At 65.0% G+C, this 57,671-nt stretch carries 47 protein-coding genes (1 of these 47 running past the window's edge); 15 read left to right on the forward strand and 32 right to left on the reverse strand.

Features of this window, described 5'->3' with window-relative positions:
- Positions 1–1,702 (reverse strand): methyl-accepting chemotaxis protein (locus tag GCN75_RS23750; protein ID WP_226941536.1); only part of this gene is annotated, 1,702 nt, incomplete at its 3' end.
- Between the two features lie 340 nt (positions 1,703–2,042).
- Between GCN75_RS23750 and GCN75_RS23755 the strand changes: the two genes are divergently transcribed.
- From GCN75_RS23755 to GCN75_RS23780, 7 genes are all read left to right on the forward strand, one after another.
- Complete coding sequence (locus GCN75_RS23755) at positions 2,043–2,987, forward strand: 5'-nucleotidase (protein ID WP_152284592.1); 945 nt, start codon at positions 2,043–2,045, stop codon at positions 2,985–2,987.
- 87 nt (positions 2,988–3,074) lie between these two features.
- A complete protein-coding gene (gene mfd / locus GCN75_RS23760) occupies positions 3,075–6,518 on the forward strand; it encodes a transcription-repair coupling factor (protein WP_152284593.1) in 3,444 nt (1,147 codons plus the stop codon).
- Positions 6,519–6,573: 55 nt separating this feature from the next.
- The gene (serB, locus tag GCN75_RS23765; RefSeq protein WP_152284627.1) at positions 6,574–7,416 is read left to right on the forward strand and encodes a phosphoserine phosphatase SerB; all 843 of its coding nucleotides are present in this window, start codon (positions 6,574–6,576) and stop codon (positions 7,414–7,416) included.
- Between the two features lie 110 nt (positions 7,417–7,526).
- On the forward strand, positions 7,527–8,255 hold the full coding sequence (locus tag GCN75_RS29325; RefSeq protein ID WP_193317627.1) for a nucleotidyltransferase domain-containing protein: 729 nt from the start codon (positions 7,527–7,529) through the stop codon (positions 8,253–8,255).
- On the forward strand, positions 8,252–9,175 hold the full coding sequence (locus GCN75_RS23770) for a TIGR04222 domain-containing membrane protein (RefSeq protein ID WP_193317628.1): 924 nt from the start codon (positions 8,252–8,254) through the stop codon (positions 9,173–9,175). The genes GCN75_RS29325 and GCN75_RS23770 overlap by 4 nt, the downstream gene beginning before the upstream one ends.
- Positions 9,165–10,019 (forward strand): DUF692 domain-containing protein, encoded by an 855-nt coding sequence (locus tag GCN75_RS23775; RefSeq protein WP_193317629.1) that lies wholly within the window; start codon positions 9,165–9,167, stop codon positions 10,017–10,019. The genes GCN75_RS23770 and GCN75_RS23775 overlap by 11 nt, the downstream gene beginning before the upstream one ends.
- Positions 10,016–10,291 carry a hypothetical protein gene (locus tag GCN75_RS23780; protein WP_152284596.1) on the forward strand — a complete coding sequence of 92 codons (276 nt, stop codon included), beginning with the start codon at positions 10,016–10,018 and terminating at the stop codon, positions 10,289–10,291. The genes GCN75_RS23775 and GCN75_RS23780 overlap by 4 nt, the downstream gene beginning before the upstream one ends.
- On the opposite strand, the gene GCN75_RS23785 is transcribed toward GCN75_RS23780, so the two are convergent.
- A complete protein-coding gene (locus GCN75_RS23785; RefSeq protein ID WP_193317630.1) occupies positions 10,286–12,163 on the reverse strand; it encodes a serine hydrolase domain-containing protein in 1,878 nt (625 codons plus the stop codon). The two genes, GCN75_RS23780 and GCN75_RS23785, sit on opposite strands and share 6 nt — an antisense overlap.
- Positions 12,164–12,248: 85 nt before the next feature.
- On the opposite strand from GCN75_RS23785, the gene GCN75_RS23790 reads away from it, so the two are divergent.
- Positions 12,249–12,611, forward strand: a complete 363-nt coding sequence (locus tag GCN75_RS23790; RefSeq protein WP_152258857.1) for a DUF4870 family protein — start codon at positions 12,249–12,251, stop codon at positions 12,609–12,611.
- Between the two features lie 46 nt (positions 12,612–12,657).
- Here GCN75_RS23790 and GCN75_RS23795 read toward each other — a convergent pair whose 3' ends face one another.
- Both GCN75_RS23795 and rimO read right to left on the reverse strand, forming a co-directional pair.
- A complete protein-coding gene (locus GCN75_RS23795; RefSeq protein WP_152284598.1) occupies positions 12,658–13,824 on the reverse strand; it encodes a cystathionine beta-lyase in 1,167 nt (388 codons plus the stop codon).
- A gap of 97 nt (positions 13,825–13,921) precedes the next feature.
- Positions 13,922–15,277, reverse strand: coding sequence for a 30S ribosomal protein S12 methylthiotransferase RimO (rimO, locus tag GCN75_RS23800; protein ID WP_193317217.1), 1,356 nt, complete (start codon positions 15,275–15,277; stop codon positions 13,922–13,924).
- Between the two features lie 295 nt (positions 15,278–15,572).
- On the opposite strand from rimO, the gene GCN75_RS23805 reads away from it, so the two are divergent.
- Positions 15,573–17,105: a beta propeller repeat protein gene (locus GCN75_RS23805; protein ID WP_152284599.1), complete on the forward strand. Its 1,533-nt coding sequence runs from the start codon at positions 15,573–15,575 to the stop codon at positions 17,103–17,105.
- A 40-nt stretch (positions 17,106–17,145) separates the two neighbouring features.
- The gene (locus GCN75_RS23810) at positions 17,146–17,355 is read left to right on the forward strand and encodes a DUF1203 domain-containing protein (protein WP_205412523.1); all 210 of its coding nucleotides are present in this window, start codon (positions 17,146–17,148) and stop codon (positions 17,353–17,355) included.
- Positions 17,356–17,427: 72 nt separating this feature from the next.
- Here the strand turns inward: GCN75_RS23810 and GCN75_RS23815 are convergent, their stop codons facing one another.
- The 3 genes from GCN75_RS23815 to phaC form a co-directional block, all read right to left on the reverse strand.
- Positions 17,428–18,018: a nucleotidyltransferase family protein gene (locus tag GCN75_RS23815; RefSeq protein WP_152284600.1), complete on the reverse strand. Its 591-nt coding sequence runs from the start codon at positions 18,016–18,018 to the stop codon at positions 17,428–17,430.
- A 198-nt stretch (positions 18,019–18,216) separates the two neighbouring features.
- A complete protein-coding gene (gene phaR / locus GCN75_RS23820) occupies positions 18,217–18,780 on the reverse strand; it encodes a polyhydroxyalkanoate synthesis repressor PhaR (RefSeq protein ID WP_092709520.1) in 564 nt (187 codons plus the stop codon).
- Positions 18,781–19,005: 225 nt separating this feature from the next.
- Positions 19,006–20,751 carry a class I poly(R)-hydroxyalkanoic acid synthase gene (gene phaC / locus GCN75_RS23825; RefSeq protein WP_193317631.1) on the reverse strand — a complete coding sequence of 582 codons (1,746 nt, stop codon included), beginning with the start codon at positions 20,749–20,751 and terminating at the stop codon, positions 19,006–19,008.
- A gap of 82 nt (positions 20,752–20,833) precedes the next feature.
- Between phaC and GCN75_RS23830 the strand changes: the two genes are divergently transcribed.
- The gene (locus GCN75_RS23830) at positions 20,834–21,067 is read left to right on the forward strand and encodes a hypothetical protein (protein ID WP_226941537.1); all 234 of its coding nucleotides are present in this window, start codon (positions 20,834–20,836) and stop codon (positions 21,065–21,067) included.
- A gap of 16 nt (positions 21,068–21,083) precedes the next feature.
- Here the strand turns inward: GCN75_RS23830 and pgeF are convergent, their stop codons facing one another.
- Both pgeF and GCN75_RS23840 read right to left on the reverse strand, forming a co-directional pair.
- Entirely contained in the window at positions 21,084–21,869 is a 786-nt protein-coding gene (gene pgeF, locus GCN75_RS23835; protein ID WP_152284601.1) for a peptidoglycan editing factor PgeF, read from the reverse strand.
- Positions 21,869–22,894 carry an RluA family pseudouridine synthase gene (locus GCN75_RS23840; RefSeq protein WP_152284602.1) on the reverse strand — a complete coding sequence of 342 codons (1,026 nt, stop codon included), beginning with the start codon at positions 22,892–22,894 and terminating at the stop codon, positions 21,869–21,871. Before GCN75_RS23840 ends, pgeF begins: the two co-directional genes overlap by 1 nt.
- A gap of 89 nt (positions 22,895–22,983) precedes the next feature.
- Between GCN75_RS23840 and GCN75_RS23845 the strand changes: the two genes are divergently transcribed.
- Positions 22,984–23,787: an outer membrane protein assembly factor BamD gene (locus GCN75_RS23845; RefSeq protein ID WP_152258852.1), complete on the forward strand. Its 804-nt coding sequence runs from the start codon at positions 22,984–22,986 to the stop codon at positions 23,785–23,787.
- Between the two features lie 37 nt (positions 23,788–23,824).
- On the opposite strand, the gene yaaA is transcribed toward GCN75_RS23845, so the two are convergent.
- On the reverse strand, positions 23,825–24,595 hold the full coding sequence (yaaA, locus tag GCN75_RS23850) for a peroxide stress protein YaaA (RefSeq protein WP_152284603.1): 771 nt from the start codon (positions 24,593–24,595) through the stop codon (positions 23,825–23,827).
- Positions 24,596–24,625: 30 nt separating this feature from the next.
- Here yaaA and GCN75_RS23855 point away from each other — a divergent pair, with 30 nt between their 5' ends.
- The 3 genes from GCN75_RS23855 (at position 24,626) to GCN75_RS23865 (ending at position 27,472) form a co-directional block, all read left to right on the forward strand.
- Positions 24,626–25,060, forward strand: coding sequence for a putative toxin-antitoxin system toxin component, PIN family (locus GCN75_RS23855; protein ID WP_152284604.1), 435 nt, complete (start codon positions 24,626–24,628; stop codon positions 25,058–25,060).
- 82 nt (positions 25,061–25,142) lie between these two features.
- Entirely contained in the window at positions 25,143–26,321 is a 1,179-nt protein-coding gene (locus GCN75_RS23860) for a pyridoxal phosphate-dependent aminotransferase (RefSeq protein WP_152284605.1), read from the forward strand.
- A gap of 47 nt (positions 26,322–26,368) precedes the next feature.
- On the forward strand, positions 26,369–27,472 hold the full coding sequence (locus tag GCN75_RS23865; RefSeq protein WP_152284606.1) for an HD-GYP domain-containing protein: 1,104 nt from the start codon (positions 26,369–26,371) through the stop codon (positions 27,470–27,472).
- Here GCN75_RS23865 and GCN75_RS23870 read toward each other — a convergent pair.
- The 22 genes from GCN75_RS23870 to GCN75_RS23970 all read right to left on the reverse strand — a co-directional run.
- Complete coding sequence (locus GCN75_RS23870; protein ID WP_152284607.1) at positions 27,432–28,139, reverse strand: RNA polymerase sigma factor; 708 nt, start codon at positions 28,137–28,139, stop codon at positions 27,432–27,434. The genes GCN75_RS23865 and GCN75_RS23870 overlap by 41 nt on opposite strands.
- A gap of 86 nt (positions 28,140–28,225) precedes the next feature.
- On the reverse strand, positions 28,226–35,122 hold the full coding sequence (locus tag GCN75_RS29650; protein ID WP_226941538.1) for a filamentous haemagglutinin family protein: 6,897 nt from the start codon (positions 35,120–35,122) through the stop codon (positions 28,226–28,228).
- Positions 35,123–35,162: 40 nt separating this feature from the next.
- A complete protein-coding gene (locus GCN75_RS29655) occupies positions 35,163–41,165 on the reverse strand; it encodes a two-partner secretion domain-containing protein (RefSeq protein ID WP_226941539.1) in 6,003 nt (2,000 codons plus the stop codon).
- 242 nt (positions 41,166–41,407) lie between these two features.
- A complete protein-coding gene (locus tag GCN75_RS23880) occupies positions 41,408–42,406 on the reverse strand; it encodes a FecR family protein (RefSeq protein WP_193317632.1) in 999 nt (332 codons plus the stop codon).
- A gap of 123 nt (positions 42,407–42,529) precedes the next feature.
- On the reverse strand, positions 42,530–43,045 hold the full coding sequence (locus GCN75_RS23885; protein WP_152284609.1) for an RNA polymerase sigma factor: 516 nt from the start codon (positions 43,043–43,045) through the stop codon (positions 42,530–42,532).
- 2 nt (positions 43,046–43,047) lie between these two features.
- Complete coding sequence (locus tag GCN75_RS23890) at positions 43,048–43,560, reverse strand: TonB C-terminal domain-containing protein (RefSeq protein WP_152284610.1); 513 nt, start codon at positions 43,558–43,560, stop codon at positions 43,048–43,050.
- Between the two features lie 511 nt (positions 43,561–44,071).
- On the reverse strand, positions 44,072–44,989 hold the full coding sequence (locus tag GCN75_RS23895; RefSeq protein WP_152284611.1) for an alpha/beta hydrolase: 918 nt from the start codon (positions 44,987–44,989) through the stop codon (positions 44,072–44,074).
- A gap of 72 nt (positions 44,990–45,061) precedes the next feature.
- Positions 45,062–46,135 (reverse strand): tetratricopeptide repeat protein, encoded by a 1,074-nt coding sequence (locus GCN75_RS23900; protein ID WP_152284612.1) that lies wholly within the window; start codon positions 46,133–46,135, stop codon positions 45,062–45,064.
- Positions 46,136–46,152: 17 nt separating this feature from the next.
- Positions 46,153–47,055, reverse strand: coding sequence for an ExeA family protein (locus tag GCN75_RS23905; protein WP_152284613.1), 903 nt, complete (start codon positions 47,053–47,055; stop codon positions 46,153–46,155).
- A complete protein-coding gene (gene mshL / locus GCN75_RS23910) occupies positions 47,056–48,840 on the reverse strand; it encodes a pilus (MSHA type) biogenesis protein MshL (RefSeq protein ID WP_152284614.1) in 1,785 nt (594 codons plus the stop codon).
- Positions 48,841–48,878: 38 nt separating this feature from the next.
- Positions 48,879–49,280 (reverse strand): MSHA biogenesis protein MshK, encoded by a 402-nt coding sequence (locus GCN75_RS23915; RefSeq protein WP_226941540.1) that lies wholly within the window; start codon positions 49,278–49,280, stop codon positions 48,879–48,881.
- Positions 49,265–49,963 carry a type II secretion system protein GspM gene (gspM, locus tag GCN75_RS23920; protein ID WP_152284615.1) on the reverse strand — a complete coding sequence of 233 codons (699 nt, stop codon included), beginning with the start codon at positions 49,961–49,963 and terminating at the stop codon, positions 49,265–49,267. Before gspM ends, GCN75_RS23915 begins: the two co-directional genes overlap by 16 nt.
- Complete coding sequence (locus GCN75_RS23925) at positions 49,963–50,643, reverse strand: MSHA biogenesis protein MshA (protein WP_152284616.1); 681 nt, start codon at positions 50,641–50,643, stop codon at positions 49,963–49,965. The genes gspM and GCN75_RS23925 overlap by 1 nt, the downstream gene beginning before the upstream one ends.
- Positions 50,640–51,599, reverse strand: a complete 960-nt coding sequence (locus tag GCN75_RS23930) for a type IV pilus biogenesis protein PilM (RefSeq protein WP_152284617.1) — start codon at positions 51,597–51,599, stop codon at positions 50,640–50,642. The genes GCN75_RS23925 and GCN75_RS23930 overlap by 4 nt, the downstream gene beginning before the upstream one ends.
- 131 nt (positions 51,600–51,730) lie before the next feature.
- Positions 51,731–52,183, reverse strand: coding sequence for an agglutinin biogenesis protein MshP (locus tag GCN75_RS23935; RefSeq protein ID WP_152284618.1), 453 nt, complete (start codon positions 52,181–52,183; stop codon positions 51,731–51,733).
- Positions 52,180–53,082 carry a prepilin-type N-terminal cleavage/methylation domain-containing protein gene (locus GCN75_RS23940; protein WP_152284619.1) on the reverse strand — a complete coding sequence of 301 codons (903 nt, stop codon included), beginning with the start codon at positions 53,080–53,082 and terminating at the stop codon, positions 52,180–52,182. The genes GCN75_RS23935 and GCN75_RS23940 overlap by 4 nt, the downstream gene beginning before the upstream one ends.
- Complete coding sequence (locus GCN75_RS23945) at positions 53,079–53,636, reverse strand: type IV pilus modification PilV family protein (RefSeq protein WP_152284620.1); 558 nt, start codon at positions 53,634–53,636, stop codon at positions 53,079–53,081. The genes GCN75_RS23940 and GCN75_RS23945 overlap by 4 nt, the downstream gene beginning before the upstream one ends.
- Positions 53,626–54,279 carry a pilus assembly FimT family protein gene (locus tag GCN75_RS23950; RefSeq protein ID WP_226941541.1) on the reverse strand — a complete coding sequence of 218 codons (654 nt, stop codon included), beginning with the start codon at positions 54,277–54,279 and terminating at the stop codon, positions 53,626–53,628. Before GCN75_RS23950 ends, GCN75_RS23945 begins: the two co-directional genes overlap by 11 nt.
- Positions 54,280–54,324: 45 nt before the next feature.
- Positions 54,325–54,807 (reverse strand): type II secretion system protein, encoded by a 483-nt coding sequence (locus tag GCN75_RS29930; RefSeq protein ID WP_319633306.1) that lies wholly within the window; start codon positions 54,805–54,807, stop codon positions 54,325–54,327.
- A gap of 78 nt (positions 54,808–54,885) precedes the next feature.
- Entirely contained in the window at positions 54,886–55,392 is a 507-nt protein-coding gene (locus GCN75_RS23960) for a type II secretion system protein (RefSeq protein WP_152284621.1), read from the reverse strand.
- The gene (locus GCN75_RS23965) at positions 55,392–56,627 is read right to left on the reverse strand and encodes a type II secretion system F family protein (RefSeq protein WP_152284622.1); all 1,236 of its coding nucleotides are present in this window, start codon (positions 56,625–56,627) and stop codon (positions 55,392–55,394) included. The genes GCN75_RS23960 and GCN75_RS23965 overlap by 1 nt, the downstream gene beginning before the upstream one ends.
- 1 nt (position 56,628) lies before the next feature.
- Positions 56,629–57,671, reverse strand: the 3' portion of a protein-coding gene (locus GCN75_RS23970; protein WP_152284623.1) for a GspE/PulE family protein. It continues 661 nt past the right edge of the window; 1,043 of the gene's 1,704 nt are visible here — the last part of the coding sequence; its start codon lies off the right edge, out of view — the gene reads right to left on this strand; it ends in the stop codon at positions 56,629–56,631.

A 57,671-nucleotide genomic window follows, 5' to 3' on the forward strand; every position in this document is an offset into this window, starting at 1 on the left:
GGACAAAAAAAAGTCTGCCTGGCTGGTTGTTCTCGATGGCGGCAACGATGCGCTGCTTCGGACGTGTCGCCCGAGACCACCTTCGGCCCGCGTTTGCGCGCGCGGCGGGCGCCTGTGCGCCATCGAGCTTGAAGACGCTGACCACCTGGGCCAGCTGGCCCGATTGCTCCTGCAGGGATTCGGCCGCGGCGGCCGCCTCCTCCACCAGAGCCGCATTCTGCTGCGTCACCTGGTCCATCTGGCCGATGGCCTGGTTGATCTGGTCGATGCCCGAGCTTTGCTCCTGCGTGGCCAGGCTGATTTCCGCCATGATGTCCGTCACGCGCTGCACGCTGGAGACGATTTCGGCCATCGTGCTGCCCGCCTCGGCCACCAGCTTGCTGCCCGCGTCGACGGCCACCACGGAGTCGCCGATCAGGGTCTTGATTTCTTTCGCTGCGCCGGCGGATCTTTGGGCCAGATTGCGCACCTCGGTGGCCACCACGGCAAAGCCGCGCCCCTGCTCGCCCGCGCGCGCCGCTTCCACGGCCGCATTCAGGGCCAGGATATTCGTCTGGAAGGCGATGCCGTCGATGACGGAAATGATGTCGACGATCTTGCGCGAGGAATCGTTGATGGCATCCATGGTCTCGACCACCTTGCCCACCACCTCGCCGCCCTTGACGGCGACGCCGGAAGCGCTCAGCGCCAGCTGGTTGGCCTGCTGGGCATTATCGGCATTCTGCCGCACGGTGGACGTCAGCTCCTCCATCGACGACGCCGTCTCTTCCAGCGAACTGGCCTGCTCTTCCGTGCGCGAAGACAGGTCCAGGTTGCCGCTGGCGATCTGCGACGACGCGGTGGCGATCGTCTCCGTGCCGCTGCGCACCTGGCCGACGATGTTCACGAGGCTGGTGTTCATGTCCTTCAGCGCCTGCAGCAGCTGGCCCGTTTCTTCCGTCGTGTGCACCTCGATCCGGCTGGTCAGGTCGCCCGAAGCCACCGTCTGCGCCACTTTTACGGCCGAATTGATGGGCTGCGTGATGGCGCGCGTGATGTAGGCGGCGCAGCCGATGCCCAGCGCCGATGCCAGCAAGCCCATGATCAGCATCAGGCTTTCCGAGCGCACGACGGCCGCGCTGCCATCCTTGACGCTGGCGTCGGCCACGCCGTTATTGAGCTTGATGATCTCGTTGAGCGTGGCTTCGGCCTTGCCGAACAGGCTGCGCGAATTCTGGTACTGCTTGTAGAACGCCACGAACAGGGTCTTTTGCTGCTGCTCGTCGCGGTTGTCGGCCAGCTGGCGCAGGATGGCGCGCACCTTGTCGTCGTCGCCCTTCCAGGCCGCCCACTCTTCCAGGAAACGCTTCCACAGCACGGCTTCCCCGGGCGTTTGCGGCAGCGGCTCGTACAGTTTGCGGCCCGCCTCGATATTGCTCCAGGCCTTGGTGCGCAGCTGCAGCGCTTCCGCGAACTTGTCCTGTGCCTGGTAATTATTTTCGTAGATGGCGGCCGTCAGGGTGGCGGCGGCAACGGCCGTCTGGCCCTCGTTCATCATCATCAGGCCCTGGATCGACGGCAGGCGCACCACGCCGATTTCATTGACGGCGTCGCCCACGGTGGCGATGCCCGAATAACCGCAGATGCCGACGACCAGCAGGGCCGCCATCATCACGGCAACGAGCGTCGCCAACTTCCATTTGATCAGTAAATTCTTAAACATGGCTAGGTCCTTTATAAAGTCACGACGACTGCTGGCGAGGTTGGGGCTGGCATGTTCGAGTAAAACGGCTGACACTTGTATAAAGGTGGCGGGGATGGGGCAAACGCTTCGTTACAATTGGCTAGATTTTATAACTGGAAGCATAGAGGAAAAATATGTTTCTGGCTGATACATACTTGATACAAAACAAGATTTATTTCTTTACTGTGGCGCGCCTTGCACAGCGGCATCGCCGAATGGGGAAATACCACGCTTTGGGGCAAGAAATCCTGCCCTGCCGCTATTGGCTGCGCAGTTGATAGTCGTATAAGATGAGCAACAAGCAAACCACAGGCAGACCATGGCTTATCCTATCGAACACAAACTGGTGATCGGGGTCGCTTCCAGCGCCCTGTTCGGCCTGGCCGAATCGCACCAGGTTTACCTCGACAACGGCCCCGAGGAATACCGCAAGTATCAGGAAGCGCATATCGACACGGTGCTGCCGCGCGGCGTGGCCTTCCCCTTCATCCGCCGTTTCCTGAACATCAACAAGCACTATCCGCGCCAGTCGCCCGTGGAAGTGGTGCTATTTTCGCGCAACTCCCCGGAAACGGGCTTGCGCGTCATGCACAGCATCGCCCACTACGGCCTCGATATTTCGCGCGCGGCCTTCATGACGGGCAAGTCGCCGTATCCCTACCTGCCCGCCTTCAACGCCTCGCTCTTCCTCAGCGCGAACGAGGACGACGTGCGCAGCGCGCTGGCCTGCGACTATCCGGCCGGCCTGGTGCTGCCGTCGCGCACGGAAGACGACGAAAACGACGAAGAACTGCGCGTGGCCTTCGATTTCGACGGCGTGATCGCGGACGACGAAGCGGAAACCGTATTCAAGCGCAACAACGACGTCGATGAATTCCACGCCCACGAAACCCTGAACGTGGGCACGCCGCACCGCCCCGGCCCGCTGGCCGGCCTGTTCCAGAAGCTGGCCACCATGCAGCGCCTGGAAGAAAGGGCGCAGCGGCGCGACCCCGGCTATAAAAAGATCCTGCGCATCGCCATCATCACGGCGCGCAACGCGCCTTCGCACGAGCGCGTGGTGACGACCCTGAAAAGCTGGGGCGTGGCGGCCGACGAGACGTTTTTCCTGGGCGGCATGGACAAATCGCGCGTGCTGGCCGTGTTCAAGCCGCATATCTTCTTCGACGACCAGCTGAGCCACCTGAAATCGGCGGGCGGCACCATCCCCATGGTCCACGTCCCCTTCGGGATTGCGAATGCGCGCGCGGGCGATGGTCTATAATCCTGCCTGTCAGCGCCGTCACTGGCGGCGCGGCGCGCACCACAGCTGTCCCACTCAACTGCCTCTGCCACTAGTGTCATCGCCTGCATGTCCTTAGACTTAAAAAAAGCCCTCCCCAAGCCCGGCAACCGCTACGCGCTGCCCGCCCTGTATGGTTCATCCGACGCCTATGCCCTGGCGCTGGCCGCTTTGGCCTTGAAAGCGCGGGGCCAGATGCTGGCCGTGGTGGTGGCGCAGGCCAGCGACGGCCAGCGCCTGCTCGATGAAATACCGTGGTTCGGCGGCGCGCAGCTGCGCTGCCATCTGCTGCCGGACTGGGAAACCCTGCCCTACGACGCTTTTTCGCCGCACCAGGACCTGGTCTCCGAGCGCCTGGCCACCCTGCACGAAATCCAGACGCGCCAGTGCGACGTGCTGATCGTGCCGGCCACCACGGCGCTGGTGCGCCTGGCGCCGCCCTCGTTCCTGGCCGCCTACACCTTCTTCTTCAAGAAGGGCGAAAAGCTCGACGAGGCGCGATTGAAGTCGCAGCTGACCCTGGCCGGCTACAGCCACGTCTCGCAAGTGATGTCGCCCGGCGAATATTCGGTGCGCGGCGGCCTGCTCGACCTCTTCCCCATGGGTTCGGCCCTGCCCTACCGGCTCGACCTGTTCGGCGACACCATCGAGACCATCCGCACGTTTGACGCCGACACCCAGCGCTCGCTGTATCCCGTGCACGAGGTACGCCTGCTGCCGGGACGCGAATTCCCCATGGATGAAGCGGCACGCACCACGTTCCGCAACCGCTGGCGCGAACAGTTCGAAGGCGACCCGTCGCGTTCCGTCGTCTACAAGGACATCAGCAGCGGCATCGCCTCGGCCGGCATCGAATACTATCTGCCCCTGTTCTTCGAACAGACGGCCACCCTGTTCGACTACCTGCCGCCCGACGCCTCGCTGGCCCTGGTGGGCGAGATCGACTCTGCCATCGGGCGCTTCTGGACGGATACGCAGTCGCGCTACCGCTTCCTGAGGGCGGACCGCGAGCGGCCGATTTTGCCGCCCGAATCGCTGTTCCTGTCGGACGAACAGTTCTTCGGCCTGGCCAAGCCGTATCCGCGCCTGGCGATCGCCAAATCGAACGATGCGCTGGCGTCCGAACTGTCGGCGCCCGTGCCGAATATCGCCGTCAACCGCCGCGCCGACGATCCGCTGGCCAACCTGCGCAGCTACCTGCTGCAAGCGGGCCGCCGCGTGATGATCTGCGCCGAATCGAACGGCCGCCGCGAAACCCTGCAGCAGTACTTCACCGAATACGACCTGCACCTGGCGCCCGTGGAAGGCTGCGACGGCTTTTTGCAATCGAGCGCCAAGCTGATGCTGGGCGTGGCGCCGCTGCACGCGGGCTTCGAACTGTTCACGCCGGAAGGCAATCTATCCTTCATCACGGAGACGGAGCTGTATGCCGGCTCCGGCCGCAGGGTCGGCACCAGGAAACAGGAAGGCGTGACGCAGGTCGAGTCGATGGTGCGCGACCTGTCGGAACTGAAGATCGGCGACCCCGTCGTGCACATCAACCACGGCATCGGGCGCTACATGGGCCTGACCAGCATGGACCTGGGCGAAGGCGAGACGGAATTCCTCCACCTGGAATACGCGAAGGACACCAAGCTGTACGTGCCCGTCTCGCAGCTGCACGTCATTTCCCGCTATTCGGGCGCTTCGCCGGAAGACGCGCCGCTGCACTCGCTCGGTTCGGGCCAGTGGGAAAAAGCGAAAAAACGCGCGGCCGAACAGGTGCGCGACACGGCCGCCGAGCTGCTCAACCTGTATGCGCGCCGCGCGCTGCGCCAGGGCCACTCGTTCGAATTCTCATCGCACGACTACCAGCGCTTCGCCGACAGCTTCGGCTTCGATGAAACGCCGGACCAGGCCGAGGCCATCCACAACGTCATCAAGGACATGACTTCCGGTAAACCGATGGACCGCCTCGTGTGCGGCGACGTCGGCTTCGGCAAGACGGAAGTGGCCTTGCGCGCCGCATTTATCGCCGTGATGGGCGGCAAGCAGGTGGCCATCCTGGCGCCCACCACCCTGCTGGCCGAGCAGCATGCGCAAACCTTTGCCGACCGCTTCGCCGACTGGCCCGTGCGCATCGCGGAATTGTCGCGCTTCCGCAGCGGCAAGGAGATCACGCAGGCGTTCAAGGGCATGGCCGACGGCACCATCGACATCGTCATCGGCACGCACAAGCTGCTGTCCGACGACGTGAAGTTTACCCGCCTGGGCCTGGTCATCATCGACGAGGAACACCGGTTCGGCGTGCGCCAGAAGGAAGCGCTGAAAGCCCTGCGCGCGGAAGTGGACGTACTGACCCTGACGGCCACGCCGATTCCCCGCACCCTGGGCATGGCGCTGGAAGGCTTGCGCGACTTTTCCATCATCGCCACGGCGCCGCAAAAGCGCCTGGCCATCAAGACGTTCGTGCGCAGCGAAGGCGAAGCCATCATCCGCGAAGCGTGTTTGCGCGAACTCAAGCGGGGCGGCCAGATCTACTTCCTGCACAACGAGGTGGAAACCATCCAGAACCGCCTGGCCATGCTGACGGAACTGCTGCCCGAGGCCCGCATCGCCGTGGCGCACGGCCAGATGCACGAGCGCGACCTGGAAAAGGTCATGCGCGACTTCGTCGCCCAGCGCTTCAACATCCTGCTGTGCACGACCATCATTGAAACCGGCATCGACGTGCCGACGGCGAACACCATCATCATGCACCGCGCCGACAAGTTCGGCCTGGCGCAGCTGCACCAGCTGCGCGGCCGGGTCGGACGCTCGCATCACCAGGCCTACGCCTACCTGCTGGTGCACGACGTGCAGGGCCTGACGAAACTGGCGCAGCGCCGCCTGGACGCCATCCAGCAGATGGAAGAACTGGGCAGCGGCTTTTACCTGGCCATGCACGACCTGGAAATCCGCGGCGCCGGCGAAGTGCTGGGCGAGAGCCAGTCGGGCGAGATGACGGAAATCGGCTTCCAGCTGTATTCGGACATGCTGAACGAAGCCGTGCGCTCGCTCAAGGCGGGCAAGGAACCGGACCTGGCCGCGCCGCTGGCCTCGACGACGGAGATCAACCTGCACGTGCCGGCCCTGCTGCCGGCGGACTTCTGCGGCGACGTGCACGAGCGCCTGTCGATCTACAAGCGCCTGGCCAACTGCGCCACGCAGGACAAGATCGACGATATCCAGGAAGAGCTGATCGACCGCTTCGGCAAGCTGCCCGACGCCGTCAAGGCCCTGGTCGAGACGCACCGCCTGCGCATCGCGGCGAAAACCGTGGGCATCGTCAAGATCGACGTGCATGGCGAGGCGGCTACCCTGCAATTCATGGCCAAGCCGCCCATCGACCCCATGCGCATCATCGGCTTGATCCAGAAAAACCGCCATATCAAGCTGCATGGACAGGACAAGCTGAAAATCACGGCCGCCATGCCTGACCTGGCCGCGCGCGTGACGCAGATCAAGACCACCATCAAGCAATTGACGGTTTAGACTATTCCTATCATTTATGCAGGGCTGACCCATGACCAATACCAAGACCATCACCATGAATCTGATCCTGCAGGGCCTCGACGGCGATAGCGCCCGCCTCGAGCGCATCGCCGCGCTGGCCGCGCCCACGTCCATCACGCACCTGGGTCCCAACGCCGTGCGCTGCGAAAAGATCGCCTATTCGCCCGCGCTGCGCCCCACCATCGAAGTGGCGGCACAGGCGGCGCAGCTGGATGTCACCTACATGATGGGCCAGCGCGAACTCAGCGAGTTCAAGCTGGTGGCGATGGACATGGATTCGACCCTGATCACCATCGAGTGCATCGATGAAATCGCCGACATGCAGGGCTTGAAACCGCAGGTGGCGGCCATCACGGAAGCGGCCATGCGGGGCGAACTCGATTTTGCGGCCAGCCTGACGCAGCGCGTGGCCCTGCTCGAGGGCCTCGACGCGGCCGCCCTGCAACGCGTCTACGACGAGCGCCTGAAACTGTCGCCGGGCGCGGAAACCATGCTGGCGGCCGTGCAGAAGGCGGGCCTGAAAACCCTGCTGGTGTCGGGCGGGTTCACCTTCTTCACGGAGCGCCTGAAGGAACGCCTGGGCCTCGACTACACGCACGCGAACGAGCTGGAAATCGTCGACGGCAAGCTCACGGGCAAGGTCATCGGCGCGATTGTCGACGCCGAGGAAAAGCAGCGCACTGTGGAGCGCGTATGCGCGGAGCTGGGCATTTCCCCGTCCGAAGCCATCGTCATGGGCGACGGCGCCAACGACTTGAAAATGATGGGCATCGCCGGCCTGTCCGTGGCCTTCCGCGCCAAGCCCGTGGTGCGCTCGCAAGCCGACGTGGCGCTGAACTTCGTGGGACTCGATGGCTTGCTCAACGTATTGGCATGATTTGATGCAGGCCTGAGCGGGCGGCATCCGGCGGCGCGCGCACGATCGCATATTTTTGCTATATTGCAAACTTGTGATCGTCCTGCCAGCCCATCGTGAAAGAACACCGCATGCCGCCACCGCTGCCCGAAGAAATACAACGCCACCTGGAGGTGTTTGTCGCCGCCGCGCGCAACACGTTTGGCCCTGACCTGGTCGCCGCCGTGCTGTTTGGCTCGGCCGCCGACGGCCAGGTGCGCGCCACCTCCGACGTCAACCTGCTGCTCCTGCTCAAGCGCTTCACGCCGCCCGCGGCCGATGCGCTGCGCGGGCCATTGCGCCTGGCGCATGCCGCCATCGACCTGCAGGTGATGTTCCTGCTCGAAAGCGAATTGACGCAGGCCGCCGACGCCTTCGCCGTTAAGTTCGCCGACATCATCGCGCGCCACAAGGTGCTGCATGGCGCAGACCCTTTCGCCAGCCTGCGCACGAACCGCGACGCCGTGCTGCGCCGCCTGCGGCAAGTGCTGCTGAACCAGCAGCTGCGCATGCGTGAACGGTATCTGCTATTGAGCCTCAACGAAGAGCAGCTGGCCGGCGCCATCGCCGACGCGGCCGGCCCGTTGCGCTCGTCCGCGGCGTCGCTGGCGCAGCTGGAGGGCAAGTCCGGGCTGTCCGGCAAGCAGGCGCTCGAAGCGTTTGTCGACCAGCTGGGCGAACCGGCCCTGCACGCAGCCTTGCAAGCCATGTCGGCGGCGCGCGAAACGGCGCGCCTGGCGCCGGGCCAGGCCCTGCCTGCCTTCACAAGCCTGATGGCGATTACCGAACGCTTGCGCGAGCACGCGGAGCAGATGCGGTGAACGGCCCCAATCCGTTCGACTGGAGCGGGCCGTGGTTCCTGCTCGCCTACCTGGTCTTCGGTGTGCTCGTGCTGTATCTGGCGCGCGAGCTGCTGATCCGCCAGGAATTGCGCAATCCCCATGCCCAGCTGTCGCTGGCCGACGATCCCTACCGCATCGCTTTTTTGCGCGGCGGCGCCCTCGAGGCGGTGAAGATCGCCGCCATCGTGCTGGTGGACCGCGGCTTGCTGCGCGCCGACGGCCCCTTGCTGGAAACGGCCAGCGCCGACAGCCTGCGCTTCGCCAGCCATGACATCGAACGCGACGTGCTGCGGCTGTACCTGGGCCGCCAGGGCCACAGCAAGGAACTGGCCGTGCAGGCCGAGATGCTGCCCTCGTGCCGCGCCTACCTGGAGACCCTGACGCAGCAGGAACTGCTGGTCGGCCCGCCGCTGCTGCGCCGGCGCGAACGCATCACGTGGACGGCGCACTGGCTGCTGCTGACGGTGGCCGCCGTCAAGGCCGTCATCGCCATCAGCCGCCAGCACTACAACCTGCTGTTCCTGGCCCTGCTGCTGGCGGTATTCCTGCTGATGCTGCGCGGCTTGCGCAACCGGCGGTCCAGCTGGAGCGCACAGCGGCTGCTGACCGACCTGCGCATGCTGTTCGGCCGGCTGAACATGCGTTCGTCGCGCCTGCAGGCGGGCAGCAACAGCGCCGACATGGCCCTGCTGGCGGCCATCTTCGGCCTCGGTGCCCTGCCGCCGTCGGTGTACGCGTATGTCGCCCAGCTGTACCCGGTGGCCCGGCACAACACGGGCAGCGATTCGTCGTCCGGCAGCACGGGCGACTCGGGCGGCGGCTCGTCGGGCGACGGCGGCGGATCTTCCTGCGGCAGCGGCTGCGGCGGTTGCGGCGGTGGCGGCGGCTGTGGCAGCTGACAAGGAGTCCGCGCGCGACCGCGTGGGCCTGGGCTGGCGCGGCGAACTGGCTGCCGGCATCCTGTCCAACCTGGCGCACATCGATGTGCTGGAAGTGATCGCCGACGACTATTACCACGCTCCGCGCGCCGGCATCGCCGCCTTGTGCAGCCTGGCGCGCCAGGTGCCGGTGAGCCTGCACGGCGTCGGCATGGGGCTGGCGTCCAGCATTCCCGCCGACCCGCGCCGCCTGCATGCGATGGCGCGCCTGATGCAGACGGTGCAAGCGGAATCGTGGTCCGAGCACCTGAGTTTCGTGCGCGCGGGCGGCGTCGAAATCGGCCACCTGGCAGCGCCGCCGCGCACGCCGCACAGCGCCGCCGGCGCCATCGCCAATATAGCGCTGGCCACGCGCCTCGTCGGCAGCGCGCCCCTGATGGAAAATATCGCCACCCTGGTCCGGCCGCCGGCCAGCACGCTGGACGAAGCCGCATGGCTGACGCACATCCTTGACGGCGCGCAGGTGCCGCTGCTGCTGGACCTGCACAACCTGTATGCGAACGCCGTCAATTTCGGCGAGGCGCCGGAGCAACTGCTGCTGCGGCTGCCCCTGGACAGGGTGGCCGCCGTGCACCTGAGCGGCGGCCACTGGGTCGATGCGCCGGGCGGCGGCCAGCGCTTGCTGGACGACCATCTGCACGACGTGCCGCCCGCCGTCTTCGATTTACTGACCTTGCTGGCGCGCCATGCGCCCCAGCCCTTGACAGTGATCGTCGAACGCGACGGCAATTACCCGTCGTTCGAACATGTGCTGGACCAGCTGGAACTGGCGCACGCCGCCTTGCGCGCGGGGCGGCGCGCATGAGCTCTCCCGCACTGGAAACGTATCTGGCCAGGCTGTACACGGACGACGCCCTGCGTGCCGCCTTCCTGCTGGCGCCCCGTGCGCAAGCCTTGCTGCATGGCTTGTCGCTGCAGGAAGCGGATGCGATGGCGGCGATGGACTGCATCGGCCTGCAGATGGCGGCGGCCAGCTACCGCGCCAAGCGGGCCGCGCACGGCAAGAAGGCCGGGGCGGCGCGGCACGGGTGGCGCCGGCTGCTGCCGGCCTGGCTCCGGCGGTCTACAGGACTATAACTGCCACAGCCGCAGCGGCAGCAAGCCCCACCAGGCCAGCACCAGCAGCAGTTGCAAGGCCGCCAGCAAGGCCACCCAATCCCATTTCGCCAGCGAGCCCGCCTCGGCCGCCGTGCCGCGGCTGCGCCAGCAGCGGGCCAGGCCGAACGCCATGGCCAGCGGCAGCGCGCCCGTCGCCAGCGCCAGCAGCACGCTGGCGATGGTGACGTCGCCCAGGCGCAGATAGGACTGGAAGTAAAAGAATGGCGCGGGCAGGAGCAGCGCCAGCATCGACAGCAGCGGCGCGAACAGATGGTCGCCCCGCGCCAGGCTGCGCCGCGCGGCGCGCCACACGCCCACCAGCAGCACGTACAGCAAGCCCGCCGCGCCCAGGGCCAGGCTGCCCCACAGCACCAGCATGCGCAGCATCGACGCGCGCTCATAGCTGCGCAAGCCGTCGCTGAGGATATGCTTGCCATCTTCCTGCAGCAGCACGTGCGACGCCGTGCTGCGGTCGCTGGCGCGGAACAGCAGGCCGCCCACCGGTTCCAGCTCCTTCGGCTCGCCCTGGAACGGGATCAGGAACAGCGATTCGCCATCCCATTTCAGGCGCGTGAAGCCGAAGACGGCATCGACCCAGGCCATGCTGGCCATGGGACTGGGCGACGGCACGTAGACGCCCTGCCAGTTTTCCACCGTGGGTGCGGGCGTGCCGTGCGGGGCCGGCGCGCGCAAGGGCAGTTCCAGGTCGCGCAGCAGCAGGCGGTTGAAGCGTTCATAGTCGGCTGCTTCCGCATCCGTGTTGAAGGCCACGAAAAAGGCGCTGTCCTGCTCCGGATAGATGCACAGCATGGCGCGAAAACCCACGGCCGTGCCAGGGTGGCAAGCGCCCACCACATTGTGGCGGTCGCGCACGGCCAGTGCCAGGCCATGGCCCGTTTCCAGGCCCGCCTGCGCCGCATCGGTGCCGGCCGGTTCGGACAAGGCGCCCATCAGCGCCAGGTCGATGAAGCGCTTGTCCTGCAGCTTGCCGTCGCCCATCAGGAATTGCGCCAGCTTGCCCATGTCGGCCGCCGTGGTGGTAAATTGCGCGGCCGGACGCAAATACTGGGGCACGGCCGGCTGCGCCACGCCATGTTCGAAGTGGCCCATGGCCAGGCGCGGGTCCGCCTGCGCGCTCAGTTGCGTGCTCACTTGCGTAACAAAGGCAAACGTGCTGTCCGTCATGCCCAGCGGCTGCAGCAACTGCGCATCGAGGTAGCGTTCATATGGCTGGCCCGTGACCTTCTCGATCACCATGCCCAGCAAGCCATAGCCCATGTTGGAATACGCATAGCGGCTGCCGGGACGCGCGCGCACGCGCAGCAGGTTGCGCCCGCCATCGAAGGCTTCGGCCAGCGGCGTGTCCGGCGCGGGGTTCAGGCTGAACGCCTGCCAGAAGCGCACGTTGTCGAGGCCGGACGTATGCGCCAGCAGGTGGCGGATGCGCACGGGGTCGCTGGCCTGCCACGGGTTTTTCAGCGCCAGTTCCGGCAATACCTGCTGCAAGGGCGTGTCGAGCGTGAGCCGGTCTTCGCTGATCAGGCGCAAGACGCCCAGCGCCAGCGCCACCTTGCCCACGGAGCCCACTTGCACGCGCGTGTCCGCCTGCATGGGTATTTGCTTGGCGGTATCGCGCACGCCGGCGGCGCCCGTGCGCACTGTGCCATCGGGCAAGACTTCACTCCAGACGGCGCCTGCCAGGCCCTCTTCCTTCAAGCCGGCGGCAAACTCCGCCTCCAGGGGGGCGCCGGCGGCATGGGCCGCCGTGGCACACAGCAGCAAGGCCGGCAAGGCGCGGCGCAGCCATGCGCTGGCGCGCGCGGCCAAGGTGGGGTAGCGATCTCGTTTCAACAATGTATTCTGCCTTTTCCATGGACTGCGCCCCTGCGCCGCTTTGCTTGTTACAATTAAAAATTGAGCAACGACGGGAGCTTTCATGTCACAAGAGATTATTTTGGATACCCAACTCCAGCAGACCAGGAACCTGGCCTGGTGGTTGTACCTGATACATGGCGCCAGCTTTGTGTTTTCGCTGGGCGCGTTTTCCTTCATTCCGCTCATCATCAATTACGTGAAGCGGGACGAGGCGGCCGGGACCTTCGTGTACAGCCATCACAGCTGGATGATCCGTTCCTTCTGGTGGTATGTGGCCTGGATCGTCGTCGGCGCCATCCTGTGGATCACGCTGATCGGCATTCCGCTGGCGCTCGTCGTGTGGGGCGTGGCCTGGCTGTGGAAAGCCTACCGCTTGCTGCGCGGCTTCCTCGACCTGAACAATAACAAACCCGTGCCCATGTAAGGTTGACGTTGCGTGCGGGCAAGCCTTTGCGCTGGCCCGCACGCCCCTACATCGCCGCGAACGCCCGTTCGATATCGGCAATCAGATCCTGCGGATCTTCCAGTCCCACGTTCAGGCGCACCAGCTGGCCCGGCAGCTTCCAGCCCTTGCGCATGGCCGCGATGCGGTACGGCATCACCAGGCTGTTCGCGCCACCCCAGCTGTAGCCAATCTTGAACAACTGCAAGGCATCGACGAAGCGGTCCGTCTGCTGCTCCGTGTAGCGGGCGTCGAACAGCACGGAAAACAGGCCGCCCGCACCCGTGAAATCGCGCTGCCAGATGGCGTGGCCCGGGCAATCGTCGAATGCCGGATGCAGCACCGTGGCAATCTCGCTGCGCTCCTTGAGCCAGGCGGCCACCGTGCGCGCGCCCGCGTCGTGGGCGTCGAAGCGCAACTTCATGGTGGGCAAGCCGCGCAGCACCAGGTAGGCGTCATCGGCCCCCACGCCCATGCCCAGACGCATGTGCGCCTGCGCCAGGCGCTCGTGCAGCGCCCGCTCGCGCGTGATCAGGGCGCCCATCAGCACGTCCGAGCCGCCCGACTGGTATTTCGTCAGCGCCTGCATGATGATGTCCACGCCCAGGTCAAAGCCGCGCAGGGCCAGACCCGCCGACCAGGTGTTGTCCAGGGCCACCAGCACGCCGCGCGCATGGGCGGCCGCACAGATGGCAGGCAAGTCCGGCACTTCCATGGTCACGGAACCGGGCGCTTCCGTCCAGATGAGCTTGGTATTTGGCTGGATCAGGGCCGCGATGCCGGCGCCGATCAGCGGGTCGTAATAGCGGGCCGTGATGCCGAAATCCTGCGCCAGCCAGCGTCCCAGTTCGCGATTCGGATTGTAGATATTTTCCGGCAGCAAGACATCATCGCCCGTCTTCAGCAGGGCAAAGTCCGCCATGGCGATGGCCGCCAGGCCCGACGGCGCCAGCAGGCAGTGCGTGCCCCCTTCGATCTCGGCCAGCCGCGCTTCCAGGGTGAACGTGGTAGGCGTGCCGTGCAAGCCGTACGTGTAGGCATTCTTCTCTTTCCAGTCGCCCGAGCGCATGGCCGCCACGTCCTTGAACAGCACGGTGGATGCGTGGTGGATGGCGTTGGGAAACGCGGCAAAGCCTTGCGGCGCCTGGTAATCGCTGTGGATCAGCGCCGTCTGGGGGGATTTGATAGTGGTCATGGCGTCATCGGCAAAAAAAAGGGCGGGCCAGTCTGTGCTGGTCCGCCTTGATTGTAAGGGCTTATGCCCTTGCCTGCCGTACTGTTGTTACACCTGCTTACTCCGCAGCGCCCCACAGGTCGTGCGCATCGGCCGAGGTGATGGTCACGTCGACGAACTGGCCCACGGCCAGCTTGCGGTGCGGTTCGAATGGCGGCTTGACGTAGACGACGCCATCGATTTCCGGCGCGTCGGCGGACGAGCGGCCCACGCCGCCGGAGCGGGTGACTTCATCGATGAGCACGCGCACGGTCTTGCCGACCTTGGCTTGCAGGCGCTTGCGGGAAATTTCTTCCTGCAGCAGCATCACGCGGCCGCGGCGCTCTTCGCGCACTTCTTCCGGCACGGGGTTGGCGATCTCGTTGGCCGTCGCGCCTTCGACAGGCGAATACGCGAAGCAGCCCAGGCGGTCGATCTGCGCTTCCTTGAGGAAGTCCAGCAAGTACTCGAATTCCGCTTCCGTTTCGCCAGGGAAACCGGCGATGAAGGTCGAACGGATGGTCAGGTCCGGATTGATGGCGCGCCAGGCCTGGATGCGGTCCAGGTTTTTCTCGCCGCTGGCCGGACGCTTCATGCGCTTCAGCACGTCAGGGTGCGCGTGCTGCATGGGAATGTCCAGGTATGGCAGGATGTGGCCGCCGCTCATCATCGGGATGATCTGGTCCACGTGCGGGTACGGATACACATAGTGCAAGCGCACCCAGGCGCCGTAGGACTTGGCCAGTTCGCCCAGCGCTTCCGTCAGCTGCGTCATGTGCGTTTTCACGGGACGGCCATTCCAGAAGCCGGAACGGAATTTCACGTCCACGCCGTAGGCCGAAGTATCTTGCGAAATGACCAGCAATTCCTTGACGCCGGACTTGAACAGGTTTTCCGCTTCCATCATCAGCTCGCCGATCGGACGCGACACGAGGTCGCCGCGCATGGACGGGATGATGCAGAAACTGCAGCGGTGGTTGCAGCCTTCGGAAATTTTCAGGTAGGCATAGTGCTTCGGCGTCAGCTTGACGCCTTGCGGCGGCAGCAGGTCGAGGAAAGGCGCATGCGGCTTCGGCAGGTGCAAGTGGACGGAATCCATCACTTCGGCCAGCGCGTGCGGGCCCGTGACGGACAGCACTTTCGGGTGCACCTTCATGATGATGTCGTCGCCGGCAGCATCTTTCTTGGCGCCCAGGCAGCCCGTGACGATCACTTTGCCGTTTTCAGCCAGCGCTTCGCCGATGGCGTCGAGCGACTCTTGCACGGCGGCATCGATAAAACCGCAGGTATTGACGATCACCAGATCGGCGCCAGCGTAGGATTTCGCCGTTTCGTAGCCTTCGGCGCGCAGTTGGGTCAGGATTTGTTCCGAGTCGACCAGCGCTTTCGGGCAGCCGAGCGAGACAAAGCCCACTTTCGGCGCCGCACCTGGCATGGCCAGCATGGCCTCTGGCTTGGCGGAAGGAACGGGAATACGGTGAATTTCAGACATAGTTGGCAGCTAGTAAAATGGTGAGGCGAATCGGCTATTGTACCCCGAGCCGCCCTTAGCTGTCAGTGGCGGTCTGGTTTTGCTGCGGGATATGCAACGGTGGGAGCCACGGGCGACCTGCCCTGAGCATATTCTTTCACGCATTCCATATCTGGCTGCAGCCCATACTTGACTAATGTACTTGTTATTTCATACACAGTCTCGCTATAATAAGATTTTATTGCACTGTGGAAATAAAATGCTCATCAAAAATTTCGTTGCCAACGTTTTTGCAGGAGCCATCTCTGCGCTGATGCTCGGTGGCTGTGTCACAACGCATGTGCAGCGCCCTCTCAGCGTCGGCGTGCCCTCCGAAGGTACAGCCGTTACTGTCAGCATTACTGCCAACACTGATGCGGTGAACGGATTGGGCCAGATCACCTTGGGCCGCCTGAGTAGCGGAGACGCAGTGTCCAGCCTGGTCCTGCAGCAATATATCCTGAACCAGGTTGCCAAGGATATGGCGCGCGACACGACTCTTTTCATGGGGACCCTGCCACCGGGGAAATACTACTTCAGTCAACTGGCCGACGCCGGCAAATCAAACCGCTACATCAAAATGGGCGGCGGCCTGGGCTTATTTACTGTGGACGAAGGCAAGCCGGTCGATCTGGGCCGCCTGATCGTCACTCCTCTTTATGGCGAGCGTGTACTGGTCGGCCGCAGCGTGCGGGTGCGAGACAACCGCACACTGCTCGAACGCTATTCTCCCGAGCACCTGAAGCTGTTTGCACCCGAAAAGACAGTCAGCTGGTCCGGATCGCGCAGTGATACGGATCGCGCTGAGGAAGTCGCCATGGCCCGCCCCACCGGCGCCGAATGCGTGACGGAGCTACCAGACGGCAGCGTGGCGGCCGCAACCCGCATGGGCACAGTGCTGTGGCGCAGCCCTGAGGGAACATGGAAACAACTGGCCAGCGACAAAATAGAGACGCTGAACTGCGTGCAGCCGGTGCAAATGCCGGATGCAGACTTGCTGGCCTTCGGCGAGTTCGGCACCCTGCTGCGCCATGCGCCGGGACAGAACAAGCTTGAACCGATTGACACTGGCAACCTTCCCTATGGCAATCTGGTCGGACTGGCTGGCAATATGGACGCTGGCTGGTATGTCGCCGTCCAGCGTAACAATGAAGTCACGATTTATCATTCCGCCCGTCTCGAGCGCGGCGAGTGGAATCAGGTACGCAGTGAGAAGCTGGGGAAATGGCTCCTGAACCAGGACACCTGGTTCTGGCTGCGCGATATCGGCACAGGCTTTGCCTACACGTCGACGAAAGGAACGCTGCACCTCTACGACTACGCCAGTGGCCAGTGGTCAGAGCGGGCAATGCCCGATCGCCGTGTGGATGCGATGCGCATCAGCGGCAGCGGCATGTGGAGCCTCATAACACAAGGTTACGGGCCATTTGCGATCACCTCCAGAGATGCTTTCGTTTCAGTGAATCAAGGTCAAACCTGGCAAGAGGTCACCGCTAGCCACATTCCGCTGGTTCAGCGTACCGATGGCACTCTGCTGCGTTTTGAAAGCAGTCTGATGAGCGATACGACCTTACATGCCAGTAGCGACATGGGCAAAACGTGGACACTGTTGGACGCCAAACCGAAATCACGCGAGTTGACCCCGCTTAAATCGGGTGCCATTCTGGGAAAAGTAATGCGCTGGAGCGTGCCGGCGCAATTTGAAATATCGAACGACGGCGGTAAAAGCTGGACTGCCGAAAGCATGAAGTGAAAGTTCTAACCGACAGTCGACAATGCCATGCCCACCCGATGTGAACGATGACTACCAGGCGGCATCCGTGCCGTCTGCCTGGATCAACTTGCAGAGCAAGAGCCGGATGGCGGACGCGCCTGAATATGTGGTGGAAGGCACGTCGATTGAAACCCTGATTGAGCAGATCTTTGGCAATCAGGAAGTCAGCTATATCCACGTCCACAACGCCAGACGCGGTTGCTACGCTGTCCGGGTTGACCGGGCATAGGTAGCAATGGATTGCATGTGCGATTCTCAGGCTCCTGCATCGCTTATCATCAAATGCAGGCTATGAGCTTGCTCAGTCCGGTTCCAAAGCACGGCAGGAAGCAGCACCTGGGAATTCAATACGTAGCTTGGGCCAGGTACCTTGCCAATTCTTGCCACGCACGCGGCCTGCGTAGACCGATTGCTTCGCTGTCAGAAATCGCTCTGTCGGCCGGACCACCAGATCGAAAAGATCATGCAGGCCGAAAGGAGCCGCTATATCGATGCCTGCAAGGTCATTGAGTCGCACACCCACGGCAGTGGCGGTTTCCGGCCAGTATCTCATGGCATCGGAAGCGGTCAGGTAAGGCAGGTCCGCATTGCGTTCATGCATACGCGCCTGATTCTTTACCGACCAGCCCAGCGTGCCGTCCCGTGCTATTAAACTCGACTCAAGCATGGCGTCATGCGCCTGTGTCGCCTTGCTTGGGTCGTACCAGATGACGTCGATATCGTGAGGCATTGGCGAAGGCGAACGTTGGTGCAAATGATCCCAGACACAGCATCGCACAAATCCCGCAGCAACCCAGCAATCGGGCAGATCAAGTTCTCTGACAAGACGAAGGACATGCATACGCTCATTATAGGCTGCAATCATTGCCTGCAATTGCTCAAGCAGCGCCATATATACTCCTCGTGGACCTGCAGTTGCATATCAAACGAACGCTGCGATGTCATCCTTGCCGGACAGCGTCTGCCCATCAAGGAAAAATGGTTGCACCATGCTCCGATCAAAACCCGGCACACCGAGGCGATATGGCGCCTGAACGCACAACGGCACAGGAACTCCTGTGCCGTTGTGCAACGTAAAAACCGGATCAGCTTATTTTTTGTCCGTCGGCGGGACAGGCGGCACAAACGGGAACGTGCCGAACAGATTCTTGCTCTGGTTCTGCATCTGTTCCTGCATCTGCACGAACAGGCTCTTGCTCTGGTCGATGTAGTTGTTCATCATGCCTTGCATCATCGGGCCCTGGACATTCATGAACTGCGTCCACATTTCCGGGCTGAATGGCTTGCCTTCGAAACTGCCGGCCGACGTGCCCGTGAATTTGTGCTGGATATCGGTGAACGCCTGCACGTTCTTTTCCAGGTAGGACCCCATCATGCCCTGCATGGCGTGGCCATAGTAGCGGATGATCTGCGACAACACGCTGCTCGAGAACATGGGCGCGCCATTCGCTTCCTCTTCCAGAATGATTTGCAGCAAAATGCTGCGAGTCAAATCTTCATTGGATTTGGCATCGACGACGGTAAACACTTCATTGTCCAACACCAGCTGCTTGACGTCCGTCAAGGTGATGTAGGAACTGGTTTGCGTGTCATACAGACGGCGGTTGGGATATTTTTTAATCAGGCGGTCTATACTTTTTTTTGCACTACTCATCACAAGTTCCACTTATTGCGCCGCAGCGCGTACAGAGTTAATCCGAAAAAAAAGCGAACGTCGGTCCGCTTTCGCACCTGCCTACTTTTTCCATTATAGAGTGGAAAACGGCTCCATTGCACATCAGGGTAGTAGATTCCCGCATTTATTGCAACGCAACTAAAAGTAAGTTCTTGGCAAGACCGGAGATTACGCCGGCCTTGCCTGGCGAGCAGCTTTTATAAACTAGTCTGCCCTGACTTTAACATACCGCCCCGGCGCGGGCTCGATTGCCGCGTGGCGCTTGTTGCCCGGCTTGCCTGGCGCCTTCACCTGGGCGCCGCCATGTTCGGCCAGGAAGGCCGCCCATTCGGGCCACCAGCTGCCCGCGTGCTCCGTCGCGCCTTCCATCCATTGCTCGGCCGTCAAGGGCTTGGCTTTCGCCGCGCGCGCGCCTTTGCCTGCGTCATTGCTCCAGTAACTGCGCTTTTTCTTCGACGCGGGGTTGATCACGCCGGCGATGTGGCCCGACGCCCCCAGGATGAAGCGGTTGGCTTTCGGTTTTTTCGGATTCAGCAAGGCCGTGCTCGCATACGCCGCGCCCCAGGGCACGATATGGTCTTCGCGCGAACCATAGATGAAGGCGGGCGCGTCGATGCTGCTCAGGTCGACCTTTTCGCCGGCCACCGTCAGCTTGCCCGGCACTTTCAGGCTGTTTTCCAGGTAGGTATTGCGCAGATACCAGCAGAACATGGGGCCCGGCAAGCCCGTGCCGTCGCCATTCCAGTACAGCAAGTCGAACGCGGGCGGTTCCTTGCCCTTCAGGTAATTCGACTGCACATAGTTCCACACGAGGTCGTTCGGACGCAGGCTGGAAAACGTGCTGCCCAGGTCGCGGCCCGACATCAGGCCGCCCTTGGCCAGGGTCTGCTCGCGCAGCGCCACCTGCGGTTCGTCGATGAAGACGTCGAGCGCGCCCGTGTCGCAGAAATCGAGGAAGGTGGTCAGCAGGGTCAGGCTGGCGGCCGGATTCTCGCCCCGCGCCTTGAGCACGGCCAGCGCCGTCGAGACGATGGTGCCGCCCACGCAAAAGCCGAACATGTTGAGCTTGTCCTGGCCGGAAATGTCCTGCGTGACCTTGATGGCTTCGATCACGCCTTGCTCGACGTAATCGTCCCACGTCAGGTGCTGCATGCTCATGTCCGGATTGCGCCACGACATCAGGAACACGGTATTGCCCTGCTCTACCGCATAGCGCACGAGCGAGTTTTCCGGCTGCAAGTCAAGGATATAGAATTTATTGATGCACGGCGGCACCATCAACAGCGGCCGCTGGTGTACCGTGGGGGTGCTTGGCGTGTACTGGATCAGCTGGAACAGGGCGTTTTCAAACACCACGGTGCCCGGCGTGGTGGCCACGTTGCGGCCTACTTCGAAAGCCGATTCGTCGGACTGCGAGATGCGGCCCTTGCCCATGTCGGCCAGCATATTGCTCAAGCCCTTGGCCAGGCTTTCGCCCTTGGTCTCGATCAGGGTTTGCTGGGCGTCGGGATTGGTGGCGAGAAAGTTGGCGGGCGACATGGCGTCGACGATTTGCTGCACGGCAAATGAAATCTTTTGCTTCTGGTGCGGCGTCGCTTCCACGGCGTCGGCCATGGCGCTGAGAAATTCCGCGTTCAGCAGATAGGCTGCCGCATTGAAGGCCGACAGGGGGCTGGCGTGCCAGGCGGGCGCGGCAAAGCGGCGGTCCTTCAGTTCCGGCGTCTTGCCGGCCATAAAGTCAGCCCACAAGCCCGTCAGCTTGGCCACGTAGGCATTTTTCAGTTGCTCGATCGCTTCCGGCTTGATGCTGGCGCCCGCATCCTGCAAAATGCCGGCAATCGGATTGCCGGCGGGCTGCGGTACCATGTTGAACCACGTCTTCCACTGCTCAGGATTGCTGATCTGCGCCATCCATTCCTTGGTCATCATTTGAGGATCGGGCATATTCATAGCTATATAAATCCATTCAAGAATTAATAAATAATTACTTCTGGGCCACCTGCATGCAAACTCTTACTCACTGCCACCACTCATGATGCTCATGACCGCTGTTGCCTGGATCTACGTCGTCGGCCTCATGGCGCTGACGGAACCGTCCATCGTCGCCGGGGTGATGACCTTCGTGCTGTACTGCGTCATCCCCCTGTCCATCCTATTCTATCTGACGGGCTCGCGGCGACGCAAACGCAAGGCCCAGCGTATCGCGGACATGCAGGCCCGCGCGCATGCCTCAGCAGACGATAAAACAAAAACGGCAGACACATAAGTGTCTGCCGTGCAGATTATTTGCGCCAGATCAAGCTGGCCTGTCTTCCCGTGATGCCATCGCGCCGGTACGAGTAAAACTGCGCCGCATCGCTGACGGTGCAATATTCCCCGCCCGCCACCTGCGCCACGCCATCGCGCAGCAGCATGGTGCGCGCCAGGCCATAGATATCGGCCAGGTACTTGCCCGGCTTGCCAGCGATGGCCGTGAACGCGGCGGCCAGTACTTGCCGCTCGGCATCATCGCGCGCGCCGTCTTGAAACGCCTGCAGCACGTCGTGCCCCACCTCGAATTGCTGCGGACCGATGGCCGGCCCCAGCCAGGCGAGGATATCCGTCGCGCCCTGCGCCCGCATCGAGGCCACCGTGCGCTGCAAGACGCCGTTGGCCAGGCCCCGCCAGCCCGCGTGGGCCGCGCCGACGACCAGGCCGTCGCTTGAGCTGAACAGCACAGGCAGGCAATCGGCCGTCATCACCACGCACACGGCGCCCGCCTGCGTGGCGATGCTGGCATCGGCATCGGGCACGCAACCGTCCAGCTTGCCGGCATCGGCCACGGCCACGCCATGCACCTGCGACAGCCAGGCCGGCTGCGACGGCAGCATGGCGGCCAGGCGCGCGCGGTTGGCGGCCACGTGCGCGGGGTCGTCGCCCACGTGCGTGCCCAGGTTCAAGCCACCGCCGCCCTGCCCGTCACCATATGGTGCCTGGCTGACGCCGCCTGCGCGCACGGTCGCCAGCGCGCCCACGTTCGCGGGCAAGCCGGGCCAATGGGGAATCAGGCAAGACAACGGTGCCGTCATCAGACTTGTTCCGGCTCGGGAATGCCGGCCGTGGCGATCAGTTCGGCGAAGTCATCGGCCAGCGGCACGATCCACTCGCACGCTTCCAAGGTGCCCGGATGCACGAGGCCCAGGCGGCGCGCCTGCAGCGCCTGGCGCGAGAACACGGACACCAGGTGCTGCTTGCCATACACATAGTCGCCGACCAGCGCAAAGCCCAGGTGCTGCATGTGCACGCGGATCTGGTGCGTGCGGCCTGTTTCCAGGCGGCATTGCATCAGACTCACAGGACGGCGGTCGAGTTCGCCGCTGCCGATCAATTCATAGTGCGTGATGGCGGGCTTGGCGGTGAAATTCTCCGACACGGCCATCTTGACCCTGTCGCGCGGGTGGCGCGCGATGGATGCGTCGATGGTGCCCGCCGCTTTCGGCGTGCCCCACACGAGCGCGAAATACTCGCGCTTGACGGTGCGTGCCTGCAGCTGGCGCACGAGGTCCGTTTGCGAAGCGAGAGTCTTGCCGACCACCATCAGGCCGCTGGTATCCTTGTCCAGGCGGTGCACGATGCCGGCGCGCGGCACGCCAGCCAGTTGCGGGCAGTGGTGCAGCAGGCCGTTGAGCAGGGTGCCCGACCAGTTGCCGGGGCCCGGATGCACGACCAGTCCGGCCGGTTTGTTGATCACGATGATATGCTCATCTTCGTGCACGATGTTCAATTCCATCGCTTCCGGCTTAAAAGCCTCGTCTTCCGGCGCGCTTTGCGGCAGAATGACGATCTTCTCGTCGCCATAGGCGGTCATGTTGCGTTTGGCAACTTTTCCGTCCACGGTCACGAAACCGGCTTCCAGCCACAATTGCAAGCGGCTGCGCGAGTATTGCGGCACCAGCTTGGAGATGACTTTATCGAGGCGGTGGCCGCAGGCGTCCGGCGTCAGTTCCAATGTAATCGGGGCCATTTCCTCGAAGACGTCGTCGGCGGCAAAATCGCCGTCAAACGCCTCTTCGGCAGCATGGTCAGAAAGGGAGTCAAACGCGGGGTCAGCCAAATTAGGCTTCGGAGTTAATATCACAGCATTCCCATCGGCTATAATCAGCCTATTGTAAAATCTTGGTTAAAACCTTCTTGCAAAACGTCATGCAAAAAAAATTATCGTTGGTAGTCGCTTCAGTCGTTCTGCTCGGCATGTCCGCTTGCAGCTTGTTGCCTGAAAAAGTGGATGAGACCAAAAACTGGTCCGTTACGAAATTATACTCGGAGGCGCGTGAAGAAATGGCCGGGCAGCACTATGAAGCTGCAATCGGCCTGTTCCAGAAGCTGGAGGCTAACTATCCTTTCGGCAACTATGCTCTGCAAGCGCAGATGGAGATCGCTTACGCGTATTATAAGTCGGGAGACCAGGCTCAGGCACTGGCCGCCGTCGAACGCTTCATCAAGTTGCATCCGAACCACGCCAATGTGGATTATATGTACTACTTGCGGGGCTTGATCAGCTTTAACGACCAGATCAGCTTCCTGAACTTCCTGTACGAGCAAGACCCGACCGAGCGCGATCCGAAAGCCACGCGCGAAGCGTTTGCCGCCTTCAAGCAACTGGTCGACAAGTTTCCAAATAGTAAGTACGCGCCCGATTCGCTGGCCCGCATGAACTATTTGATCGATGCGATGGCGAAATACGAAGTCCACGTGGCCCGTTATTACTACCGCCGCGGCGCCTACCTGGCCGCTGCCAACCGCGCGCAAACGACGATCAGCGACTTCGCCGCCTCGCCCGCCATCGAAGAAGCGCTGTTCATCATGTACCGCTCGTATGACAAGCTGGGCTTGACCGACTTGCGCGACGACGCCTTGCGCGTGCTGACCAAGAACTACCCGAACACGGCATTCCTCAGCCCGGAAGGGGTGAACAAGGAGCGCAAGTGGTGGAAATTCTGGCAGTAAGCTGCAATAAAAAACCGGGCTAGCCCGGTTTTTTTACTTATTCGCCCACCTTGCGTCTAAATACCCAGCTGGTGTCGTTCGACGCTTCCGGCACGAAACCGTAGCCATCGACGTCGAACTGCTTCAGCTCTTCCGGGTCGCGGATGGCGTTGACGGCCGCATAGCGGGCCAGCATGCCGCGCGCGCGCTTGGCGTAGAACGAGATGATCTTATACTTGCCGTTCTTCCAGTCCTCGAACACGGGCGCGATGACGGGCACGTCCAGCTGGCGCGGCTTGACGGATTTGAAATATTCTTCGGATGCGAGATTGACCAGCACCTTCGCGCCCTGCTCCCTGGCCGTGCGGTTCAGGCCGTTGGTGATGGTGTCGCCCCAGAACGCATACAAATCCTTGCCGCGCGCCGTCGACAACCGCGTGCCCATTTCCAGGCGGTGCGGATGGATCAGGTCCAGCGGGCGCAGCAAGCCGTACAGGCCCGACAGGATGCGCACGCGCGACTGGGCATAATCGAGCTGGGCCGGCTGCAGGCTGCGCGCCTCGAAACCGGCATACACGTCGCCGTTGAAGGCCATGATGGCCTGGCGCGCTTCGGCCAGCTTGGGCGTCCAGGACGCGTAACGGGCCACGTTGAGGGCCGACAAGGCGTCGGAAATGCCCATCAGGCTGCCCACTTCGGCCGGCGAAAACTGGCGCATGCGCTCGATCAGCTGGGCGGAATGGTCGAGAAAATCGGGGGTGCTGTGCAACGAAGTGGTTGGCGGCGTCTCCAGGTCGAGACTCTTGGCGGGCGAAAGCACGATCAACATAAATTATCACTACAGAATAGAATTGCCGACATGATACCTGCTCCACAAAAACTCGTCCTCGACACCAACGTTTGCCTCGACCTGTTCGTCTTCAACGACCCCCGCTGGGCGCCCCTGCTGGCGGCCATGGAAAGCGGCGCCGTGCAAGCCATCACGCGCGAGGATTGCCGCGCGGAATATCTTGTCGTATTGCACTACAAACACCTGCCGCTCGATGAAGCCAGCCGCGCCGTTGCCGCCGCCCGCTTCGACGCCCACATCACCGTGGTAGCGCCGCCCGTGTCCGGCGTGCGCCTGCCCGTCTGCACGGACAAGGACGACCAGAAATTCCTCGAACTGGCGCGCGACGCCAACGCCGACATCCTCATCACCAAGGACAAGGCGCTGCTGAAACTGGCCCGCAAGACGGCCAAGGCCGGCATGTTCAAGATCATGGTGCCGGAAGGCTGGAGCTTGGCAAGCTGAGCCATCGAGGCCTGCACGGAACGCCACGCGCTGCGCTAGAATGGGACATGATTCCACTTTCCGCACCGCGGCCCTACCGTTCATGAACAGCCCGTCCCTGCCCCATCTGACTCCCACCCTGACCACCCGTTTGCCAGCCGTCGGCACCACCGTGTTTACCCGCATGTCCAGCCTGGCGGCCCAGCATGGCGCCGTCAATCTGGGCCAGGGCTTTCCCGACTTCGGTTGCGACCCGGCCCTGGTCGAGCTGGTCAGCGACGCCATGCGCGCCGGCCACAACCAGTATCCGATGATGACGGGCGCCGCGCCCTTGCGCGTAGCGATTGCCGCAAAGATCGCCCGCCTGTACGGCCACGCCTATGATGCGGGCACGGAAATCACCGTCACGGCCGGCGCCACGCAGGCGCTCACCACCGCCATCCTGTGCTGCGTCCACCCGGGCGACGAAGTCATCGTCATCGAACCGGCCTACGACAGCTACCTGCCGGCCATCGCGCTGGCCGGCGGCGTGCCCGTGCTGGTATCCATGCAAGTGGGTGAGCAAGGCTACAGCGTGCCGTGGGACAAGCTGGCCGCTGCCGTCAGCAGCAAGACGCGATTGATCATCATCAATACGCCCCACAATCCGACGGGCACGATCTTGCGCCCTGCCGACGTGGCGGCCCTGGCCGACATCGTGCGCGGCACGCAAATCCTGATCCTGTCCGACGAAGTCTACGAGCACATGGTGTACGACGGCGTGCCGCACGCGTCCCTGAGCCGCAACGCGGAACTGGCGGCGCGCAGCTTCATCGTCTCCAGCTTCGGCAAGACGTACCACGTGACGGGCTGGAAAGTGGGTTACGTGGCCGCGCCAGCGGCCCTGACGGCGGAATTTCGCAAGGTGCACCAGTACAACGTATTTACCGTCAACACGCCTATGCAGCACGGCATCGCCGGCTACATGGCCGACCCGCAGCCCTACCTGGACTTGCCCGCGTTTTACCAGCGCAAGCGCGATCTGTTCCGCGACGGCCTGGCGGGCAGCCGCTTCACCCTGCTGCCGGCCGACGGCACGTATTTCCAGTGCGTGCGCTACGATGCCATTTCGCAAGAGACCGAAGCGCAGTTCGCCGAATGGCTGACGACCGAGATCAAGGTGGCCGCCATCCCTGTCTCCGCGTTTTACGCGCAGGGCAAGGAGTCGGGCATCGTGCGCTTCTGCTTTGCCAAGCAGGACGACACCTTGCGCCTGGCGCTGGAGCGCCTGCGCAGCATATAACCGAGCACTGAACATGGCTTCGCTGCGGCGGAGCAAAGGATGACAGCATGGTACAGCGTCGCATCGGCCCCGCCGACCTGGTTCCCGGCGAACCCCTGCCCTGGGATCTTTTTCTGGCGGACCATAGTGCTGGCCCGCAACTACGCAAGGGGCAGATCATCACGGACGGCACGCAGCTGGGCCGTTTGCTGCAGCTGGGCCTGTACGTGGGCGCACCGGACCAGCCGTCCGTGCTGCGCCTGCTGAACGAGGCGGCGCAGCGCCTGGAACGGCTGCTGCTGGACTTGCGCAGCGAAAACAATGCCGAGCGCGACGTGCGCGACATCGCCCGCGAACTGCTGCGCGCGCTCGAGCACGATGCCGACATCGCGCTGGCCAGCATCCTGCTCAACCAGATCGCCGGCAGCTACGCCGTGCGCCACTGCATCGAAACGGCCTTGCTGGCCATGCTGGTGGGCCGCAGCATGCACAAGTCCCACGATGAGCTGCTGCTGATCGGCGCGGCTGCGCTGACGATGAACGTGGGCATGCTGCGCCACCACGACAGCTTCCAGGACCGGCGCGGCCCCCTGAACGACGAAGAGATGCGCATCGTGCGCCAGCATCCGCAGGAAAGCACGGAACTGCTGCGCTGCGCGGGCGTCGATGACGAGGAATGGCTGAGCTGCGTGCTCTTGCACCATGAAAACGACGACGGCAGCGGCTATCCGCAGGGCCGCACGGCCGATGAAATCCTGCAAAACGCCAAGCTGATCGGCCTGGCCGACCGCTATTGCGCCCGCGTTTCCGCGCGCAACTACCGGCGTTCCATCGTGCCCGACCAGGCCCTGCAGCACATCTTCCTCGACCAGGGCGTGCCCATCGACCCGCTGCTGGGCGAACAATTCGTCAACTTGCTGGGCAAATATCCGCCCGGCACGTTAGTGCGCCTGCGCAGCGGCGAACTGGGCGTCGTCACGCAACGGGGCGCCACCCATGTGCACCCGCTCAGCGACCCGCTGGGCGCACCGCTGGCGGCCGCCGACCTGGCGCAGCTGCTGCCGCGCGACACGGCCGACAGCCGCTACGCCATTATTTCTTCGCTACACGAAGACGATGCCGGCCTGCATTTCAGCATGCGGCATGTGTGGGGAGATGAGGCGCGGCTGTAGCAAAATGGCGTCCCATCGCCGTGGACTCCGCGGCGAGCACCTTGGCCTGCCAGCGGCGCGAGAAACCGCGCCGGGGCTGGCTGATGCCGCCGAGCACAGGCTGCCCGGTTTCGCGGGCGCAATGGTCCAGGGCCTGGCGCAGCATGGTATCGACATTGGTCAGGGACACCTGATACTCGTCCGCCACCTCCTGCCGCGTTTTTTCTTCTATCCTCAGGGCCAGCAGCACGGAACGGTGCCGGTACGGCATGCGCTGCATCGCGCGCTCGACCGCGGCCAGGTCCGAACGGGCCAGCGCAATCAGGTCCGGGCCGGGAGCCGGATCCGTCAGGTGTTCGACCGCCGCCTCGTCGTCGTACTGCGACGAGCGCCTGCCGCGCAGCTGATCCATCGCCACGTTGCACGCCACCCGGTAGACATAGGCGTGCGGGTTTTGCACGGATACCGGGGTGCCGGCATCCGCCAGCCGCAGCCAGGCGTCGTGCAGGCAATCGCTGGCCAGGTCCGCGCAACCGAGATTGCGCAGCAATCGGCGGTGCAGGCGGGCGTAGTTCTCCGCCAGGAAATCGCGCAGCACGATGCCTGGGTCAGGCTCGCCGAACGGCCCTGCTGCGAGCGCATCGGCAATATTGGCGGCCTCCAAGCCATCCAGGGTACTCGGTTTCATGAGGTCTACCTCAGTGTTCGGCTGCAAGAATGGGGGGAACACCGCCGCCTGTTCCCTGCGCGGGGCAGGAAACAGGCGGGCACGCGCTACATGCCGCTGGACTGGCGCTCCTGCTGCAACTGGCGCAGTTGCTCCGGGCTCAGGCGCGCAAGCTGCTTGGCGTCAAAATCCCGCCCCACGCCAAGGAATTGCACCGGACTGGCAGGGTCGTAGGGAACGCCGAGGACGGACTGCAAGCCGGCCCGCGGTGGCGGCGGCGGTGCTTCCGCCTCCCCTTCCATGGGCTCGTTGCCAAAGCCGAGCAGGCGCACCGTGAAGATCGACGGCAGGCTCTGGCGCGTCGTCGTGCGTTCGCGCTGCAGCACGTCCTGCGCGGCGGCCGTCGCTTGCGACGCTGCCGCACTTGCATTGCTCAATGCGCCGACGTTCACCGCCGCAATGGCCGGCATGCCCGTCGACGCGCCCTTGACGGCGATGTTGGCCGCATTGACCACTTGCAGGGCCGCCAGGTTCACATTGCCCGACACCCGGATGCCCGCTTCGCCCGCGTCGATGGTGCCCAGGGGCGCGATCAGGTCGATATCGCCGGCCGGCACTTCCGGAATCGGCGCCAGCGTCGCAATCCCTGCGCCCGTGCTGGGCACCGACGACGACAGCCTGACGTTGCCCCACTGGTCATACACGCGCTTGGGCGGCGTGTACACGATGGTGGTCTTGGAACCGCGTCCCGCGTTGATATCGCCTTCGGCCGACCAGCCCATGACGTGGCCGCCGAAGGTGGTCATGATGCGGCTCTGGCCCAGCAGGATGCTGCCCTGCGCATACAGCGCGATATCGCCCTGGCCCTGGGTGATGACGCCGGGAATGACGCCTGCCACGGCCACGGGCGCCGTCCCGTCGATGCCGTAGACCTGCTTGCCGCCCGGGGTGAGCATGGTGATGTCGCCGCCGAACAAGGTGTTGACGCCGGCGGCGCCGTACAGCGTGATATCGCCCTGGTAGACGGTCTTGCCGCCCTGCGCATCCTGCGCCGGGAACAGCGCCGCGATGGCATTGCGGCCCCGCAGATAGCTGCCGGCGCGGGGACTGCCGGCATCGTTGTACTCGCGGCCGCCGGCCTTCAGTTCGGCAAAATACACATTGCGCGCATACACGCGCTGCTGCTCGGGGGCCAGCGCGTCATAGAAGGCCTGCGCGTCGCCCGCCGCGCCCGCATAGGCGTGGCGGTCGCGCAGCCAGTTCACCAGGTGCAGCTGGCTGGTCTGGACATAGTCCTGGCGCAGGTCGCGCCGGGGCTGGTCGGCGGCGGCATCGCGCCTGGCCTGCAACGCGGCCAGGAAGGCGTCCGCGCCGGCCTCGTCGCCCGTGTAGCCATGCTGTTCGCGCAGCCAGCCGGCCAGGGTCAGTTCCCGGCTGTAGAGGTAGGGCACCTTGCCGGGCTGGCTGGCCAGCGCGGCGCCGCTGTCCGCCAGATTGCCCGCGGTCAGGTAGCGCCGGCCAAAGCCTGCGTAGTCCGGTCCTGCGGCACCCACGCCCGCCTGCATGACGATGCTGGCGCCCGGACGCAGGTCTCCTGCTGCGACGGGACCGAGGCTCACGACCGAGGCCTTGTCCTCCATCAGGAGGTTGCGCCCCGCAGAAATTTCCAGCGTGCCGGGACCGGCGACGTTGAAGGAGCTGTAGAGGATGTCGCGCCCGGCGGAAACGACAGACACGTCGTTGGGGGCGTTGTGGACAAACAGGTTGCCACGGCTTTCCCCAATGGAACCCACGCTGTCCTTCATGGTGGAGCTGATGACGCCCGGATAAATGGTCGGCAAGCCCAGGGCGGTGCCTGAACTGACGATGTCCCGCCCCGCCCGCATCCACACGGGGCCTGCGGACTCATGGCGGACTTGCCCCAGCGGCGAACCGCCGAGCGTCAGGATTTCACCGCTGCGCAAACCAACGATGTCGCCATGCTGGGCGTAAAACCTGGCCGGCGCTGCCTGGGAAGCGGGACGTGCCGGATCGGCCGGCGTGCGGAAGGCAAACAAGGAGAATCCGGCACTGGTGGAAGACGATGTGGCGTCGCTGCCGAGGTTATTGACCTCGGCATCCGAAGCACCGGTCTTGCCGATAAAGGCCGGCGCAAACGGTGTCGGCATGGAGCCCGGGCTTTCACCCGACTGGTTGACCGCATAGCCACTGGCGTAGATCGAGTCCCCGGCCAGCATCGCCAGCCGTCCCTGGCTCGATGGCGCCAGCAGCAGCGAATACGCGGGATCGTTCGGCGGCGGGGCACTGCCCAAGGCGGACGGGCCCAGATAGATACTGCCGTTGGCGGCCACCGCGCCCAGTTTGGACGGGAAGATGAAGCGCCCGTCCGACGGGGAGTAGTTCAGCCCTGCTGTGGGACTGTTGCCGGCACTCCCGCCTAGCGACACGGTCTGCACGCTGGGCGTCAGGCTTCCGCCTGCGGAGAACAGGTCGATGGCGGTGCGCCCCGTCCATAACGAGAACCAGGTGAGCCCATCGGTCCCGTCGTTCCTGCCCTTGTAATTGAACGCCTGGGTGTTCTCGGTAGAAATACGTCCCGGGTCGCCCGCTCCCGCCAGCACCAGGTCGCCCCGGGTCGACAGGCTGGCCGTGGCATCGCCCAGCATCAGGGTGATCCCGCCGGTAGCCGTGCCCAGACTTGCGGCATAGGGCGAATAGGCCCGGCTTTCCCTGGCATCCTGCTCTCCGCGCAAACTGCCATAGTTCAGGGCGATACCGCCCAGGCTGCCTGCCTGCAGGTTCAAGGCGCCGCGCAGGTTGGTCAGCACGCCGTTGAGGCTGAGTTCCTGGTCCTTGTAGTCGGCCGACAGCGTGCGGCTGGTGTTGCTGATGCGACTCGCGCGAGCGTCCAGCCCGGGATTCAAATCGCCGCCCATGCGCACATCCAGGTCGCCGCCCCCCGTCAGCAGCAATTGGCCGTCGACCACCCGCCCGGTGCTGCCCACCGCCAGCACCAGGCCTTCGCTGCGCGGCGCTCGCGCCAGAGCGCCGCGGCGCGCCAGCATGCCGCCATCGCTGCCCAGGTCCAGCGTGAGGTTGCCGCCGCCTAGGGTGCCGATACCGGTGAAGCCCACCAGGCGTGGCAGCAGTTCTATCTGTGCCCGGTCCTCGAACAGAAGGTTGCCGCCGGTGCTACCCTTCACATATGTGCCAAAGTTGATCCACCAGCTGGTGGGGATGGGCGCGACACCGGCGGTGTTGCCCGTGCCTTGACGCCACAGCCAGTTCCCCAGCCTGTCACTGGCAAGCTGCGCGCGACCGTCGTTGGCCATGGCCTGGCCTGTGCGTGGCGCCCAGACGTTGCCCGTCAGGCTGGTGCCCGTGCGCAACAGCAGGTTGCCGCCCCCGTCGGGATACCAGGCGGCATACGGGCTGGCGGCGTCTTCATTGACGAGGGCTTCATGCGCCTTGGCGGCGCTGCCCAGCACCGTGCCATCGGCCGCCGTGGCGCGGGGCCGGTTGAAGTCGGCGGCGGCAGTGCCGGCGCGGGCAGCGCTGGAAGCGCCTGCGGTATAGACGCCGTACGGCGATTGCATCGACACCTTGCCCGCGGCGATCAGGTCCAGGTCGCCGGTGCCCGTGCGCAGCACGCTGAAATGCTGGCTCACCGGCGAAACCAGTTTGACCTCGCCGACGATCACCTGCTCCGGTATTGCCGGCGTAGGTTCGCCCAGGGCAATGCAGAAACCTGGTTCGCTGCAGGAAGATTCATCGTCGGGAAATACCGGCTGGCCGGGCACCTTATCGAAAAGTTCACCGAGCTCGTCCCACACGTACTTGATGCGCACGCACACGCCCGGCTCTTCGCAGGAACCCGCGTCGATGTCCGCCACCGGCGTACCCGGCTGGACGCCGAACAGTTCTCCGCCAAGCTGGTCCCAGTACCAGGCGCCGCCCGGCTGGGCGGGTTTTCCCGGGATGATTTTCTTGTCATGGGTTTCGTAGATGCCATAGTGCGTGTCGGCCAGGGTCAGGTCGCCGGCAAAGGCCGGCTTGATCGAGCGGGTATCGGCCGCCCGGGTATCGGCGCCCGACACCAGGCGCAACGACCACGACTGCGAACCTTCGGCCAGCATCGGCGCCACGGCCCAGTTCTGCCGCGCCACGGCGCCCGTCGCGGTGCGCAAGGGCACGGACAGCGCGCCATCGGGCAACTTGACGTCCGTGCCGAAAGGAATCAGCGCACCCACATGGAGTGCCAGGCTGCCGGCCAGCAGCACGCCGTCGGCCGCGCTGCCCGTCACGGACCCACGGCTGGGCAATGGCACGCCCGCCGGCCAGGTCATGGCGCGCAGCGAGGCGGCGCCCGCCAGCAAGGTGCCCGCGTCCAGTCGCGTACCGGCGGCCAGCACGACGGCTTGCTGCAACAGGGTGCCGGCGGCATACAGCAGCTTGCCGCTGCTGTCGTGCACGGCCGCGCTCAACACGGTGTTGGCCGGTACGCTCCATGGGGCGTCGAGGATGCCTGCGGCGGGCAGCACCGTGCCCTGGGCCAGCAGGGTGGCCTGGATAGGCAGCGGATAATTGAGGGTCTTGCCAGTGGGGAAGGCACTGCCATTTGCCAGCACGATGCCGGGTCCGGGCACGACCACATCGCTGCCGAACCCTTGCAGGCCGGGCGTCAGCACCCAGCCCTTATCGTCCGGAGTGGCCGGCGGCGGGGCAAAACCGTCGTTGATGCTGCCGTAGATGTCCAGGTTGCCACCGGCGCGCACCACCAGGCTGCCCACCTCGCCCGAACCGTAGACCGAGGTCTTCGGCGTGTTGGGGTTGACGCTGGCATAGCGCATGCCCGACAGGTCCAGGTCGCCACTGACGACCAGGTCGCCTTCCGTGACGATTTCAATGCCGGGGCGCAGGCGGAAGGCATCGCGGTAGCTGCTGTTGTTCAAGCCTGCCAGCTTGCCTCGCATCAGCCCGTCGTTGCCCAGGGCCTTGTCGATGAAGGTAGTGCCCAGCGCGTGTTTTTCATCGAGGTAATGCTGGTCGATGAGCTGATACGGCCGGCCGCTGGCCGACGGCGCGGTGCCGGCAGGTGCGTCGGTGTAACGGGCCACGGCGTTGAGCGCGATGGAGCGGGCACCCAGGATAGCGACACGCCCGCCCGCATCGATGGCCACGTCATCGGCATGCAGCCGTGGCGCGTTCAGCTCCAGGGTGCCGCGGGCCAGGCCGTCGTATTGTCCCGGCCGGTTACCCGGGGCGGCTGCAGTGCCGTGACGCAAGTCGATGCGCACGCCGTCGGCCAGGGTCAGCTGGCCGTCGCCACTGTTGAGCTCGACCACCGCGCGGTTGGGCGCGTCGATGATCTTGCCGTAGCTGTCGACGCGCAATACCGTGCCGTGGGCATCGAGCACGGCGCTGCCGGCCAGGGTCAGGCCCTGCTTGCCGGCCAGGCGTATGCTGCCGACCCGCTCGCCACTGGCATCGATGGTGCCCGTCACCGTCAGGCTGCCTTTATCGAGCGACACATTGACCTGGCTGGCCTTGAGTTCAGTGCCGATCTGCAGGTCGCCCTGCTTGAGCTGGAAGCTGCGCGCGCCAAACACCTGCCCCTGGTTCAGGCGCTGGTTCAGCGCGGCGAAATCCCCCACCCGCTGCGCGCGGATATCCACCCCGCCCGCCTTGTACGGCACCAGGGTGCCGCCTGCATCGTAATAGCCGCTGCCGGCGGCGCGGATTTGCCCTTGCAGGTCGATCTGCCCCCCGTTGGCGTCCTCGGCCACAGCCTTGAGCAAGCCGCCCTGGTTGGACTGGGCCGACAGGTCGATCAGCGCGCCGGCCGCCTGGCGGATGTTGCCGTGCCGGCTCTCCAGGGTCACGTCGCCGCCCCAGCTGTATTTGCTGACGTCGTTGATCTGCACCTTGCGGCCGCTGAGGTCCAGGCGCGAAGCGGCGCCCAGGGTCAGTTCCTCATCGGCGCCCAGGGTCAATTTTCCACTCGGCAGCACCACCGCCGTGTCGAGGGCCAGGCTGCGTCCGGACAGCAGCAGCTCGGCGCCCAGCGCGTCGATGGCCGCCGCATCGACCGGCGCCGCAGCGCCGGCCGGAGCCGCGACGGTCACCGCGCCCCCGGCAGTGATGCGGTTGACGGAACCGGCTTCGCCCGTGAGCAAAGGCGTGCTGATGGCCAGGTTGCCGCCGCTGTACGCAAAGCCCTTGCCCGCTTCATAGGCGCCCTGGGACTGATGCACGGCCAGGCTGCCTTTATGGTTGGCCGTGATGCGTTCGCTGGCGTTGAGCCTGACGTTGGCAAAGCCCAGGGTCATGCGGCCATTGCCGGCAACGCTGTCGGGCTGGGCGTTGCGGCCATAGCCAAATTCGATGCGCCGGGCTTGCAGCTCCAGGGTGCCGCTGCCCGTGCCCGCGCCATTGCCGATCACGGCCGGCGGCGCGCCGGTGTCGCCACCCCAGACGAGGGTGCCGGTCTGGATCAGCGCCACATCGCCCGCGTTGCCGGCACCGTAGATCGCCGGAGTGGTCAACAGCAGCTGGTCGAGCAGCGACTTGCCCGAACCGTCCAGCGTGCTCAGGGTCGTGCTGCCATAAAAGTTCAAGGATTGCCCGGCCGTCAGCGCCAGGCTTTGCAGGGCCGGCGCGCCGCGGGAAGTGTCGCCGCGCAGCAGCCGGTCCATCACTTGCTGGTTCAGGGTCAGGCCCGACGGCAGCACGCCCCGCGCGGCAGCGTCGGCCAGCGCCTCGGCGCCGCCGACGTTGATGCCGCCCACCGCCAGCGCCAGGTGGCGGGTGCCGAAGCGCACGCCGTCGTTCAAGGCAAAGCGGTTGCTGGTGGCAAAGGCAATCGAGCCGTCCGAATACAGCGACGTTTCGCCGCTGCAGGCAGCTGCATTGCACTGGCCGACCAGGATGCTGCCCGGTCCGATAAAACCGTTGCCATTGACGGGGGCCAGCATTTGCAAGCGCCCGTTGGAGACGGCCAGCACACTCCTGATGCCTGGCCGATAGATAAAACCATCATCCGAATCATAGGCCACCTTGCCGCGGCCCACAGTATTGATCGAGGCGCCTTGCTCGACCGTTATGCCCCCCCGCGGACCTGCCCGTCACCAGGAACACTTCCGGCGCCGCCAGGGTTGCGCCCTCGCGCACGGACACGGCATTGGCGATCGTGCCTCCCTTGTCGAATTCCGCGAAATTGCCGCCCTGGCCATACTTCACCGTCATTTCGCCGCCCACCACCAGACGGGCAGCCCCCAGGGCATTGAGGTCGCTGGCGCGCACGGACACCATCGACGGCGCCGTACTGGCGCGGGCGCCGTCGGCAATCACTTCCAGGTCGTCGCTGGCGAGTACCGACACCGTGGCGCCAAAGCCATTGTCGGCGGGTTTGAAACGCCCTTCCCCGCCAAAGGCAAGCCCCAGACCTTGTTCACCGGCAAGCAGCTGCAACTTCAGGATTTTGGCGTCTGCCTCGAGTGCGGCCCGCGGCACGCCCAGCCGAAGGGCGTCGGCGCGCACGAAGTCCGCATAACGGGTTTCGTTGTACTGGGAATAGCTGCGCAATACCTGTGCCGGGGTAACGATCACCTGGCTGGCCAGGCTGCCGCGTATGCCCGTCTGCGCAATGGACAGCACGCCTGCGCTGGACCAGGAGCCGTTGTTCATGGCCGACGCATGCGGCGTGGCGCCGGGGGCGAAGGCGGGCGCCAGGCCGTTGATCTCGACCCGGAAGGCACCCGGCAGCAAGGCGTACGTGGAAGGCAGCAAGGTGTAGGTGCCTGCCGCCAGGCCGGGAATGCCGGCGCCGATGCTGATCTGCTGCCCCGCCAGCGGCTGGCTCGCCCCCGCTTCGCCGCCACTGGGCGCTACGCCTGCCTGGGCGCCGGGGACGATGGCATAGACGGGGTTGGTGGCCAGCCCCGGCAAGACCAGGCGTCCATCCTTGCCCACTTGTACCAGCGGGTGGTAGCGCGCATCGGTGGAACCGCCCCGTCCGGAAACAAACGCCGCGCCCAGCAATTCGCCGCCACCGGACAGGTCCAGCACCGCGCCTGGCAGCACATTGAGCGAGCGTCCAGTCATCTGCACGCCAACGGCCAGGCTGCCCGTGTCGTAGGTGCCGCCGACGCCCAGCAACTCCACCTGCTTGCCGTCGTAGCGCCAGGTCACGCCGTCGACCGTGCCGCCATACGGCAGCACCAGCCCGCCGGCGCCGACGGAAGTCAGGCTGCCCGGCAACAGATTGACCACCTTGGTGGCGTGACGGATGTCCGCACCGACGCCCAGGCTGAGCTTGCCCATGGGGGCCCGCAGCACCCCGCCTTGTTCAATCGTCGAGGCACTCAGCAACAAGCTGCCGAACACGGAATACGGTTGCGCCGGAGCCGTACTGCCGACCCTGCCGATGCGCAAGGTACGCGCCGGGTCAAAGTCGCTGTTGGCGCCCATATTGCCTGCCGTGACCTCGGCAATGGCCCCCGTCGCGGGGTAGATCTGCGCCGCCGTCAGGTTCAGGTCGGCCTGGGTGGTCAAGCTGGTCTGGGTCTTGCTGGAGCTGCGCGCCAGGAAGCGCATGTCGCCCTGGCTGACCAGCTCAGTCTGGTCGAAGGCGCGGCGGTCGATACCATCGGCCAGGGCTTTGGAACGCGCGGCATGGGCGCCGACGCTGACGCCGTCACGCAGCTCCAGCACGTTGGCCGCCTCCACCCGCAGTACGCCGGCCGCGTCCTGCGTGGAAACGCCGCCCTGGACCGTCGGGCGCACGGCGCTGTCGACGCTGTTCTGGCTATTGTTGCCAACGCCGGCCAGCCGCACATGCGGCGCCGCCAGCAGCACCCGGGACTGCCGGGCCGCGCCATCGGCCAGGGCCATGGCTCCCGAGTACAGGCTCAGGCTCTGCCCCAGGCGCAGCGACACGTCGCCGTCAAAGCTGATCAGGCCATTGCTCAGCAGCGACAAGTTGTCGAAGCCCCCCGCCCTGACCTGGCTGGCCGCCAGCCGGCCATGGCCGTAGGCCAGGCTGCCGGCGGCGGATTCGGGGGTACTGCCGTTCGGCAACGACGAAGCGGGGCCGGCAGCGCTGACGATCCATTCACGCGCTTGCCGCACGCGGGCCGTGGCCGCATCGATGTAGAGCGGCGCTTCCAGGGCCAGGCTCAGACTGCCGCCTGCCGCCCCCGCACCGCCGCTGTTGGCCACGAGCGTGCCGTCCAGGTACACGCCATTATTGGACGCGAGGGAGATGTTGCCGCCACGGCTGGCGACCACGCTTGGGCCGCCGGCGCCGGGCAGGTCCAGCACCGCATGGCTGCCCGAGGCGTCGAGGCGCGCGCCTTCGCGCACCACCACGAACAGGTTGGCCGCGTCGGCGATCCCCGTGGCGGCATCGACCGTCCCGCCGATCGCGATATTGCCGCCCGACCCCACCGTGCCGTAATGGCGGCCCAGGCTGTCCACCGCGGTGACGGCGCGCGCCGCCACATCGAGCACCGCCTGCTCACCGACCCAGATCGACCGGCCATGGCCCTGGGCTTCCACGCTGTCCGACACGGTGGGCTGCACGCTGACGCCGCCCAGGGCGATGCTGCCGCCCCAGGCGTTCAGGGTGCCGTCCACGCTCAACTGGCCTATGCTGCGCACGCTGATGGACTGGCCAGGGTCGACGCCGATCCGGGCGCCCTGGCCGATGCGCGCCTGCGCCGTCCCCATCTGCGCGGCCGTCGACCACAGCGAGGTGCCCGCTTGCAGGTTCAGGCTGGCCCCCTTGCGCGGGGTCAACTGGCCCTTGACGGGGTTTTCCTGGTACTGGGGCGGCGTCCAGATGTCCAGCGCACTGCGCGGACCGGCGCCGCCCGGCACCTCCTGCGCGCTTGCCTTCAGGCGGTAGACGGGCGTAGTCACGTCGACCTGCGTGCCGTCGGCCACCAGCAAGCCGGTATTGCCGATGATGTCGTACGCGCCGAAACCCTTGTTGAAGAAACCGCCGCCGAGCAGCAAGGTGCCCGCCTGCGGGGCGACGGCTTGATCGCTGATCAGGACCTTGCCGGCCTGCACGCTCAGGCGCCCGCCGCCGCTGACGCCGTAGCCGAGCAGCTCGCCGTTCAATACCAGATTGCCCAGGCTGCCGGAGGTGCCGGCGTTGGCGGCCAGCGTCAGGTTGCCGCCCTTGCCGCCGGAAGCCCGGCCCGCGGCATCGAGTGCCGCGCCGGAGGACACGTCCACCCGGCTGCCGGCAGCCAGGATCACGTCGCCGCTGCTGCGCAAGGCCACGCTACCGCCGTTGAGGTAAGGCAAACGGCTGCCATCGCCGGCGTCGGGCAACTGGTTGCTCCACAGCCCGCTGGCATCGAGCGTCACCCCTTGCGCCACCGTCACGCCCGCCGCCGTTCCCGCCGGCGCGGCAAGCAGCGTGTCCTGGACCTGCAGATTGTTGCCGATCTGGTTCAGCACATTGCCCAACCGGATCGTGCCGCCGTGGCTCGTCAGGTCGGCGTTGACATCCACCTTCGGCCCATACAGCGTGATTTCGCCCGCATGGCCCACGGCCAGGTCGTCCTGGACCGCGATGCTGTTGCGCGCCGCGATCTTGATACCACCCAGTCCGAAGCCGTTCAAGCGCTCGGTGTCGAGGAACAGCGTGCCTTGCCGTTCCTGTGGCAGCACGGTGTCCATGTCCAGGCCGGCGGCGACTTTGCGGACGTCCTTGCGCAGGACGACGTCCCGCAGCGTGTCCGCATCTGCCGTCAGCTGGTATTGCAAGGTGGCGCTGTCCTTGACGAAGTACGGCAGATATTTGCCGACCGCCAGCTGCCCACCGCGCGCCACGGCCAGCTGCGACTGGTCGTATCCGTCGAGCCCGGCCTGCGCCGCCTGCGTCTGGCGGCTTCCCTGGAAGGTGTTGCCCGCGATGTCGCCCTCGAGCACCGCGTTCTTCGTCCCGACCACCAGCACGCCCGCATCGCGGCCCACCGTGTAGCCGCTTTCCAGCCGGCTCTGCATGCCGATCAGCGGATTGTAGTAATAGCCGGTCGCCTTCTCGCCCCAGCGTTCGTGCTTGTCCTCGAAGCCCTTGTAGACGCCCGTGTAGCGTTGGTCGCCCGGGGCCTGGCTGACTTCGTACAAGCGCCCATCGGCTCCCTTCAGCCAGGTCTGGCGGATGAAGCCGCTATGCACGTCGATCGTGCCGCCGGACAGGTTGATGTGCGATCCGGCCTGCGTGACCACCTCGTTGCCGCCGAAGTTCACCGTGCCGCCCTGTGCCATCCATTCGCCCACGGTGCGGCCCGCCGTGCCCAGATAGCCGCCCACCTCCAGCAGGCCGCCGGCCGTGTACCAGCGGTCGCTGTCGTAGCCGTTCGTGCCCTTGGGAACGAAGACGAGGCGGCGCCGGTCGATCCACGCGTCGTTGCTGTTGAGGCTTTTGCCATCCCGGTTGAGCGGCGCATCGCGCTGCTCGTTGCCCTGGATGTTGACTTCGACATTGTTGGACGCCATCGCCACGCTCACGCCCACGGCGCCTGACACGTCGAGCATGGCACGCTCGCGCACCAGGCTGCGGCCCGCCGCGTTGACCACGATCTGGCCGCCCGTGGCGAGCGTGAGCGAGTCGCTCTGGAAGTCGACCGTGCCGCCGCTGACGATCTCGATGCGGGACTGGTCGCGGCGGTCGGCCAGGGCCGCAATGTTGTCGGCGCTGGCCAGCACGGGGCTGCGCAAGCCCGCGCGCTGGCTGTCCAGGGCCGTCTTGCCGTCGTCCTCGATCAGCACGGCGGTGGCGGCGCCCTGGCCGAAAGCCACCCTGCCGTCCGCGCCGATGGCGTTCAGGTGCACGGTGCCGCGCGTGGTGACGCTGGTGGTGGCAAGGACGATGCCGTTTTGCTGGACGTCACGCCCTACCAGGGTCACGTCGCCCTCGCGGGCCTGGATCAGGCCGGTGTTGCTGACCTTGCCGGCCAGCTTGTCGCCGCTGAACTGCGGCGTGACTTCATTGCCGCGCGTGGTCGACGCCTGGTTGCCATCCGTGCCCACACCCCTCTTGATGACGAAACTGTTGCCGGCCGCAAGCGTGGTCTGGCCTTTCTGCGTGGCGATCTCTCCCCCGTTGTGCACCTCCTTGCCGAGCAGCAGGACGTAGCCGCCCCCTTCGGTGGAAGTCTTCGGGGCCTGCGTGGCGATCCGGGCGCCGGACTGGATCTCTACCTTGCCCTGGGCATTGGTAAAGCTGGGCTGGCTGGCATTGGCCGTGTAGATGCCGCTGCTCTTGAACTGGCCGTCGTCGATCTGGGCGGCGGCCGCGACGAGGTTGCGCGTATTGACCTGGCTGTTGCCATGGAAAACGATGCCGTTGCGGTTGACAATAAGCACCGTGCCATCGGCCTTGATCTGGCCCTGGATCTGCGAGGGGCGCGCATTCGGATCGTTGACCCGGTTGAGGACGGCCCAGTCCTTCTGCTGCCTGAATTCGACCGTCGTGTTGCGACCCACATTGAACGTTTCCCAGTTCAGGATAGCCTTGTCGGCCGTCTGTTCGATGGCGACGTTGCTGCGGCCGTCGACCTGGGAAAGCACGGGGGCATTGGCGTTGTGCCAGCCTGCGGTCAGCGAATCGGTATCGATCTTCAAGCCACCCGCGGTCATGCCGTCGGGAACGGATGCCCCGCTCGCTGCCGCCAGGCGGGCGGCGGCCTGGGCCGACTGCTGTGCCGCGATGCCGCGCGCAGCCAGGTTCAGGTTGCTGATGGAGCGCTGCAGTTGCTCGTTGGCCTTCTGCTGCTGCCCAAGCGGGCTCGTCAGGTTGGATGCGGGCAAACCGTTGGGCAGCCGGCCCGTCTGCGACGCCGTGTCCCGGACCGCGCCCTTGTCGGCGAACCACGCCGGACTGAACGCGCGCTGCGCATGGGCCGGCACCGTCACCGCGCCGGCGGCCAGCGTCAGCGCGATGGCCCGCGCCAGCGGCGCCAGCCTGAATACCCGGTCCTGTTTGCGTATCGTTTGATTTTCCCTGCCACTGCGCCCGCGTGTGTTCATGTAAGTTTCCGCCTGGTCATTGAGTCGATGCCGTCCGGCTGCCCGTCTCGCGCCGGCCAGCCACATTCATGAAGGCTTTCCCCATCGCAGCCGAGTAGCGCCGGCGACAGGAAGAGCCCCTATGCAAGGGTGACGAACCGCACCACGCAAATACCGCAAACTTTTTGAAACTTTTTTTGAAACCTGTGCGCACAGCGCAAAATACGGCGCACAAGGCCGGGCGACACGATGGAGCGCGCCGTTCAGCTCAAGAGCAGCAATCCCGCCGGCAGCGACCGTGCCTGCAGCTGAAACGATTCCTGCAACTGCCACAGCGCCAGGTCCAGCGAGGCCGTGAAGAAACGCCCGCTGACGGGCTTGTTGCGCACGGCATCGTTCATCAGCACCACGCGGCCGGCGCGGTAACGATTGATTTCGTCGAGCACGTCGGCCAGGGGGGCCTGGTCAAACACCAGCATCCCCTGGCGCCAGGCCGACACTGTTTTCGGGTCGATGCCGGCGATGTCGCCCAGCGAACTGGCGCCATACACCATTTGCTGGCGCGCATGCAGCTGACGCGCGCCGGCCGGATGCTCCACGCGGACGGCGCCGTCGATACAGGTGACGCAGACCTTGCCATCGAGGTGGCGCACTTCGGCCCGTCCGGATTCGAGCAGGCTACGGCCAACGCCGGCCACGACGGCAAAGGCCGGCCCTGCCGCCCTCAGATCGATGGACGCCTCGCCCGCGAGCAGGTCCAGGCCGACCAGCCTGCCGCCATCGGTCTGGCGGCGTATGCTGGTGCGCGTATTGAGGATGACGTCGACACCGTGGAACAGGGCCAGCGTGCGCTGTTCTCCAGGGGCGGTGCGCTCGTCTGCAGCCCACTCGTCCGGCCCCGGCCACAAGCCCAGGGGCGGATGGACCACGGCCACGCCGGCCACGGCCGCCGCGCCGATGGCAGCGCCGAGAAAAGCCCGCCGTCCATCGGACGCAAAGAGGGGATGGCGTGCACGCGCCGGCACGGCTTCCGGCCTGGCACGCAGCAACTCGCGGGCCGGGGCCTCGAGCGCATCCCAGCGCCGCTTCACGTCGTTGTATGCGGCCTGGTGCGAGGGACTGGACTGGACCCAGCGCCGGAACCGTTGCGCATCCACTTCGCGCGCGTCGCCCGAGGTGAGCAGGCGCAACCAGTTCCACGCCTGGGCTTCCAGGTCGGCGGACGAAGCGGCGCGGCTGTCCTTGGGCGGCAGCGTCTTCATCGTGTCAGGTCCAGCGGCCAGGCCGGGCCGCAAAGCAGGAAACCTGCGGGTTGCTGCGTGCTGCATGCATATGTTTTTTGCTCTCTCATACTTGATGACGAATGGCGCCCCGGAAAACCCGCATTATTTATGCTCCGCCGCCAGATAGGTGTCCAGGCGCTCATGGACGCGCTTCAATTCGTATTCGACCGTCCGCAACGACACGCCCAGCCGCTGGGCCGCCTCTTTTTGCGTCACGCCTTCCGCATGCACGAGCAGCGCGACGGCCCGGCGGCGCTCGGGCATGCGGTCGAGCAGCTGGAACAGGGCATCCAGGTCCGAGCGTATCTCGGCCGTGCGCGCCGGGCCGGGAGCCGGGTCCACCAGTTCCTCCAGCAATGCATCGATATTATCGCCGGACAGCAGGCGGCTGTGCCGGCGCTGCACGTCTACCGCAATGTTGACCGCCATCCGGGACAGGTAGGCACCGGGATTCTGGACGGGCCCCAGGTCTTCGCCACCCTTGAGGCGCAGCCAGGTGTCGTGCAGCGCATCGCCGGCATCTTCCGCATTGCCCAGCTTGCGCGTCAGGCGCTGCTTGATGGTGGCGTAGTGCTTGCCCAGGTAGTTCAGCAGGAAAAGCTGCGTGCCGTCGGACATGGCTAGCCCTCCCCCTGCTGCTGGCCGCACTGCGGTCCCACGCCGGGGGCGCTGGGCGCAACCATGATCGTCAGCGGCTGCCGCGCGATTGCCGCTGGCGGCAGGCGGCCGATGCGCACGCCGCGCACCGCGTGCAGCAGTGCGGCATCGCGGCGGGCATCGCCACTGCTGCCCAGCAGGCGGGCACCGCCGATACGGCCATCCGTCTCCAGGTAAAACCGCAGCAAGGAAGTATAGCTCCCGGGCCGGGTGCGCGCATCCGCGCAAAGCGCCTGCCAGATACGCATCTGCACCAGTCCCGCGTAGCCATCCTCGCTGAACAGCTCGGCCATGCCATTGCGCGGCAAGGTAGATGCCGGTGCAGCGGACGCCGCGCCCGCTTCTTTCAGGATGAACGTCTGGCCCAGGCCGGAGCTGCGCTTGTCGGCAACCAGTCCGGTACCTTCCAGCAGGATGCGCAAGGCCGCTACGGCCGAGTGAAGGCCGTGCACGGCCGTGGAAGTGCGGGCATGCACTAAGTCACTGGGAAACAACACTGGCTGCCCCGTAATGTCCGCATACTGGTTCAATGCCGCATACAGGGGCTGCGCCGGGATATCGAACGCCAGCGCAGACAGGGCCGCGTCAGAAACGGGGTGGGCACGCGCGGCGCCTGCGGGCGGCAGCCCGGGAGGCGCGCCGTGCGCGCTTTCTGCCGATCCGACAACCCCACCCAGCACCCAGAAGAGCACCCGCCCGCCAAAGCTCAGTGCGCCGGCGTACACGCACACCCCGGTCGATCGCGCCGCTCCGCGTTGCCGCGCGCGTCGTCACGCCGGCAGCGGTGCTGCACGGGCCATGGCAAGGTGACGGATCGAGTCGGCAAGGTAGGCACACCATTCGGAAAATGTGCATAGTGGCATTCAAATGTGACGGTGTCGTTACATCGATACCACGGCCTCCCCGCACTTTCCCGCATCCCCGGCTGCCGGCGATACGGCCCGCGCCTTTAGCTGCGCCGCTTCCCGCCGGGGTACACCAGCCCTCTTATTTCGATGATTTCAGATACGCGCGCAAGCCATGCGTGAGGACAAAGGGGTAGACGCTTGCATGGTCTTCGTCTTCGAACACGCGCAAGCGCGTCTTCAGATTCGGGAACTTGTGCGCCTTCAGCTTGCCGTCGAACTCGCGCAAGTCCGCCACCATGTCGGCGTCTTCCTCCGAACGCGAACGCTTCTTGCCCGGTGCCAGTCTTTCCAGGCCGCCGATGCCGAAGAACACGGACGCGGGCAAGTCCTTGTGGCTGGCCGCATACGCCTGTTCGCGGTCGAACATCACGCCGGCGTCGTACCACAGGGACGGGCTGCCGAGGATGTAATGCTCGAAGGTGCGCGGTTCCGTCAGCAGGAATTGCAGGCCCAGCAGGCTGCCGTACGAGTGGCCGATAAACACCTTGCGCTGCATGTTCGCGCGGTAGTGCTGCGCGATGAAGGGAAACACTTCGCCCGAGACGAACTGGCCATACGCCCTCGCTTCGCCGAATGCCGGCTGCCGTCCCGGCATGTCCGAACGGTAGTCGTGCTTGCGCGGCGTGGTGGGCGTGTAGTCGCGGCGGCGGCTGTACACGCCACCATCGCCATTCGCGTACGACAGGCCCACCACGATCACTTCCTCCATCCCCGCATGCTTGTTCAGGCGCTGCGCGATATTGCGCACGACGGGGAATGCGTAATTGGCATCGACGACAAACAGCACCGGATAGCGCTTGCTGCCCTGCCGGTAGGAATCGGGCAAGGCCACGTACACCTGATAGTCGCGGTTCAAGCCTTGCGCATGGATGTCGCGCACTTCCGTATTCTCAAGAACATAGCTGGCAGGCGCGCTGGGGGGTGCGGCAAGGGCGCTGTTGAACACGCAGCAGAAGGCGATCAGCAGGCCGGCAGGTTTCAAATTGTGCAATTTCAAACGGCATTCTCCAAGACAGGGTGATGACGGTCCCGCATGCGCATGCAAAACCGAAAAATTACGCAGCGTGCATCAGGGTGTCGACTTCGCCGTCGCCGCCGTCAGCTGCACCAGCTTGCGCTCGACAAACGCCTGCAATTGGGGCGACAGGGTTTGCAAGCCCTTTGCCCGTTCGAACGCCTGGCGTGCCTGGGCCGGGTGCTTGTCGGCTTGCAAGGCGATGCCCAGGCCCATCCACCAGACGCTGTTGTCGGGCGCCGCCTGCAGGGCCAGCTGGTAGTGTTCCGCCGCTGCGCCGTAGCGCTGCTCGCGCTGCAGTACGCCGGCCAGGAAGGCCTGGTATTCGCCGTTATCGGCGGCGTACGGCAAGCTGCGCGTCAAGGTGTCGAGGGCGGCCGTGCCGCCATTGGATTTATCCAGCTGCAAGCGGGCCAGCATCATTGCCTGTGCCGGCTGTTTCGGGTCCAGCGCCAGGCTCAGCTGCAGCTGGCGGGCCGCCTCGTCGGGACGCTGCGCTTCGAGCAGCAGGCGCACCAGGGTTTCGCGCGCGCCCTGGTGGCGCGGGTCCAGCTGCAGGGTCTGCTGCAAGGCCAGCATGGCGTCGGAAACGCGGCCATCCTGCAACTGGGCCAGCGCGCGCCGGTATTCATTTTCCACGCGCTGCTGCGGCGTGACTTGCTTGCCGTCGACGATGCGCTCGCTGGCCACGGGCGCTGCCACCTTCACCACGGGCGCGGCGGCAGGCTTGGCGGGCTTTTCCGTGATGCGGCGCGCCGCCCTGGCGGGCGCGGGCGCGGGAACGGCGGCCTCGGCGGCAAACACGGGCTCGGGTTCCGCCGCGACGGCGGGCGCCGCTGCGGCTACCACCGGCACTGGTACCACGGCGGCAGGCGCCGGGGCCGATACGGGCGCCAATACCGGCGTGCTGGCCACACTGACCAGCACGGGCGGCACGGGCGGGCGCTTCAGGTAGACCCAGCCCAGGGCGATGGCGGCGGCCGTCAGGCCGGCCGCGCCGCCGAAGACCAGCGCGCGCGAAACGCCCCGCTCGCGTTCGGGCACGGAGCGGATGCCGCCCGCGTCGCCGCGTCCATCGGGGGTGCCGCGGGCATCGAGGTCTTGCAACATCTTGTTAATCAGGCTCATCTACAGGCTCATCTTCGTCATCGGTTCAATAAGGTCCAGCTCACGCCGCAGGCGGCGGCCAGCACGCCGGCGCCGGCCAGCCACGGCCAGGGGCGGCGCCAAAAACGGGGCTTGCTGGCCAGCGTATCGCTGGCGGCCAGCGCCACGTGGCGGCCGCTCACCTGCTGCCGCCCTTCGCCATACGCCACCATCAGCGCCTTGTGCGCCATGATGTTGATCAGGCGGGGGATGCCGCCGGAAGCCTTGTACAGGCGCGCCACGCCGCCGCGGCTGAACAGGCGCGCGCCGTCGAAGCCCGCCACGCGCAGCCGGTGCGCCACATAGAAGTCCACGTCGTCGCGCGACAGCGGCCCCAGGTGATAGTGAAAGGTGATGCGCTGCGCCAGCTGGCGGATTTCCGGCAGGGCCAGCTTGACGTCCAGCTCGGGCTGGCCGAACAGCACGATTTGCAGCAGCTTGCGCTTTTCCGTTTCCAGATTCGTCAGCAGGCGCAGCGCTTCCAGGCTGTCGACGGGAATCGCCTGCGCCTCGTCCAGGCACAGCAGCACCCGCCTGCCCTGCGCCGCCAGATTCAGCAGGCGCAAGTTGATGGCGCGCAGCAGCTGGTGCTGCTCGATATCTTTTTCCAGCAAGACATTGAGGTCCTCGGCCAGCGCCAGGATCAGCGAACGGGGCGGCAGGTTCGGATTCGGGATGTAGGCCGTGACGAAGTCCGGCCCCAGGGACTGCATGAACTTGCGGCACAGAAAAGTCTTGCCCGTGCCCACTTCGCCAGTGATCTTGATGAAGCCCTCGCCATTGCGCGCCGCCACCAGCAGGGTGTTGAGCGCCTTTTGCGACTGCGGGCCGTTGAAGAAGAAACTGGTATCGGGCGTGAGGCCGAACGGCGCCTCGCGCAAGCCGAAATGGGCCTGGTACATTTAGCGCCGCTCCGCTGGACGGCGCGGATCGAGCGCCTCGATCCGCTTGCCCGAATCGAGCAAGTCCTCGTTCCAGCTGTTCGCCCCATCGACGATGGTGGGCTTGATCAATACCACCAGTTCGCGCTTCTGGATCACCTGTCCCGTGTTGCGGAACAGCGCGCCCAGCACGGGAATGTCGCCCGCGCCCGGCACTTGCGAGCGGTCCGAAGTGGTGGCCTGGCGCATCAGGCCGCCGATGGCGACGATGCGTCCATCCTGGCTGCGCACCATGCTGTCCATCTCGGACGTGCTGGAGGCGGCCAGCGGCAGTTTCAGCGAACCGGCGCTACCCAGGTCGATTTCCTTGCTGATGGTCGACACCTGGCTGACGGACGGGTGCACGTGCAGGATGATGTTGCCATCCGCATCGATCTGCGGCGTCACGTCCAGCACCACGCCGGAAAAGAACGGTTGCAAGGTCACGTTGGGGCTGGTCGTGGCGCCGCTGGCCGTCGTATTGGTCGTGGTCGACACGCCCGTCACGTAAAACTCGTCCGTGCCGATCTTCAGCACGGCCTTCTGGTTATTCATGGTGGCGATGCGCGGGCTCGACAGGACGTGCACGGAGCCTTGCGATTCCAGGAAGGAAATCATGGCGGCGAAATTGGCCGTCTGGAATGCCAGGCCGAACATGGAGCCGGCCGAGTTCGCCGCCGAGCTGAGGCCAAAGCCGCTGCTGGCCGTCAAGCCGCTGCCATTCGTCATGTTGGGCGGCTGGCCGCCATTGAACGGCAGCGGCGCCAGGGTGCCGCCCGGCTGGATGAAGCCCGTCGAGATGCGGTTCGTGTGGCCGCTCTTGATCGAGGCAAACGAGGCCCAGTTGATGCCCGTCTGCGTGTTGTCGTTGAGCTCGACTTCGAGGATCTTCGCTTCCAGGATCACCTGGCGGTCGACGGACAATTGCGTGGCCTTCAGGTACATATCGACATTGCGCAACTCGTCCGGCATGGCGCGGATGACGATCACGCCCGATTGCGGGCTGAGCACCACTTGCCGGCCGCCGTCGCTGCTGCCGACGATGGCTTCCAGCGCCGCCTTTAATTCCGGCCAGAAATCTGCCGTGGACGAGGTGGTCAGGTTGCTGCTATCGAGGGTGCGGCCGCCCTGCCCCCCATTGGTTTGCTGGTTCTGGTCATTATTCTGGTTGTTGCCCTGGTTGCCATTCTGGCCATTGCCCAAGCCGCCCGAACTGGTCGAACCCACGGAACCGACCGACGTCGACGACACGCGCAGGTTGGAGCTGCCCCGGCGCGCGCCCGTCAGGTAATTGACATGGAACAAGCGCGTCTGCATGGTGAGGGGCTTGATATAGATCTGCGTGCCCTCGACCTTGTAGTCATAGCCGTACAGTTCGCGCACGGCGTCGAGCGCCTGGAACAGGGTCACATCCTTCAGGTTGGCGGAAATCGTGCCGCCGATGTCGGGATGGACCAGCATGTTGTAGCGTGTGCCGGCCACGATGGAGGTGAAGAACTGGCGCGCCGGCACGTTGTTGAAGGCCACGTTGAAGCGCTCGTCGAGCGCGGCGCGGGCCTTCGGCAATTGCTGGGCCAGGGTCGCCACGGGCGGCAGCAGCGCCGCTTCCACGGCGTCCGGCTGGGCCGCTGGCGCCGTGGTCGCTGCCGCGCCCTTGACGGCATCGGTGATCGCATTGTAGGTGTCGCGCTTGACGGGCGCGACATTGCAGCCGCCCAGGCCCAGGCTGACGCTGATGACAGCCGCCATCGTACTGATCTTGAACATGCTCGCCTTGTGTTGATTGAGTTGCTTGGCCACTTCTTCTACTCCTGCTTGCGGTCGGTCTTGCGATCGGTCGTGTTGTCGGTCTTGCTGCTGGGATACAGCTTGAAGGTTTCCAGTGATTTACCGCGCCGCAATAAGACGGCCGTGTCGCGGATGTCCGTCACCACGGCGTCGCCCACCTTGCTGCCGATTTTCACCACCTGGCCATCGATGACGGCCAGGCGGCGCCCTCCCGGCTGGGTGGAAATGAGCACCGATTGCAGCTGCGGCCGGGCCGCAACGACGGGCGCGGCGCTGGCAGGCGTCCACAGGGCCGCCGGCGGGCGCGTGGGATCGTCGAGCGCCTGCGCCTGCGCGCCCGGCCCAGCGAGGCTCAACGCCAGACCCAGCGCGAGGAAAAGCGCAGGCAGCGCGGGACCAGAGGTCAGAGTGCGATCCATGTGTCGTCCATGCTGAGGGTATGTAGGGTCAGGGTCAGGGTGGCGCCCGGGTAGCTTGCCGCGTCGAGGTGGGCGGCGCCCCAGAAGACCCGGGTCGGCATCGATTGCAGCGCCTGCATGTATTGCACCATGTCGGCATAGCTACCTTGCAGCACCACTTCCACGCCATGCTGGTGCAGCAAGGGGGCCGGGGCCGCTGCCTTGGCAACGTCGCTCCTGGCTGCCGCATCGCCGTTCGCGGCATCGGCCGGGCGGGCACCCACGGCGCTGGCGGGCAGGGTTTTCAGCGAGACCACGCGCAGGCCCGCGTGCCGGCGCAGCATGTGCTCGAGCAAGGTGACCATGCGCTCGGGCGCCACCAGGCCGTGCTGCTTCTCGCGCAGCGACTGCGCCAGGGACGCCGTTTCCGCCTGCAAGGCCACCAGGCGCGTGCGCGCTTCCCGGTCGGGATCGGTGGCATGGGCAAGCATGGTCAGCTCGATTTCCTTGTTCGTCGCGGTCAACAGGCTTTGCTTTTGCGCAATGCTCGCCTCCAGCGCCGCGCGTTTCGCCAGCAGGGGATTAAAGCTCATGAAATAAAACACGAACAGGACGGCGGCCGCACCGGCGCCAAACACCATCAGCCGCTCGCGCAGGCTGAGGGCATCGAAGGCGGCAGCCCATTTCTTCAGCAGGGGCAGCATCAGCGTGTTCCTTCCGCAACAGGTTTTGCCGGCGCGGCGCCCGCGGCGGGTCCGGCGGCGCGGTCCGCCGACTGCAGGCTGAACGCCACATACGGCAGGCTGGCTGCCTTGCCCTCGGCCACGGCCGGCGGCTCGGGCTGGCTAATGTCGAGGCTGGCGAAGGTCTTGCCTTTCAATATCTCCTGCTGGCCCAGGCGCGTGATGTACGCGGGCAGCAGCGACGCGTGCAAGGCGCGGCCCTGCAAGCCGAAGTCATTGCCGGCGCCGGCGATGTCCACGCCCGTCAGCCATACGCCTTCGACGCGGGCCTGCGCCAGCGCACGGAAATAGCCGGCATAGCCAGAGGTATTGCCCAGCTTGCCACTTTCCAGCACGTGTGACGCATCCTGCAGCAACTGGCGCTGCGCCTCGACGGCCGCCAGTTCCTGCGCCAACGCCGGATCTTTCTTGCGAGGAGGAAAATCGCGCAAGATCTGGTCGCGCTTTGCCTCGCCCTGCGCCAGCGCCGTCTTGACGTCCGCTTCGCGCTGTTCCAGCTCGGCCACGGTGCGCTGGAACAGCGTGCCCAGCACCAGCAGGAGCAGCGCCAGCCCGCCCAGGCCCAGCCCGGCCGTGCGCGCCGACATCTGGTGTTTTTTGCGTTCAAACTGGGGATTGAACAGATTGATCTGCTGGCTCATGCGCCCTTCCCTTCGTGCTTGCCCGCGTGCGGGCCAGCCTCGCGCAACGCCGCGCCGATGGCCAGGAAATAGCGCGCCTGCATGGCGGGGTCGCGCAATTCGGCGGCCTGGGAAAAGTCCAGCACCGTGGCCAGGTCCAGCTGCTCGACGGGCATGTAGAGATTGTCGGCCAGGTAGCCGTGCAAGCCATCGCTGGCGCCCGTCATCAGCATCAAGCGGGCCAGCGAAATGAAATGGAACTGGCGGTCGAAGTGGTCGAACGAGCGCTGCAGTTCCAGGGTGACGCGGTCGTAGTACTGGCTGGCGTCGGGCGACTGCAATTGCGTCAAGGTCACGTCGATGCGGCGTGCCTGGTACAGCTCGCCGTTGAAACTCATGGTCAGCAAGCCGCCGTCGCCGTCGAAAAACAGCACGGCGATACCGCGTCCCGGCGTTTCCAGCAAGGTGGCGATATTGCGCTGCGCCATCTCGGGGATATCGATCACGGACAGGCCGATCTTGCATTCGGCATACTGCGCCTGGCGGCGCGACACGGCGCTGTTGCGCGCGGCAACGGCAAACACGCTGCTGCCCCGCTGGGTGCCGTTCGGGTCGCCGGGAATATCGAACACGTCGATGGTGGCTTCGACCAGGGGAAAGTCCAGCATGTCCTTGAGGCGCCAGCCCACGGCCGTCTTCAGCTCTTCGCGCGGCACGGCCGGCGCTTCCAGCGACAGCAGCTGGTATTCGCCGCCGGCCAGCACCGTGGTGCAGTGGCGCGCTGGCGCTTGCAGATCCTTGCCCAGCTTTTCCAGCACCTCAGTCGGCGCCGGCCGCGCGGCCGCCTGGTAGCTGGCGCCCAGCACGCGCGGCATGCCGTCGGCGGAACGCTGGACAACAACGGCGCTGACACCTTCACGGCCAAACGCCGTGGCCAGCCATCCATCGTATTTCTTTGCTCTTGCGAATAAACCCATGCGAACTATCCAGTGTAAGTGCCTGCCCGATCTTGTCGCGCAGATAATGCAACCGACCAATTTTAATTCATGAAGCCAACTTTGTTGTGTAAAAACAATAAATTAGCGATCTTTTTTTCACGCAGTTGACCTTACTGCGACAACACGGCTTGCAGGCGGCGCTGGACGTAATCGGGGTTATTGCCCGGGTTCGGACAACCGGCAGGTCCAGGCTGGTTGCAAGCGGTAGCCGTGATGGTCCAGCTGGTCAAGGTGCCGGGCCCCGTGGCCGTGCTGCATTGCACGTTGACGCGGAACGCCGACAGCGTCGTGCCTGGAGGCAAGCTGAACGTGGTGGCGCCGATGCACGCCGCGCCGGCGGTCAGGCCCGCGCTGATCTGCCGCTGCAAGCCCCATTCGAGGCCGGCGCGGGCAGCCTGTTCGGCGCGCACGCCCTGCACGTCCATGGCCGACTCCGTCTGCTGGAAGGTGGAGATATTCACCATCACGGCCGCCAGCGCGGCCAGCACCACGAGCAGGAAAATGGCCGTGACGAGGCTGAAACCGCGCATGCGGCCCGGACGGTGGCGCAGCACATGCGTCATGGCGTATTCCTCGCCTGCACCTGTTGCACAAGGCGCAGCACGCCCGTATTGCTGTTCGGCGCACCCAGGCTCAGATCGATGTTCACCAGGCCACGCTGCACATTGGCCAGCACGGTATAGCTGAAGGCGCACGCCGTCACCTGGCGCGCCAGCAGGGCGCCCTTGTCCGTCGCCAGCGGAGCGGTGCCCGCTACAACCGGCTGGGCGGACTGGATGGCATAGCCCGCGTAACGGGTCAGGGTGCCAGTCGCCAGATCGCACGCATAGGTGACGGGCGTGGACACCACCTGGAAACGGTTCGACGGCGACGGCAGCGGCGCGGGCGCCGTCGTGAATGGATAGCTGCCCAAGGTGACGACATTGCCGGAAACGGCCGTGACCGGCGCGCGGTTGCAGCCCGTCGCCGCGCTGCAGGAATAGGCGTCGTTCGGCGTGTAAGTTCCGCCCAGGTTGTAGACGACGATCTGGTCGCCTACGCCGATCGCCTGGCGCACGCCCAGCGCATCGGCAGGCATGGCGCCGACGACGGTAAAGTTCAGCGGAGTGCTGGGGGCGGGAGGCGTTTCAAAGCTCAGCACATTGCCCAGGCCGGCCGGATCGCTGTCGCTCAGGTAGCGCCCGCCCGTCTTGGTCAGCAACAATTCCAGGTACAGGCCATTGCCCCCCACGCGCACGCTGTTCGGCAAAGCCAGGCGCACGTCGCGCGTCAGGCGGCGCGCGGCCGTGTCGGCCGTGTCGGCCAGCGCCGCGCGCGCGGCCACATCCATATAGCCTTGCACGGGCACGCGGATGAAGACGGCGACCATGGTGCCGATGATGCCCGTGATGACGATCACGATGACCATCTCGACGAGGGTAAAGCCGCGCGCAAGGCGCCTGGCGTGAAGGATAGTTTTCATGGAATACTGTTCGGCGCATAGCGCACGCGATAGCCGTCGAGCACGATCTGCTGGTCGGCATACGGCACGGTCACCTGGATGCGCAGGGCTTCCGTGGCCGGCAAGCCATTCAGGGCGACCTGGGTGATGACCACCGAGGCAATATATGCCTGGGGAGAACCGGCAGCCCAGACGGTGCCCTGCGCATCCGTCGTGTAGTCCGTGGCCTTGCCATACGCGCCCACATAATCGTTGACGTTGTCGAAGGGTCGCGGCATGCCGCCCGCCTCCTGGCCCGCCACTTCCGGGATGGTGCAGCCGGCGGCGCTGGTGGCCGTTTCCGCGGCCGGGTCTTGCGGATCGCAATACGTAAAGCGCGCCAGCTGGATTTCTTCCAGCATGCCTTCGGCTATCGCCAGCGCCTGCTTGCGCAGCTGCGGGTCGGCGCTGCGTTTCGTCGTCAGGCTCATCACGCCCAGGATGGCGGCCGAAGCCACGCCGACGATGACGATGAACAGCACCAGTTCGATCAGGGTCACGCCCCGCTCACGCTGGCGCCGCAGGCTAGTGGACATAGCCAGTCTCCCCTTCGACCGTGACGCCGCGCTCCGTGCCATCGCCCAGGATGCTGATGTTCAGCTGCGCGGGGAATGTCGATACGGCAGGAAACACATCGCCCTGCGCATATAGCTTGCCCAGCGCGTCGAAATAAAAGCCCGCCGTATTGGCAGGATTGGTGGACATGGTCACGCTGGCCGGACGGCCTTCGCACAGCCAGTTACTCCCCAGGCAATACTGCAGCGTTTCCTTGCTGCCGCTGTTCCTGCCCGTAGGCGGCACCACTTTCTGATCATCGTTGCAAACGGCATCGAAGCACAGGGCCACGCTGTTGTTATTGATGCGCACAAACACGGCGCGGTTTTGCGCCACCGCCAGCTTTTGCCCGTAGCGCACGATATTCGTCACCTGGTCGGCAAAACTGCGCGCATCAAAAGTATCGCGCTGGAAAAACCGGTTGACGGCAAAGGTGCCCAGCAAGCCCGCCAGCACCAGCACGGCCACCAGTTCGATCAGGGTAAAGCCGCGCGCAGCCGTACGCCGCAGGGGGCCTGGCGGCCCTGCGTGGCGATGCGGGAAGACTGTCGGTGGCTGCTGCAATGGATAGCCCGTAAAAAAGCCCAACGGGCTGGCGCCTGGGGTTGGGCTGGTGGTGCGCAAGCAAGGCCGGGCGTGGCCGGGCCTTGCTTGCAGAGTACTCAAAAATTACTTACACGTGGTGGTGGTTGCTGCATTGACAACTACCGGCGCGCCGGCAGCGGTAGGAGCGGGGTACGTGACCACGCAACCTGTACGCGTTGCATCAGGCGTCACGGAGAAACCGCCCGTGCTGCCAATCGTGTAGTCAGGTGCGGCGATACCTGCAGCCTCGCCAATGCCGGCAGCGTCTGCGGTCGGATAACCAAACTTGCCAGTAACAGCCTTGCCTTCCATCGTCACGGTGGCAGCGTTCTGGGCATCGGCAGGCGAACCGCTCACCAGCCACTGTGCATGGTACAGCGCCGAACCCGCCTTGATGGCGCCAGTGGCCGCATTCATCTTGGCCACGCGTGCATCGGTCGACATGTCGATGAATTTAGGAATGGCCGTCGCGGCCAGGATGCCCAGGATCACGATGACGACGACCAGCTCGATCAGGGTAAAACCTGCCTGGGCGCCGCTTTTCATACTACGTAAAGACTTGTTCATTCTTGCTTTCTCCAAAATCAAATAAAAACATCAAAACCGACGCCATGAAACTGTCGCTGCACCGGACGAAGAAACGCATCAGTTTGCTGCCGAGTCCGGCGATTTCCACACCACAATATCGGGTTCCTGGGCGAGCTTGTCAAGATCGGCGTCTGCACTTGGCAAGGTTACCTTAAATTTCACTGCATCAACCCCTGTACTGGGAAAAATATTGCCATTACTAAACAAATAGATGATTTTTTGTTCTTTTCTGTCATACAACCAATTCCCAGTTGGCAATTTTTCCAGGTCCGGCTGCGCGAACTCGCCCAGGTAGTTGGCCGGTTTGTCGTCCAGCCAGTCGAACGGGTTTTGCCGCGCCAGCGCCGGCAACCTGTCGCGATGGTCCGCCAGGTACAGGTGCAGCACCTGCACCCGCAAACTGGTGCGCAAGACCCCCAGCATCTGCGCCACGGCCACCTGCTGCGCCTGCTGCTGGTAATGGCTGGCGCGGTTCAGGAACACCGCCACCAGGATGGCAAACACGCTCGCCACGACCGCCAGCTCGAACAGGGTGAAACCGCGCTGGCGGACAGGCCGCGCCATCAGTGCAGGGCCGCCCGGCCCAGGTCCCAGATCGGCAGGAAGATGCCCAGCGCCAGCACCAGCACCATGGCGCCGAGGAAGACGATCAAAATCGGCTCGATCTGCGCCGACAGGGTCTTCAGCTCGTAATCGACTTCGCGCTCGTACATGTCCGCGATCTCGTCCATCAGGTCGTCGAGCGAGCCCGATTCCTCGCCCACGGCGATCATCTGCAGCACCACGGGTGTAAACACGCCGGCCGCCACCGACGTGCGCAAGATGCTTTCGCCCCGCTCGACGCCGTCGCGCATCTGTTCCACGCGCGCGCTCAAATAGGTGTTGTCGACCGTCTGCGACACCACCGTCAGCGCCTGCACGATGGGCACGCCGCTGGTGCTGGACAGGGCAAAGCTGCGCGCGAAGCGGGCCATCGTGCCCTTCAGGATGATCTTGCCGGCGATCGGCAGGCGCAGCTTGGTCCGGTCCCACTTATATAGACCCTCTTTCGTGCGCAGCCAGGCGCGCCAGCCGAAAAAGCCGCCCGCGCCCAGCATCAGCAGGATGGGCCAGTACGCAGTCGTGAAGCGCGACGTGCCGATCAGCACGCGCGTCATCAAGGGCAGTTCCGCATGGAAGCTGGCGAACACCTTCTCGAATTGGGGAATGACGAAGATATTCACCACGATCATGGCGGCCAGCATGGCGAAGACGACGAAGGTCGGGTAGCGCGTCGCCGTTTTCACGCGCGCGCGCATGTCGCGGTCGAATTCCAGGTGGTCGAACAGGCGCAGGAACACTTCATCGAGGCGGCCCGTCATTTCGCCCACGCGCACCATCGACAGATAAAACGGCGTGAAGATGGCGGGGTGGCGCGCCATGGCGGCCGACAGTTCGCGACCCGCATCGAGCGACTCGCGCACATCCTTGATGATGCGCCCGAACGCGGGGCTGATGGCGGACTCCTGCAAGCCGGCCAGGCCCCGCATGATAGGCACGCCCGCCTTGAGCAGGGTGTACAGCTGGCGGCTGAACAGTTGCACGTCCATGGGCGTGACTTTTTTCTCGGTCAGCTTGTCCCACCAGTTCAACTTGCTGGCGCCCGCCCCCGTCACCGTCTGCTTGGTGGCGCTGATGTCGACGGGCGTGCTGCCGCCCGCCATCAATTGATCGGCCACGGCGCCGCTGTCGGCGCCTTCCATCACGCCGGTCAGCAGTTCGCCGCTGGCGCTACGCGCCTTGTAGGAGAAAAACGGCACCTCAATCCTCGCTCTGGTTGCTGATGCGCATCGCTTCCATCACCGTCGTGCGGCCCTGCACGACCAGCTGCACGGCGTGGCGGCGCAGGGTTTCGCCCGCCATCTGCTCCGTCGCCACCTTCATGAAGTGGGAAGGATCGGCATGGTTGGCGGCATCCGCCACGGCGCGCGTGATTTCCAGCAATTCATACACGCCCGTGCGGCCCCGGTATCCCATGCCATTGCAGTGCGAACAGCCCTTGCCGTGGAAATACTGGTTGCGCTCGACCAGCTCGCCCAGTTCCAGGCGCAGCCATTCGTATTCGTTGGGCGTGGGCGCGTACGGCGTGCTGCAGCTTTCGCAGATCACGCGCACCAGGCGCTGCGCCAGCACGGCTTGCAGCGAGCTGCCCACCATGTAGCGGGGCACGCCCATGTCCATCAGGCGCAGCGGCGTGCTGATGGCGTCGTTCGTATGCAGGGTCGACAGCACCAGATGGCCCGTCATGGCGGCGCGCAAACCGATCTGCGCCGTTTCCTGGTCGCGCATCTCGCCGACGAGCACGATATCGGGATCTTGCCGCAGGGCCGAGCGCAGCACCCTGGCAAAGTTCAGCTCGATCTTGTCGTTCACTTGCACCTGGTTAATACCAGGCAAGCGGTACTCGACGGGGTCTTCCACCGTGATCAGCTTTTTTTCCACCGAATTGAGTTCGGACAAGGCGCAATACAGGGTCGTCGTCTTGCCGCTGCCCGTCGGCCCCGTCACCAGCACCAGGCCGTTCGGGCGGCTGACGATGGCGCGGAACTGTTCCACCAGCCGGGGCGGCATGCCGATGGCGTCCAGGCGCAGAGTCGTGCCGCCCTGGTTCAGCAGCCGCATCACCACCGATTCGCCGTACTGGGTGGGCATGGTGGAAATACGCACGTCGATGCGCTGGTTTTTCACGCGGATGGCGAAGCGGCCATCCTGCGGCAAGCGCTTCTCGGAAATATCGAGGTCCGACATCAGTTTCAGCCGCAGCGCCAGCGAACTGGCGATCTTGCTGTCCGCTTCCGTCTGCA

Origin of the sequence: Janthinobacterium violaceinigrum, from assembly GCF_009208555.1 — a bacterium.
Lineage (GTDB): Bacteria > Pseudomonadota > Gammaproteobacteria > Burkholderiales > Burkholderiaceae_D > Janthinobacterium > Janthinobacterium violaceinigrum.

Coding starts and splice junctions, on each gene's coding strand:
- GCN75_RS23915 (WP_226941540.1), bottom strand. CDS start 49,280: ATGGATCGCACTCTGACCTCTGGTCCCGCGCTGCCTGCGCTTTTCCTC.
- GCN75_RS23795 (WP_152284598.1), bottom strand. CDS start 13,824: ATGACCACTATCAAATCCCCCCAGACGGCGCTGATCCACAGCGATTAC.
- GCN75_RS23790 (WP_152258857.1), top strand. CDS start 12,249: ATGTCACAAGAGATTATTTTGGATACCCAACTCCAGCAGACCAGGAAC.
- phaR (WP_092709520.1), bottom strand. CDS start 18,780: ATGAGTAGTGCAAAAAAAAGTATAGACCGCCTGATTAAAAAATATCCC.
- GCN75_RS23845 (WP_152258852.1), top strand. CDS start 22,984: ATGCAAAAAAAATTATCGTTGGTAGTCGCTTCAGTCGTTCTGCTCGGC.
- GCN75_RS23815 (WP_152284600.1), bottom strand. CDS start 18,018: ATGGCGCTGCTTGAGCAATTGCAGGCAATGATTGCAGCCTATAATGAG.
- pgeF (WP_152284601.1), bottom strand. CDS start 21,869: ATGACGGCACCGTTGTCTTGCCTGATTCCCCATTGGCCCGGCTTGCCC.
- yaaA (WP_152284603.1), bottom strand. CDS start 24,595: ATGTTGATCGTGCTTTCGCCCGCCAAGAGTCTCGACCTGGAGACGCCG.
- GCN75_RS23855 (WP_152284604.1), top strand. CDS start 24,626: ATGATACCTGCTCCACAAAAACTCGTCCTCGACACCAACGTTTGCCTC.
- rimO (WP_193317217.1), bottom strand. CDS start 15,277: ATGCCAGGTGCGGCGCCGAAAGTGGGCTTTGTCTCGCTCGGCTGCCCG.
- GCN75_RS23905 (WP_152284613.1), bottom strand. CDS start 47,055: ATGTACCAGGCCCATTTCGGCTTGCGCGAGGCGCCGTTCGGCCTCACG.
- GCN75_RS23755 (WP_152284592.1), top strand. CDS start 2,043: ATGGCTTATCCTATCGAACACAAACTGGTGATCGGGGTCGCTTCCAGC.
- GCN75_RS23865 (WP_152284606.1), top strand. CDS start 26,369: ATGGTACAGCGTCGCATCGGCCCCGCCGACCTGGTTCCCGGCGAACCC.
- serB (WP_152284627.1), top strand. CDS start 6,574: ATGAATCTGATCCTGCAGGGCCTCGACGGCGATAGCGCCCGCCTCGAG.
- GCN75_RS23930 (WP_152284617.1), bottom strand. CDS start 51,599: ATGGGTTTATTCGCAAGAGCAAAGAAATACGATGGATGGCTGGCCACG.
- gspM (WP_152284615.1), bottom strand. CDS start 49,963: ATGCTGCCCCTGCTGAAGAAATGGGCTGCCGCCTTCGATGCCCTCAGC.
- GCN75_RS23880 (WP_193317632.1), bottom strand. CDS start 42,406: ATGAAGACGCTGCCGCCCAAGGACAGCCGCGCCGCTTCGTCCGCCGAC.
- GCN75_RS29655 (WP_226941539.1), bottom strand. CDS start 41,165: ATGAACACACGCGGGCGCAGTGGCAGGGAAAATCAAACGATACGCAAA.
- phaC (WP_193317631.1), bottom strand. CDS start 20,751: ATGAATATGCCCGATCCTCAAATGATGACCAAGGAATGGATGGCGCAG.
- GCN75_RS29930 (WP_319633306.1), bottom strand. CDS start 54,807: ATGAACAAGTCTTTACGTAGTATGAAAAGCGGCGCCCAGGCAGGTTTT.
- mshL (WP_152284614.1), bottom strand. CDS start 48,840: ATGTTCAAGATCAGTACGATGGCGGCTGTCATCAGCGTCAGCCTGGGC.
- GCN75_RS23860 (WP_152284605.1), top strand. CDS start 25,143: ATGAACAGCCCGTCCCTGCCCCATCTGACTCCCACCCTGACCACCCGT.
- GCN75_RS29325 (WP_193317627.1), top strand. CDS start 7,527: ATGCCGCCACCGCTGCCCGAAGAAATACAACGCCACCTGGAGGTGTTT.
- GCN75_RS23885 (WP_152284609.1), bottom strand. CDS start 43,045: ATGTCCGACGGCACGCAGCTTTTCCTGCTGAACTACCTGGGCAAGCAC.
- GCN75_RS23935 (WP_152284618.1), bottom strand. CDS start 52,183: ATGACGCATGTGCTGCGCCACCGTCCGGGCCGCATGCGCGGTTTCAGC.
- GCN75_RS23940 (WP_152284619.1), bottom strand. CDS start 53,082: ATGAAAACTATCCTTCACGCCAGGCGCCTTGCGCGCGGCTTTACCCTC.
- GCN75_RS23830 (WP_226941537.1), top strand. CDS start 20,834: ATGATGCTCATGACCGCTGTTGCCTGGATCTACGTCGTCGGCCTCATG.
- GCN75_RS23780 (WP_152284596.1), top strand. CDS start 10,016: ATGAGCTCTCCCGCACTGGAAACGTATCTGGCCAGGCTGTACACGGAC.
- GCN75_RS23945 (WP_152284620.1), bottom strand. CDS start 53,636: ATGTCCACTAGCCTGCGGCGCCAGCGTGAGCGGGGCGTGACCCTGATC.
- GCN75_RS23925 (WP_152284616.1), bottom strand. CDS start 50,643: ATGAGCCAGCAGATCAATCTGTTCAATCCCCAGTTTGAACGCAAAAAA.
- GCN75_RS23900 (WP_152284612.1), bottom strand. CDS start 46,135: ATGAGCCTGATTAACAAGATGTTGCAAGACCTCGATGCCCGCGGCACC.
- GCN75_RS23805 (WP_152284599.1), top strand. CDS start 15,573: ATGCTCATCAAAAATTTCGTTGCCAACGTTTTTGCAGGAGCCATCTCT.
- GCN75_RS23960 (WP_152284621.1), bottom strand. CDS start 55,392: ATGGCGCGGCCTGTCCGCCAGCGCGGTTTCACCCTGTTCGAGCTGGCG.
- mfd (WP_152284593.1), top strand. CDS start 3,075: ATGTCCTTAGACTTAAAAAAAGCCCTCCCCAAGCCCGGCAACCGCTAC.
- GCN75_RS23870 (WP_152284607.1), bottom strand. CDS start 28,139: ATGAAACCGAGTACCCTGGATGGCTTGGAGGCCGCCAATATTGCCGAT.